Annotated in this window: 59 protein-coding genes and 1 tRNA gene (2 of these 60 cut by a window edge); 30 read left to right on the top strand and 30 right to left on the bottom strand. The window is 67.3% G+C overall.

All coding sequences use genetic code 11. The features are described from left to right. From OHA77_RS05895 to OHA77_RS05885, 3 genes are all read right to left on the bottom strand, one after another. Positions 1-52: the start of a type II toxin-antitoxin system Phd/YefM family antitoxin gene (locus OHA77_RS05895; RefSeq protein ID WP_406316682.1), read on the bottom strand. The gene continues 236 nt to the left of window position 1, outside the view; the window shows 52 of its 288 coding nt (coding positions 1-52); it begins with the start codon at positions 50-52; its stop codon lies beyond the left edge, outside the window. Positions 53-318: 266 nt separating this feature from the next. Next, entirely contained in the window at positions 319-1,944 is a 1,626-nt protein-coding gene (gene pruA, locus OHA77_RS05890; protein WP_406316680.1) for an L-glutamate gamma-semialdehyde dehydrogenase, read from the bottom strand. Beyond that, on the bottom strand, positions 1,944-2,870 hold the full coding sequence (locus OHA77_RS05885; protein WP_406316679.1) for a proline dehydrogenase family protein: 927 nt from the start codon (positions 2,868-2,870) through the stop codon (positions 1,944-1,946). The genes pruA and OHA77_RS05885 overlap by 1 nt, the downstream gene beginning before the upstream one ends. A gap of 94 nt (positions 2,871-2,964) precedes the next feature. Here OHA77_RS05885 and OHA77_RS05880 point away from each other — a divergent pair, with 94 nt between their 5' ends. After that, on the top strand, positions 2,965-4,032 hold the full coding sequence (locus OHA77_RS05880) for a PucR family transcriptional regulator (protein WP_406316677.1): 1,068 nt from the start codon (positions 2,965-2,967) through the stop codon (positions 4,030-4,032). Positions 4,033-4,178: 146 nt separating this feature from the next. Here OHA77_RS05880 and OHA77_RS05875 read toward each other — a convergent pair whose 3' ends face one another. The 4 genes from OHA77_RS05875 to OHA77_RS05860 all read right to left on the bottom strand — a co-directional run bounded on the left by OHA77_RS05875 (position 4,179) and on the right by OHA77_RS05860 (position 9,129). After that, positions 4,179-4,796 carry an FMN-binding negative transcriptional regulator gene (locus OHA77_RS05875; RefSeq protein WP_406316675.1) on the bottom strand — a complete coding sequence of 206 codons (618 nt, stop codon included), beginning with the start codon at positions 4,794-4,796 and terminating at the stop codon, positions 4,179-4,181. A gap of 123 nt (positions 4,797-4,919) precedes the next feature. Next, entirely contained in the window at positions 4,920-6,071 is a 1,152-nt protein-coding gene (locus OHA77_RS05870) for a glycosyltransferase (protein ID WP_406316673.1), read from the bottom strand. Positions 6,072-6,189: 118 nt separating this feature from the next. Beyond that, on the bottom strand, positions 6,190-7,173 hold the full coding sequence (locus tag OHA77_RS05865) for an anti-sigma factor RsbA family regulatory protein (protein ID WP_406316671.1): 984 nt from the start codon (positions 7,171-7,173) through the stop codon (positions 6,190-6,192). A 96-nt stretch (positions 7,174-7,269) separates the two neighbouring features. Further along, complete coding sequence (locus OHA77_RS05860; protein ID WP_406316670.1) at positions 7,270-9,129, bottom strand: SpoIIE family protein phosphatase; 1,860 nt, start codon at positions 9,127-9,129, stop codon at positions 7,270-7,272. A 132-nt stretch (positions 9,130-9,261) separates the two neighbouring features. Between OHA77_RS05860 and OHA77_RS05855 the strand changes: the two genes are divergently transcribed. Further along, positions 9,262-9,972, top strand: a complete 711-nt coding sequence (locus tag OHA77_RS05855) for an ANTAR domain-containing protein (RefSeq protein WP_326821693.1) — start codon at positions 9,262-9,264, stop codon at positions 9,970-9,972. 66 nt (positions 9,973-10,038) lie between these two features. Here OHA77_RS05855 and OHA77_RS05850 read toward each other — a convergent pair whose 3' ends face one another. Continuing rightward, the gene (locus OHA77_RS05850; protein ID WP_406316668.1) at positions 10,039-10,410 is read right to left on the bottom strand and encodes an STAS domain-containing protein; all 372 of its coding nucleotides are present in this window, start codon (positions 10,408-10,410) and stop codon (positions 10,039-10,041) included. 193 nt (positions 10,411-10,603) lie between these two features. Here OHA77_RS05850 and OHA77_RS05845 point away from each other — a divergent pair, with 193 nt between their 5' ends. The 3 genes from OHA77_RS05845 to OHA77_RS05835 all read left to right on the top strand — a co-directional run bounded on the left by OHA77_RS05845 (position 10,604) and on the right by OHA77_RS05835 (position 13,362). Further along, positions 10,604-11,380 carry a SigB/SigF/SigG family RNA polymerase sigma factor gene (locus OHA77_RS05845; protein WP_326821695.1) on the top strand — a complete coding sequence of 259 codons (777 nt, stop codon included), beginning with the start codon at positions 10,604-10,606 and terminating at the stop codon, positions 11,378-11,380. A 252-nt stretch (positions 11,381-11,632) separates the two neighbouring features. Beyond that, positions 11,633-11,971 carry an ATP-binding protein gene (locus tag OHA77_RS05840; protein ID WP_406316667.1) on the top strand — a complete coding sequence of 113 codons (339 nt, stop codon included), beginning with the start codon at positions 11,633-11,635 and terminating at the stop codon, positions 11,969-11,971. Positions 11,972-12,036: 65 nt separating this feature from the next. Further along, positions 12,037-13,362 (top strand): NAD(P)/FAD-dependent oxidoreductase, encoded by a 1,326-nt coding sequence (locus OHA77_RS05835; protein ID WP_406316665.1) that lies wholly within the window; start codon positions 12,037-12,039, stop codon positions 13,360-13,362. Between the two features lie 114 nt (positions 13,363-13,476). On the opposite strand, the gene OHA77_RS05830 is transcribed toward OHA77_RS05835, so the two are convergent. The 4 genes from OHA77_RS05830 to OHA77_RS05815 form a co-directional block, all read right to left on the bottom strand. Beyond that, on the bottom strand, positions 13,477-13,668 hold the full coding sequence (locus tag OHA77_RS05830) for a hypothetical protein (protein WP_326821698.1): 192 nt from the start codon (positions 13,666-13,668) through the stop codon (positions 13,477-13,479). A 3-nt stretch (positions 13,669-13,671) separates the two neighbouring features. Beyond that, positions 13,672-14,412, bottom strand: a complete 741-nt coding sequence (locus OHA77_RS05825; RefSeq protein WP_406316664.1) for a hypothetical protein — start codon at positions 14,410-14,412, stop codon at positions 13,672-13,674. 6 nt (positions 14,413-14,418) lie between these two features. Further along, complete coding sequence (locus OHA77_RS05820; RefSeq protein WP_326821700.1) at positions 14,419-15,051, bottom strand: hypothetical protein; 633 nt, start codon at positions 15,049-15,051, stop codon at positions 14,419-14,421. A gap of 137 nt (positions 15,052-15,188) precedes the next feature. Continuing rightward, entirely contained in the window at positions 15,189-15,641 is a 453-nt protein-coding gene (locus OHA77_RS05815) for a hypothetical protein (protein WP_406316663.1), read from the bottom strand. A 113-nt stretch (positions 15,642-15,754) separates the two neighbouring features. On the opposite strand from OHA77_RS05815, the gene OHA77_RS05810 reads away from it, so the two are divergent. Further along, positions 15,755-15,831 (top strand) — tRNA-Pro (locus OHA77_RS05810). A gap of 87 nt (positions 15,832-15,918) precedes the next feature. Here the strand turns inward: OHA77_RS05810 and OHA77_RS05805 are convergent. From OHA77_RS05805 to OHA77_RS05795, 3 genes are read right to left on the bottom strand one after another with little or no spacing between them, the layout of a single operon-like run. Continuing rightward, a complete protein-coding gene (locus OHA77_RS05805) occupies positions 15,919-17,061 on the bottom strand; it encodes a tyrosine-type recombinase/integrase (RefSeq protein WP_406316661.1) in 1,143 nt (380 codons plus the stop codon). Further along, the gene (locus tag OHA77_RS05800) at positions 17,058-17,264 is read right to left on the bottom strand and encodes a helix-turn-helix domain-containing protein (protein ID WP_406316660.1); all 207 of its coding nucleotides are present in this window, start codon (positions 17,262-17,264) and stop codon (positions 17,058-17,060) included. The genes OHA77_RS05805 and OHA77_RS05800 overlap by 4 nt, the downstream gene beginning before the upstream one ends. Continuing rightward, positions 17,261-18,760, bottom strand: a complete 1,500-nt coding sequence (locus OHA77_RS05795; protein ID WP_406316658.1) for a replication initiator — start codon at positions 18,758-18,760, stop codon at positions 17,261-17,263. The genes OHA77_RS05800 and OHA77_RS05795 overlap by 4 nt, the downstream gene beginning before the upstream one ends. A gap of 126 nt (positions 18,761-18,886) precedes the next feature. Here OHA77_RS05795 and OHA77_RS05790 point away from each other — a divergent pair, with 126 nt between their 5' ends. Then, positions 18,887-19,729 (top strand): GntR family transcriptional regulator, encoded by an 843-nt coding sequence (locus tag OHA77_RS05790; RefSeq protein WP_406316657.1) that lies wholly within the window; start codon positions 18,887-18,889, stop codon positions 19,727-19,729. A gap of 220 nt (positions 19,730-19,949) precedes the next feature. Then, entirely contained in the window at positions 19,950-21,335 is a 1,386-nt protein-coding gene (locus OHA77_RS05785) for a hypothetical protein (RefSeq protein WP_406316656.1), read from the top strand. Positions 21,336-21,935: 600 nt separating this feature from the next. Here the strand turns inward: OHA77_RS05785 and OHA77_RS05780 are convergent. After that, positions 21,936-22,196: a hypothetical protein gene (locus OHA77_RS05780; protein WP_406316655.1), complete on the bottom strand. Its 261-nt coding sequence runs from the start codon at positions 22,194-22,196 to the stop codon at positions 21,936-21,938. Then, positions 22,193-22,570, bottom strand: coding sequence for a hypothetical protein (locus tag OHA77_RS05775; RefSeq protein WP_406316653.1), 378 nt, complete (start codon positions 22,568-22,570; stop codon positions 22,193-22,195). Before OHA77_RS05775 ends, OHA77_RS05780 begins: the two co-directional genes overlap by 4 nt. 172 nt (positions 22,571-22,742) lie before the next feature. Between OHA77_RS05775 and OHA77_RS05770 the strand changes: the two genes are divergently transcribed. Further along, positions 22,743-23,984: a transcriptional regulator gene (locus tag OHA77_RS05770; RefSeq protein ID WP_406316652.1), complete on the top strand. Its 1,242-nt coding sequence runs from the start codon at positions 22,743-22,745 to the stop codon at positions 23,982-23,984. A gap of 89 nt (positions 23,985-24,073) precedes the next feature. Here the strand turns inward: OHA77_RS05770 and OHA77_RS05765 are convergent, their stop codons facing one another. Continuing rightward, positions 24,074-24,703 (bottom strand): DUF6461 domain-containing protein, encoded by a 630-nt coding sequence (locus OHA77_RS05765; RefSeq protein ID WP_406316650.1) that lies wholly within the window; start codon positions 24,701-24,703, stop codon positions 24,074-24,076. Positions 24,704-25,046: 343 nt separating this feature from the next. Continuing rightward, a complete protein-coding gene (locus tag OHA77_RS05760; protein ID WP_406316649.1) occupies positions 25,047-25,232 on the bottom strand; it encodes a hypothetical protein in 186 nt (61 codons plus the stop codon). A 106-nt stretch (positions 25,233-25,338) separates the two neighbouring features. On the opposite strand from OHA77_RS05760, the gene OHA77_RS05755 reads away from it, so the two are divergent. From OHA77_RS05755 to OHA77_RS05745, 3 genes are all read left to right on the top strand, one after another. After that, complete coding sequence (locus OHA77_RS05755; RefSeq protein ID WP_406316647.1) at positions 25,339-25,728, top strand: hypothetical protein; 390 nt, start codon at positions 25,339-25,341, stop codon at positions 25,726-25,728. 61 nt (positions 25,729-25,789) lie between these two features. Beyond that, positions 25,790-26,416 carry a ClpP family protease gene (locus OHA77_RS05750; RefSeq protein WP_406316645.1) on the top strand — a complete coding sequence of 209 codons (627 nt, stop codon included), beginning with the start codon at positions 25,790-25,792 and terminating at the stop codon, positions 26,414-26,416. Continuing rightward, complete coding sequence (locus tag OHA77_RS05745; RefSeq protein ID WP_326821703.1) at positions 26,413-27,015, top strand: ATP-dependent Clp protease proteolytic subunit; 603 nt, start codon at positions 26,413-26,415, stop codon at positions 27,013-27,015. Before OHA77_RS05750 ends, OHA77_RS05745 begins: the two co-directional genes overlap by 4 nt. A 15-nt stretch (positions 27,016-27,030) precedes the next feature. Here the strand turns inward: OHA77_RS05745 and OHA77_RS05740 are convergent, their stop codons facing one another. Both OHA77_RS05740 and OHA77_RS05735 read right to left on the bottom strand, forming a co-directional pair. Beyond that, positions 27,031-27,387: a helix-turn-helix domain-containing protein gene (locus tag OHA77_RS05740; RefSeq protein WP_406316643.1), complete on the bottom strand. Its 357-nt coding sequence runs from the start codon at positions 27,385-27,387 to the stop codon at positions 27,031-27,033. 231 nt (positions 27,388-27,618) lie between these two features. After that, positions 27,619-28,347 carry a LysR family substrate-binding domain-containing protein gene (locus OHA77_RS05735; protein ID WP_406316642.1) on the bottom strand — a complete coding sequence of 243 codons (729 nt, stop codon included), beginning with the start codon at positions 28,345-28,347 and terminating at the stop codon, positions 27,619-27,621. Between the two features lie 55 nt (positions 28,348-28,402). On the opposite strand from OHA77_RS05735, the gene OHA77_RS05730 reads away from it, so the two are divergent. The 3 genes from OHA77_RS05730 (at position 28,403) to OHA77_RS05720 (ending at position 31,230) form a co-directional block, all read left to right on the top strand. Then, complete coding sequence (locus tag OHA77_RS05730) at positions 28,403-28,774, top strand: DUF5997 family protein (RefSeq protein WP_406316641.1); 372 nt, start codon at positions 28,403-28,405, stop codon at positions 28,772-28,774. 257 nt (positions 28,775-29,031) lie between these two features. Continuing rightward, a complete protein-coding gene (locus OHA77_RS05725) occupies positions 29,032-29,907 on the top strand; it encodes a tetratricopeptide repeat protein (RefSeq protein ID WP_406316640.1) in 876 nt (291 codons plus the stop codon). A 228-nt stretch (positions 29,908-30,135) separates the two neighbouring features. Then, entirely contained in the window at positions 30,136-31,230 is a 1,095-nt protein-coding gene (locus OHA77_RS05720; RefSeq protein WP_406316639.1) for a hypothetical protein, read from the top strand. Positions 31,231-31,296: 66 nt separating this feature from the next. Here OHA77_RS05720 and OHA77_RS05715 read toward each other — a convergent pair whose 3' ends face one another. Next, on the bottom strand, positions 31,297-31,659 hold the full coding sequence (locus OHA77_RS05715) for a nuclear transport factor 2 family protein (RefSeq protein WP_326821709.1): 363 nt from the start codon (positions 31,657-31,659) through the stop codon (positions 31,297-31,299). A 293-nt stretch (positions 31,660-31,952) separates the two neighbouring features. Beyond that, positions 31,953-32,795 (bottom strand): oxidoreductase, encoded by an 843-nt coding sequence (locus tag OHA77_RS05710; RefSeq protein WP_406316637.1) that lies wholly within the window; start codon positions 32,793-32,795, stop codon positions 31,953-31,955. Between the two features lie 67 nt (positions 32,796-32,862). Between OHA77_RS05710 and OHA77_RS05705 the strand changes: the two genes are divergently transcribed. Then, positions 32,863-33,528, top strand: a complete 666-nt coding sequence (locus OHA77_RS05705; protein ID WP_406316636.1) for a DNA-binding response regulator — start codon at positions 32,863-32,865, stop codon at positions 33,526-33,528. 174 nt (positions 33,529-33,702) lie between these two features. On the opposite strand, the gene OHA77_RS05700 is transcribed toward OHA77_RS05705, so the two are convergent. Then, positions 33,703-33,990 (bottom strand): DUF4287 domain-containing protein, encoded by a 288-nt coding sequence (locus tag OHA77_RS05700; RefSeq protein ID WP_406316634.1) that lies wholly within the window; start codon positions 33,988-33,990, stop codon positions 33,703-33,705. Between the two features lie 165 nt (positions 33,991-34,155). On the opposite strand from OHA77_RS05700, the gene OHA77_RS05695 reads away from it, so the two are divergent. Continuing rightward, positions 34,156-35,586: a serine hydrolase domain-containing protein gene (locus OHA77_RS05695; RefSeq protein ID WP_406316632.1), complete on the top strand. Its 1,431-nt coding sequence runs from the start codon at positions 34,156-34,158 to the stop codon at positions 35,584-35,586. Between the two features lie 247 nt (positions 35,587-35,833). On the opposite strand, the gene OHA77_RS05690 is transcribed toward OHA77_RS05695, so the two are convergent. The 3 genes from OHA77_RS05690 to OHA77_RS05680 form a co-directional block, all read right to left on the bottom strand. After that, the gene (locus OHA77_RS05690; RefSeq protein WP_406316631.1) at positions 35,834-36,034 is read right to left on the bottom strand and encodes a hypothetical protein; all 201 of its coding nucleotides are present in this window, start codon (positions 36,032-36,034) and stop codon (positions 35,834-35,836) included. A 13-nt stretch (positions 36,035-36,047) separates the two neighbouring features. Then, positions 36,048-37,370: a phenylacetate--CoA ligase family protein gene (locus tag OHA77_RS05685; RefSeq protein ID WP_406316629.1), complete on the bottom strand. Its 1,323-nt coding sequence runs from the start codon at positions 37,368-37,370 to the stop codon at positions 36,048-36,050. A gap of 146 nt (positions 37,371-37,516) precedes the next feature. Then, positions 37,517-37,969, bottom strand: coding sequence for a RidA family protein (locus tag OHA77_RS05680; protein ID WP_406316628.1), 453 nt, complete (start codon positions 37,967-37,969; stop codon positions 37,517-37,519). A gap of 79 nt (positions 37,970-38,048) precedes the next feature. Here OHA77_RS05680 and OHA77_RS05675 point away from each other — a divergent pair, with 79 nt between their 5' ends. The 9 genes from OHA77_RS05675 (at position 38,049) to OHA77_RS05635 (ending at position 46,622) form a co-directional block, all read left to right on the top strand. Further along, on the top strand, positions 38,049-38,873 hold the full coding sequence (locus tag OHA77_RS05675; RefSeq protein ID WP_406316627.1) for a fumarylacetoacetate hydrolase family protein: 825 nt from the start codon (positions 38,049-38,051) through the stop codon (positions 38,871-38,873). 20 nt (positions 38,874-38,893) lie between these two features. After that, positions 38,894-39,376: a hypothetical protein gene (locus OHA77_RS05670; RefSeq protein WP_326821718.1), complete on the top strand. Its 483-nt coding sequence runs from the start codon at positions 38,894-38,896 to the stop codon at positions 39,374-39,376. Next, positions 39,373-40,320, top strand: a complete 948-nt coding sequence (locus OHA77_RS05665) for an acyl-CoA thioesterase (RefSeq protein ID WP_406316626.1) — start codon at positions 39,373-39,375, stop codon at positions 40,318-40,320. The genes OHA77_RS05670 and OHA77_RS05665 overlap by 4 nt, the downstream gene beginning before the upstream one ends. Next, positions 40,317-42,692, top strand: a complete 2,376-nt coding sequence (locus tag OHA77_RS05660; protein WP_406316625.1) for a bifunctional salicylyl-CoA 5-hydroxylase/oxidoreductase — start codon at positions 40,317-40,319, stop codon at positions 42,690-42,692. Before OHA77_RS05665 ends, OHA77_RS05660 begins: the two co-directional genes overlap by 4 nt. Continuing rightward, positions 42,689-43,114, top strand: coding sequence for an acyl-CoA thioesterase (locus OHA77_RS05655; RefSeq protein WP_406316624.1), 426 nt, complete (start codon positions 42,689-42,691; stop codon positions 43,112-43,114). Before OHA77_RS05660 ends, OHA77_RS05655 begins: the two co-directional genes overlap by 4 nt. Before the next feature lie 41 nt (positions 43,115-43,155). Then, the gene (locus OHA77_RS05650; protein WP_406316622.1) at positions 43,156-44,064 is read left to right on the top strand and encodes a PaaX family transcriptional regulator C-terminal domain-containing protein; all 909 of its coding nucleotides are present in this window, start codon (positions 43,156-43,158) and stop codon (positions 44,062-44,064) included. Positions 44,065-44,121: 57 nt separating this feature from the next. Beyond that, on the top strand, positions 44,122-44,934 hold the full coding sequence (locus OHA77_RS05645) for an aminoglycoside 3'-phosphotransferase (protein ID WP_406316621.1): 813 nt from the start codon (positions 44,122-44,124) through the stop codon (positions 44,932-44,934). A gap of 140 nt (positions 44,935-45,074) precedes the next feature. After that, the gene (locus OHA77_RS05640; protein ID WP_406316619.1) at positions 45,075-45,530 is read left to right on the top strand and encodes a hypothetical protein; all 456 of its coding nucleotides are present in this window, start codon (positions 45,075-45,077) and stop codon (positions 45,528-45,530) included. Positions 45,531-45,638: 108 nt separating this feature from the next. After that, positions 45,639-46,622 carry a hypothetical protein gene (locus OHA77_RS05635; protein ID WP_406316617.1) on the top strand — a complete coding sequence of 328 codons (984 nt, stop codon included), beginning with the start codon at positions 45,639-45,641 and terminating at the stop codon, positions 46,620-46,622. 201 nt (positions 46,623-46,823) lie between these two features. Here OHA77_RS05635 and OHA77_RS05630 read toward each other — a convergent pair whose 3' ends face one another. Further along, the gene (locus OHA77_RS05630; protein ID WP_326821726.1) at positions 46,824-47,288 is read right to left on the bottom strand and encodes a hypothetical protein; all 465 of its coding nucleotides are present in this window, start codon (positions 47,286-47,288) and stop codon (positions 46,824-46,826) included. Between the two features lie 381 nt (positions 47,289-47,669). Between OHA77_RS05630 and OHA77_RS05625 the strand changes: the two genes are divergently transcribed. Continuing rightward, a complete protein-coding gene (locus OHA77_RS05625) occupies positions 47,670-49,211 on the top strand; it encodes an acyl-CoA carboxylase subunit beta (RefSeq protein ID WP_406319768.1) in 1,542 nt (513 codons plus the stop codon). On the opposite strand, the gene OHA77_RS05620 is transcribed toward OHA77_RS05625, so the two are convergent. Continuing rightward, complete coding sequence (locus OHA77_RS05620; RefSeq protein ID WP_326821728.1) at positions 49,212-49,892, bottom strand: TetR/AcrR family transcriptional regulator; 681 nt, start codon at positions 49,890-49,892, stop codon at positions 49,212-49,214. A gap of 84 nt (positions 49,893-49,976) precedes the next feature. Between OHA77_RS05620 and OHA77_RS05615 the strand changes: the two genes are divergently transcribed. Further along, positions 49,977-51,185 (top strand): carotenoid oxygenase family protein, encoded by a 1,209-nt coding sequence (locus OHA77_RS05615; RefSeq protein ID WP_406316614.1) that lies wholly within the window; start codon positions 49,977-49,979, stop codon positions 51,183-51,185. 603 nt (positions 51,186-51,788) lie between these two features. Here OHA77_RS05615 and OHA77_RS05610 read toward each other — a convergent pair. Then, a complete protein-coding gene (locus OHA77_RS05610; protein ID WP_406316612.1) occupies positions 51,789-52,502 on the bottom strand; it encodes a helix-turn-helix domain-containing protein in 714 nt (237 codons plus the stop codon). Positions 52,503-52,706: 204 nt separating this feature from the next. Between OHA77_RS05610 and OHA77_RS05605 the strand changes: the two genes are divergently transcribed. Together OHA77_RS05605 and OHA77_RS05600 are read left to right on the top strand one after the other, a co-directional pair. Beyond that, positions 52,707-52,973, top strand: coding sequence for a hypothetical protein (locus tag OHA77_RS05605; RefSeq protein ID WP_406316611.1), 267 nt, complete (start codon positions 52,707-52,709; stop codon positions 52,971-52,973). A gap of 17 nt (positions 52,974-52,990) precedes the next feature. Next, positions 52,991-54,688, top strand: partial view of a TOMM precursor leader peptide-binding protein gene (locus OHA77_RS05600; RefSeq protein WP_406316610.1) — the 5' portion only. It continues 573 nt past the right edge of the window; only the first 1,698 of its 2,271 coding nucleotides appear in the window; its start codon is at positions 52,991-52,993; its stop codon lies beyond the right edge, outside the window.

The raw sequence follows: 54,688 nt of genomic DNA, 5'->3' as shown, positions 1-54,688 counted from the left end.
CCGCCAGCTCGGTCAGCCGGTCCTTCGCTTCGCTGATCGGAATGATTTCCATGCAACGATGCTACCTCTGGCCTGAATACCGGCCAAAGTTTCGGCTAACCGAGTTTTCTCTGGCAACGGTCCCGTTGAGAGGCTCAAGACGGGAAGTTGCGGATCTGATCGATGGCGCGGGCGGCGGTGGTAGCGATGACCGTGTCGATCGTGTTCTTGTTCGCCCAGTGGCGGTGGGTCCGGGTAAGGTTTGCGACGGCATGGCGACGGCCGTCCGGAAGCCGTAGGAATCCGAAGTCGGGCCGCCGCCGGCCGGATCGCGTGAGGTCAGCCCATGTGCGGGTAGCGGTGGTCGGTCGGCGGGACGAACGTCTCCTTGATCGTGCGGGCGTTCACCCAGCGGATCAGGTTGAAGATCGAGCCGGCCTTGTCGTTGGTGCCCGAGGAGCGGGCCCCGCCGAAGGGCTGCTGGCCGACGACGGCGCCGGTGGGCTTGTCGTTGACGTAGAAGTTGCCCGCCGCGAAGCGCAGCCGCTCGGACGCCGAGGAGATCGCGTAGCGGTCCTGGGCGATGATGGAGCCGGTCAGCGCGTACTGCGAGACGTTCTCCATCTGGTCGAGCACGGTGTCGAAGTCCGCGTCGTCGTAGACGTGCACCCCGAGGATCGGCCCGAAGTACTCCTTGGCGAAGATCTCGTCGGTCGGGTCCGCCGACTCCAGGATGGTCGGCTTCACGAAGTAACCGGTGGAGTCGTCGTAGGAGCCGGTCAGCACGTTGATCGAGTCGAGCGAGCGGGCCCGGTCGATCGCGGCCTTGTGCTTGGCGAACGCCCGGTCGTCGATGACCGCGCCCATGAAGGTGGACAGGTCGTCGGCGACGTCGCCGACGGTCAGCGACTCGGCGGTGGCGACGAGGTCGTCACGGATCAGCGACCAGACCGAGCGGGGCACGTAGGCGCGGGACGCCGCCGAGCACTTCTGCCCCTGGTACTCGAACGCGCCGCGGATCAGCGCGGTGGACAGCACCGCCGGGTCGGCCGAGGGGTGGGCCAGCACGAAGTCCTTGCCGCCGGTCTCGCCGACCAGGCGCGGGTAGGACCGGTAGGAGGCGATGTTGGCGCCGACCGTGGACCACAGGTGCTGGAAGGTCGGAGTGGAGCCGGTGAAGTGGATGCCGGCCAGTCGCGGGTGGGTCGTGGCGACCTCCGAGACGGCGGCGCCGTTGCCGGTCACCATGTTGATGACGCCCGGCGGCAGCCCGGCCTCCTCCAGCAGGCGCATGGTGAAGTGCGCGGCGAGCTGCTGGGTGGGGGAGGGCTTCCAGACGACGACGTTGCCCATCAGGGCCGGGGCCGAGGGCAGGTTGCCGGCGATGGCGGTGAAGTTGAACGGGGTGATGGCCAGGACGAAGCCCTCCAGCGGGCGGTACTCCATCCGGTTCCACACGCCGGGCGACGACACCGGCTGCTCGCTGTAGACCTGGCGCGCGTAGGACACGTTGAAACGGAGGAAGTCGATCAGCTCGCAGGCCGAGTCGATCTCCGCCTGCTGCGCCGACTTCGACTGACCCAGGACCGTGGCACCGTTCAGCGTCTGCCGGTACGGGCCGGACAGCAGGTCGGCGGCCCGCAGGAAGATCGCGGCACGCTCGTCGAAGGGCAGCGCCTGCCACGCGGGGGCCGCCTCCAGCGCGGCGTCGATCGCGGCCCGCACGTCGTCGGCGGTGGCGTCAGCCGTACGGCCGAGCACGGAGGCGTGGTTGTGCGGCTGGACCACGTCGATGGAGGCGCCGCCGCCCATCCGCTGCTCGCCGCCGATCGTCATGGTCAGGTCGAGCTGGGCTCCGGCCAGCTCCTTGACACGATTTTCGAGCGCGAGGCGCTCGGCGCTGCCGGGCGCGTAGCCGAGGGTCGGCTCGTTGGCCGGGACCGGGACGTTGGAGATGGCATCCATCACTTGCCTCCAAGGGCACGAAGAAAGAAGGCGATGTTGGCCGGGCGCTCGGCGAGGCGGCGCATGAAGTAGCCGTACCAGTCGTCGCCGTAAGGGATGTAGACGCGCATGGTGTGGCCGGCGCCGACCAGGGCCTGCTGCTTGTCGGTGCGGATCCCGTAGAGCATCTGGTACTCGTAGTCGCCCCGGGAGCGGCCGAAACGGTCGGCGAGGAGTTCGGTGATCGAGATCAGCCGGTCGTCGTGCGTCCCCACCATGGGGTAGCCCTTCCCCGCCATGAGGATCCGCAGGCAACGGACGTAGGCCCGGTCGACGTCGGACTTGTTCTGGTGGGCCACCGAGGCGGGCTCGGCGTAGGCGCCCTTGACCAGGCGGACCCGCGAACCCTCGTGGGACAGGTCGTGGCAGTCCGCCTCGGTGCGGAACAGGTAGCCCTGGAGCGCCACGCCGGTGGACGGGAAGTCCTCGCGCACCGCCCGCAGGATGCCGAGCGTGGAGTCGACCGTGGTGTGGTCCTCCATGTCGAAGGTCACGTTCGCCCCGCAGGCGCGGGCGGCCTCGGAGATCTGCCGGGCGTTCGCCAGGGCGATCTTGTCGCCGTCCTCGCCGAGAGCCTGGCCGACCGCCGAGAGCTTCACCGACACCTCCACGCGGTCGCCGAGTCCCAGTTCGCGCAGCGCGTTGAGCAGCGTGACGTAGGCCCCGGCGGTCTGGGCGGCCGCCTGGGCGTCTCGGGTCTCCTCGCCCAGGTGGTCGATGGTGACGGCGAGACCGGCGTCGGTCAGCCGGTGGACGGTCGCGACCGCGTCCTGGGTGCTCTCGCCTGCGACGAAGCGGTCCACAACCTTGCGCGTCAGCGGGACGCCGGAGACCGCACGCCGTACCAGCGGCACACGTGAACCGGCGAGAAGAAGAGAACCCAACATGTATTCATGCTAAATCCCCAGCTCAAACAGGTCTCATGTGCATCTGCCACGATCGCTGACCTCGGCGTTCATACACATGCACAACAATGGGAGGGTGTTACAGGAGACAGTCGACGAGATCGCCGCTGGGCTCGGCGCCTCCGCCACCTTGGAGGACCGGGCGTTCCAGCTCCTGGCCTATGCCGCGCAGAGCGGTGACCTCGACGTGGTGCGCCGGGAGTCGATCCTGCGCCGCCGCGCGACCGAGGAGGTGCGGGCCTACTTCGAGGGGTACGGCATCGCGACCGCACGCGGCCCGGTCCGCATCCCCGCCGACGCCGAACTGGGGGTCCTCGCCCGCGTGTGCGTGCCGTTGCGGCACCAGGAGGTCACCTACGGTTATTTGTGGCTGCTGGACGACGGCACCCTTGGCGCGGACGCGCTCGCCTCGGTCTCGGGCCTGGTCTCCCGGGCCGCCGCGGTGCTCGCCCAGGAGGCCCGCCGCCGTCAGGATCTGGGCAGGAACCTGCGGGAGCTGTTCTCCTCCGACGCCGACGAGCGCTCCCAGGCGATCTCCCAGCTCGACGTGCGCGGCCCGGTGGCGGCGATCGCCGTCCGGAGTTCGCTGGACCGGGTGGCCGCGCTCTGGACGCTCCCGCGCGGCGTGCTCGCCGACCCCGGCCTCCTGGTCCAGGGGGAGCCGCTGGTGGCGCTGCTCGCCCCGGCGGGGCAGGCCCGTGAGATGGCCGACCGGATCCAGGCGATGTACGGCACGGCCGCCGGAATAGGTGACGCCCGAGCCGATCCCACGCAGGCCTGGCGGAGCTGGCGGGAGGCCGTACAGGCACTCAGAGTGGTCGGCAGGGTGCCCGCGCTCGCACCCGTCGCGGCCTGGTCCGGCCTGGGCGTCTACCGGACGCTCGCCCGGCTGCCGACGGCCGACCTGCGCGAACTGGCCGGGGAGACCGTCCGGCTGGCCGAGGACGCGGAGCTGGTGAGGACCGTGGAGGGCTACCTCGACCACGCCGGCCACGTTCAGGAGGCCGCCGCGGCGCTCGGCGTGCACCGCCAGACGCTCTACTACCGGCTGGGCAAGGCCGAGAGGCTCACCGGCCGCGATCTGGCCGACGGCGAGGACCGGCTGCTGGTCCACCTCAGCCTCAAGGCGGCCCACCTGCTCTAGGACGGGTCTCGCGGAGTCGGCTCGGGCACACTCAGAGCGGTCCACCTGCTCTGGAGCGGGTCTCACGGAATCGGCCCCGGCACACTCAGGGCGGCCCACCCTGTTCTGGCGCGCGCCTCATGGTGCGGCTCCGGCGCGTCGGGAGGTCATCCGTCGAGTCTGCGCAGGAGATGCCGCCGGGCGGCGGCGTCGCCGGGGCCGTCGCGCTCGTCCAGCCGCTCCGCGATGTACCGCCGGTGCTGCTCGTCGGCGTTGCCGCCGTACTTGAACTTGCCGTTGACCTGCTGGATCGTCAGCCGCAGACCCTGAATGCCGGGAAGGCGCCGCATGTGCTCGGCCGGGTCGGCCAGCTCGCCGCCGGTCTCCAGGTGGGCGAGCTGTTCCCGGAGGATCTCCGTCTTGCCCTCGGCGTCGGTGACCACCTCCGCGCGGCAGACGAGCTGGACCGCGGCGTAGTAGGTGGTCGGAACCCCCAGACGGGGATCCTCCTGGCCGGGCAGGGCCTTCCACGCTCCGGGGACGTACGACCAGTCCCCGGCGAGGGAGAGCAGCACGACCGGGTTCTCCGCTATCGCGGCCCAGATCGGGTTGGGCCTGGCGAGATGGAGCAGGATCGTGCGATCCCCGGTCAGCAGGAACTGGGTGGGCACCACGACAGGGACCTCGCGGTCCCGTCCGGCGGCGATCAGGTGGCCGAACTCGTTGGCCCGGACGAAGTCCAGCGCCTCGTCCTCGGTGGCGGAGTCCCAAGGGTGAATCAACATACGAGAAAATGTATATCTATCCACATCTTCTCGACAATCCGGTTGCCCGGATGCTGCCGCAGAAAGCATGGCCGCACAGAAAACCGGGGCCCCCAGACGGGAGCCCCGGCAGGTGATGCCTGGTCAGTGCTGCGTGGCGAGCGCGTTCTCGTAGACCTGGACGAGCTCCTGGCCGATCCGCTCCCAGGAGTAGCGCGACCGGGCCCGGTCGGCGCCGGCGAAGCCGATCGCCGTGCGCCGGGTCGGGTCGGCGAGCAGTTCGCGGATGAGCCGGGAGGTCTGCGCGGGCCGGTCGGCCGGCACCAGCAGGCCGGTCACCCCGTCCACGATGGAGTCGAGGTGCGCGCCCACCGCCGAGGCGATGACGGGAACGCCGCACGCCATGGCCTCCAGCGCGACGACACCGGTCGCGGCCTCGTGGGGGAGCGAGAGGACCACGTCGGCGCTGCGCATCAGCTTGGCCACCGAGGCGTGGGGGATCTGCCCGAGCATGGTGATCCGGTCCTCCACGCCGACCTCCTTGGCCAGCAACATGACGCGGTGCGCCTCGGCGTCGTGGGCGAGGTCTCCCGACTCCGGGCCGCCGGCGACGAACAGCTCAGCGTCGGGGATGCCCTCCAGGGCGCGGACGGTGGTGTGCAGACCCTTGTCCTGGGTCAGCGGCCCGACGTGGAGCAGGCGGGGCCGGGTGCCGCGCGCCGCGGCCGGTCCCTGGCGCCGGAAACGCTCGACGTCGATGCCGCACGGGATCACGGAGATGTTGCGGCGCGGCACGCCCAGCCGGATCAGCGTGGACTCCTCGTCCCCGCATCCGGCGATCACCGCGCTGGCACGGCGGCCGATCGCGCGCTGCACCCGGACCTTCTTGGCATCGTGGGTGTGCTCGCTGCCGAAGCTCTGGGTGAACGGCACGCCGAGACCGTCCGCTCCCGCGATGGCGGCCAGCCCGCCGGTCCAGGAGTGGGCGTGGATGACGTCGGGGCGGTCCTGCCCCCAGCGGTGCATGAGCTGGTCGCCCAGATCGGAGAGGTAGGGCAGTACGCCCTCCTCCGGAAGGTCGCGAGCGGGACCGACGGGCAGGTTCTCCAGAGTGACACCCTGGGCCACCCGGACCCGGGGCTTGTCGGAGTCGGAGTGCCTGCGGGCGTAGATGGTGACCTTGTGCTCCCGGCCCAACTCACGAGCGACGGCGAGAAGGTGGGCACGCTGGGCGGCGATGTCGGTTGCGCTCTGCGAAGAGGACAGAGTGTCGGAAGAGACGAATGCAATGTTCACGGCACACCTCTGGGAGGAGATAGGCATGAGAAGCCTGTAATTCCTTCAGGGGTGCCTGCGTCTTAGGCACACATCTGTATGAGCGGAACCATACCCGGATTCCCACCGAAGGTAAACTTCAGTATTTGCGGCTCTGCCGCATCTCCTCCGCGCGGGCGCTGGGCACATGGAGCTGAACCGTGCATCCGTCCAGGTCGCGATGGATGTCCAACCGGTCGCAGAGCTGCCGGGCGATCCACAGCTCGTCACCCGGCTGCGCCGTGTTACCCGGCGGGAGAAAACCGGCGACCGGGTTGGCGATGTCGCCGCCACGGCGGTGAAGGTGACAGGTGATCGCGCCCAACCGCGCCCACACCTGGACGCTGAGGGGCAACTCCAGCAGTTCGGCGACCTTGCCGGCGGCGACCGCGAGCAGGGTCGCCCGGTCCTGGCTCAACCCCAGCAGGGAGGCCTGGCCGGTGACGAACTGACGCAGCGCCGAAAACGTCTCCGCCGAAGCGCCTCTCACGTCCCGCGGCGGCCGAAGGAGCGGGGCGGAGTCGCACTCGCCGATGAAGTCCACCGGATCGATGTACTCCGCGCTGACTGTCGCGGTACGGCCGTCCGCCGACGTCGTCGGGTGGGTCCGCCGCGCGGCCGTCACCACGTCCGGATCCAGGATCCGCGCGTCGTAGGGGCAGATCATCCACACGTTGGTCTCGCTGAGCAGCAGGTTCAGGCCCGACTCCATGCGCTGCCAGGCCCGGGTCTCGTGAACCGCCCGGCCGGTCCACACCGGCTCGGCGATGACCCGGACATGTCCGTCGCCCCGCGCTTCCAGGCCGCGCCGCCGCCAGTAGCGGTGGAACGCGGTGGTACGTTCCACCGTCCGGCGGCCCAGGAAACCACTCTCCGCGTAGTCGACCTGAAGGCCGTCCCGGCCCAGGGCGTCTCCGAGGAGTTCGAGGTTGGCCGAGGTCGTCGCGACCATCACCGGGTCGCCTTTGGCGAGCCCGTCCCGGACGAACGGCAGTGCCATGGCCAGAAACCGCTGATCGGAGTCGTAGACCGCCGCCTGGTGAAGGAAGGTCACGGAGGAGCGCCGATTCAGGGCAACTGTCATTTTCCGTCCCCATTCCGCCGGACACGAGCACACGCCCTCACCGGACACGGCATACCCGGCGTGCCGGGACCGCGGGGTGGGGGCGCGACCGCCAAGCTATACGACACGCAGGGCGAGTATCACGATCTCGTCCCATACTCGTCCACCGGAAAACGCGTGCCGGTCCTCCTCCACCGCTTTGACCACTGCGGCCGGTGACTGCGCCACGCAGCGCGCCAGCACATCCGCCAGGCGGTTCTCGCCGTACGGCTCGCCCTGCTCGTTCTGTGAGGCGATCAGTCCGTCCGAGTAGAAGACCAGGGTCTGGCCCGAGGTCAGCGTGAGCTCCTCGGTGAACATCTCGGCCTCGGGGGCGATGCCGAGCGGCACGCCGCCGCCGGCGGTGAACCGCACCCCGCCGTCGGGCTGCAGGAGCGCGGCGGGATGGTGCCCCGCACTGGCCAGTCTGATCTTGCGCGCCCGGACGAACCCGGCCACCGCCATCACGAACATGCCGCTGTTCTGCGCGGTCAGCGCGTGGTTCAGCTTGCGCAGCGCCTCGCCCGGATCGGACTCCCAGACGCTGAGGACGCGCAGCCCGTTGCGGACCAGGGCACTGACCGACGCGGCCTCCTCACCCTTGCCCGCGGAGCCTCCAAGGGCGAACCCCCACCCGTCCCGCACCGGGAAGACGTCGTAGAACTCGGCTCCGACCGGGCTGGAACCCGCATGGTAGATCGCCGCCGCCTCGAATCCGGGGATGTCCGGCAGGGTCCGCGGCACCACGCTGGTGCGCAGCGCGTCGGCGGCCTGGGAACGCGTCTGGAAGCTGCGCCGGGCACGCAGCGCGAGCCCGAGATGGACGCCGATCTCCTCCATCAGGCCGAGGTCGGCCAGGGAGAACGGCTCGCGGTCGCGCAGCCGTACGAGCGTGAGGGAGCCCAGCGCGCCCGCCTCACCCTGGATCGGCACGATCAGAACCGAGGCGGCGCCCATGGCCCGGAGCAGCGGCGGTCCGTCGGGGATCTCGCCGAGCAGCGTCTCCTCCTCCAGCATCTCGTGGACCACACCCGACCCGCCGGTCAGCACCCGGGCGATGGCCGGCGCGGTCAGCGGGGTCATCCCCTCGATCATGCGGACCAGATTGGTCACCGGTTTGTCACTCGGACCCAGCACGCAGGCACGCCGGGGCACGCCGTCGCGGATCACATCGGCGATCACCCAGTCGGCGCTCTCGGTCGCCAGCAGCCGGGCGGCCCGGGTGACGGTCACCGGCTGGCGGAGGCTCTCCTCGTCCAGCAGCAGGCGGGTCATGCCGGCCAGCAGTTCCTGGCGGCGGGCCGCGGCCATGACCAGGGACGCGTCCGACCGGTCGACCGGTCCCGGGGCCGGGCCGGCCACCTGCGCCTCCAGCGGGAGGATCACGATGGCGGTCATCTCCTGCGGTTCGCCCGGCATCGTCAGCCGGGTGATCGCGAGCTGCACCGTGTGGGCACGGCCCTGATGGGCCAGCCGGGTCTGGAACGTCGCGGTCTGGCCGCCCTGCTGCACGGCCGTCAGGTGCGAGCGGAACGCCGCGCGCCGGGAGACGTCGACGAGCAGCGGGAACGAGCGGCCGATCAGATAGCCGGCCGGGCTGCCCAGCATCTGGGAGGTCTCCTGGCTGATACGCCTGACCACGCCGGAGGCGTCCAGCACCACCACGGGGACGGGGAAGGTGCGGAACACCTGCCGCAGCAGTTTGAGCTCCCGCTGCGATCCGCTCTCCCGCTCGCCGGACCGTTTGGGCACCTTGCGCAGTTCGCGCAGGGACGCGTCCAGCAGTTCACGGGCGGTGTCGAGCTCTGCCAGGGCCGCGGCAAGTGTGGACCGGGGGTCGGCGGGGTAGGCGGAGCTGGTCTCTCGCAGAGAGGAAACCCTGGTCGTAAGCGCATCCAGCGCCTGCTCCAAGGCCTGAAGGCCAATGGCGTCGGTCAATGTTCGTCCTCGTCGGCGGCCGGGGTAGGGCTGATCCCGTCGTAGACGGTACGCCACCCGGTGGATCGAATCGATGCGCGGTCAGATAGTGATTAAGTTAGCGAAATCAGAAAGGGCATTCCTGACATGGAGATGGTCACTCCCGTTCTCGCCCGGGATCTCGCGGCGCTCGGCAGGGTCAGCGAGGAGACCTCGAGCGAGAGCGTGCTGCGTGGCCTCACCGCCACACTCGCGGGCGACGTGCCGGGCTGCGCGGGCGGCTCCGCCGAACTCTGGCGTGATGAGCGGATGGTCGTCTCCGCCTCGCACAGCGAGCTCATCGTGCTCGTCGACAGCGAGGGCGACCTGCAGGAGGGGCCCTCCGCCGAGGCCCGTGCCACCGGCCGCCCCGTGATCGTCCAGGACGTGCTGCGCGAGCCCCGCTGGCCGGGCTACATCGGCATGGCGGTCCGCTGCGGGATCCGCTCGGTCCTGGTCATGCCGATCACCGTCGAGCGTGCCGTGCTGGTCCTCGGCTTGTACGGCGTGCGCCCCGGCGCCTTCGTGGCCCGGAACGTCCCCCCGCTGGCCGACATGCTGGCGGAGCAGGTGACCGTGGCGCTGGCCAACATGTGGGACTACGACGAGGTCAGGACCGATGCCGCCCAGATGCAGGAGGCGCTGGCCGGCCGGGCGATCATCGACCAGGCCAAGGGCATCATCATGAAGTCCAGCGGCTGCTCGGCCGAGGCCGCCTTCGACGAGCTGCGCAGGGTTTCTCAGCATCACCAGGTGAAGGTAGCCGATCTGGCCCGGCTGCTGGTGGACGAACACCAGCGCAACAAGGGCGGGAAAGCCGGCTGACCGGGCGGCCCGGAGCCCCGGGAAGGCGGCCGGTTCGCCGAGTCCGGGGCCGCAGATGCTCTCCGGCTAGCCGAAGGCGGCCAGCGCGTCCTCGATCGTGTCGTAGAGCGGCAGCCGCTGGGCGAGGCCAGTGATCCACATCACCTTGGTCTTGGCGTACTCCACCCCGATGAGGGCGAACTTCCCGCCGGCGTTGGTGCTGAGCTGCCAGTGATGGACGATGAGCCCCAGCGCGCGGGAGTCCATGAAGGTCACCCCGCTCAGGTCCAGCGCCATGTCGAGGCCGTGCTCGTCCGTCTCGGCCGCCAGGTAGTCGGCGAACTGGTCTCTGGTCGTCGCGTCCAGCAGACCTGTCACCCGGATCACATTGACCCCGCCCACCAGCGCCGACGTCAGAGTCAGCGCCGCCGCTCTCTCGCCGTTCTCCGACACCGTCACTCAGGTCCTCCTCGACATGTGATTAGCAACCTTACTGTTACCTGGGGGCGAGCAATACTCCTGGAATCGGGGTAATACTAGAACCGAGGTCCAGCAGAGGGCCTCGCCTCGAAAATTGGTCGAGGCGATGCCGTCTGCCAGGATGCTGTTCCGTGCTGGCGGCGCCGCCCGACAGTCATACCAGGGAGCAGCAATGTCTGTTCAGGCCCTCGAACTCGCCGACATGACCGCCGAGGAACTCCTCGCCGAGATGGTTCTGCCCGAAGTCTCCGATTACCGCGCCGAGCGCCTGCGCGAGCGGATCGTCGAGATGCACCGGCCCCTCGCCATGGAGATCGCCCGCCGCTACCGCTACCGGGGCGAACCGCTGGAGGATCTCCTCCAGGCCGCCTACGTCGGGCTGATGAAAGCCATCAACGGATTCGACCCCACCCTCGGCCACGCATTCCGGGGCTACGCCGTGGTCACCATGACCGGCGAGGTCAAGCGTCACTTCCGCGACCGCACCTGGGCCATCCGGGTCCCCCGCGTCTACCAGGAGCGCAGGGCCGAGCTGAACCGGCTGGTCGCCGACCTCAGTCAGGATCTCGGCCGCGCGCCGACGGTCGCCGAACTCGCCGTGAAGATGAAGATCTCCGAAGAGGACGTCCTGCTCACCCTCGACGCCTCGGCCGCCTACAGCGCGCTCTCGCTCGACGCGCCGCTCGGCGCCGACGACGACGCGGCCGCGCTGGGTGACGTCATCCCCGACGAGGACGACGCCCTGGGCGTGCTCGTGGACCGCGAGGCGGTCAAGCCGTTGATCGACAAGCTGCCGGCACGTGAGAAGAACATCCTGCTGCTGCGCTTCTTCGGCAACATGACCCAGGCCGAGATCGCAGCCGAGTTCGGAATCTCGCAGATGCACGTCTCCCGTATCCTGCGGAAGGTGCTGGACCAGCTCCGTGCGGAACTTGTGGCCGAATGCTGAATACACCACTCCTCACTGGGCACCTCAGTCGGCGACGGCGGAGGGGCATGGCGGCGGGAGGGGCGTAAGGTGCGTTTGAATCATTCCCGGGTGCCACGGCCGGTGGCGCGGTGGGACAGGGAAGGCGGATCTCGCGTGAACGAGGACGGTGTTCGTCCGGCTCGTTTCCCGACGAGCGGCGGCCGTTCTCTGTCCGTCCCCAACGGCGCGGCCGTGGCGGAGCTTGCCTTCCGCCTTCCCGATCTTCCTGACGTGCGCGATTTCGCCGCCGCCGGAGCCGTGCGGAGCGGGATGGCGCGCGAGAGCCTGGCCGACTTCCTGGTGGCGGTGAACGAGGTCGCCACCAACGCCGTCACGCACGGCCACGTCACCGCCAAGGCCGTGTTACGGATGTGGACCGTCGGCCGCACCCTGGTCGTGGAGATCCACGACCAGGGGCGGTGGACTCCCGTCGAGGTTCCCGGCCAGACGCCGCCCGCGCCCTACGCCACCAGCGGCATGGGGCTCTGGGTGGCCCGGATGATCAGCTCGGACATCACGGTCGAGACCGGGGCCGCGGGAACGTTCATCACCATGTTCTTCAAAGTCTGAACCAGCTTTTCCGGACATAGTGCCCATAAAGGTCCGAACTGCCTTTTATGGGTACGAGCCGATTTATGACCACACCTGCCCGCATACTGATCGTTGGCGGCGGCTACGTCGGCATGTATGTCGCTCTGCGGCTCCAGCGCAGACTACGACGTGACGAGGCCCGCATCACCGTCCTCAACGTCGACTCCTACATGACCTACCAGCCGTTCCTTCCTGAGGCGGCGGCAGGCAGCGTCGAAGCCAGGCACGTCGTCGTGTCCCTGCGCCGGGTGCTGAACAAGTGCGCGATCCTCAACGGCTGGGTGGTCGGTGTCGACCCCGTCGCCCGGACCGTCGATCTCTGCCCGCACGAAGGTCCGGGCCGCACCCTGGAATACGACCTGCTGGTCTTCGCGCCCGGCTCCATCTCCCGGACCCTGCCCATCCCGGGTCTGGCCGAGAGAGGCATCGGCTTCAAGAGCGTCGAGGAGGCCATCCACCTCCGTGACCATGTGCTCGGCAAGCTCGACCTGGCCGAGTCCACCACCGACCGGACCGTCCGGTCCAGGGCGCTGACCTTCGTGTTCGTCGGTGCGGGCTACGCCGGTGTCGAGGCGCTCGCCGAACTGGAGGACATGGCCCGCGACGTCTGCCGCTACTACCCGACCGTGGACCCCGGCGACATGCGCTGGTTCCTGGTCGAGGCCACCGACCGCATCCTTCCCGAGGTCGGCCCCGAGATGGGCCGCTGGACGGTGGCGCAGCTCCGCGGGCGGGGGATCGACGTGCGGCTCGGCACCCGGCTGAACTCCGCCGTGGAGGGCCACATCGTGCTCGACGACGGCACCGAGTTCGACGCCGACACCCTGGTGTGGACCGCCGGGGTCAAGCCGAGCCCGCTCGTGCACGCCAGCGGCCTCCCGCTGGACGGCAAGAGCCGGGTGAAGGCCACGGCCGAACTGGTCGTCCAAGGCTTCCCCGACGTCTTCACCGCAGGGGACTGCGCCGCCGTACCCGACCTCACCAAGCCGGGGGAGATGTGCGCGCCCAACGCCCAGAACGCCGTACGGCAGGCCCGCAAGCTGGCCGACAACCTGGTCGCCACGCTCCGGGGCGGGAAGCGCAGCCCGTACCGGCACGCCTACGCCGGGTCGGTGGCCACCCTGGGGCTGCACAAGGGCGTCGCACAGATCTACGGCCGCAAGCTCCGCGGCCTGCCGGCCTGGTTCATGCACCGGACCTACCACCTGTCGCGGGTGCCGACCCTCAACAAGAAGGCGCGGGTGCTGACCGACTGGACCTTCGCACTGCTCTTCCGCAGGGAGATCATCTCGCTCGGTGCGGTGACCCGTCCCCGTGAGGAGTTCGAGATCGCGATCAGGACCGAGTCCACCTTCGCCGCCTCCCGGTGATCCGGCTCAGGGACCGTCGCGAGTGGTCCTTCCTGACTTTTCCTGGCAAATGAAAGGGGGGTGCCGCCCACATGGGCGGCACCCCCCTTCACCTGCCAGGCTCGGCGGGAGCGCTCAGCGCCTGCGGCGCCAGTTGCCGCCCGTTCCGCTCCGTACGCCCGCCGTGCCGACTCCGGCCTGGTGCAGCGCCAGCAGGAGCAGGCCGAGGAGCAGGAAGGTCGTTCCGGTTATGCCGCCGATCCTGGTGTCGATGAGGTCGAGCAGGAGTCCGAGGCCGAAGACGACCGCGGCAGCGATGGCGAGCATGGGTCACCTCGTTCCGTGGGACAGGGAAAGGAGCTGGTCCAGCATCGCCCGGTAGTCGCGCAGGGCCGTACGGAGCTCCTCGGTGTCGTGCTCGCCGCTGTTCTTCCAGCGCCCCTGGAGATCGGTGGTCCGGGCCTCCAGAGCGGTCCGCAGCGAGGCCGTGATCTCGCCGACGAGTGAGTCCGCGCGCTCCACCGAATCGCGGGGGTCGTCCACGAAGCCGGCCTGCACCTCCTGCCAGCGCCGCCGTACCTGCTCGGCGTCGTGGTCGAGAAGGGGCACCTCCGCCGTGGGTGCGCCCGCGGCGTGCGCCGGACCGGGCCGATCGGTGGGGAGCTCCTCGTCATCACGGTCCAGCACGTCGTCGCGCCGGTCCGCGATCACCGTCGGAGTGCCGTCGTCGTCGACGATGTCGCCGCTCACGATGTCGCCGTGCACGATGTCACCGTGCACGATGTCGCGCCGGTCGGTGACACCCGCCGGGGTGTCCTGGCCGAACGGGCCGGGCCTGCCGTCGAGCCGCCCGTCACCCGGCTCATGGCGCCGATCGCCGTCCAGGTCGCCGTCCAGGTCGTTGTCCAGGTCGTTGTTCGGATCACCGGGCCGGCCGGGGAGCGTCCCGTCGTAGGACTCGTGGGACTCGTGGGCTCCGGGGGTCACCTCGTCGGCACGCTGCGGCGGGACGTTCAGGTCCTCGTCATCGTGCTTGTGCACCAGACGGTCGTCGTTTCGGTCGGTCGTCATGTCAGGTCACCGTCCTTGGGGGTCGTGGGGGCCGGTCCGCTCGTCGTGGGTCGTCTCCTCGTGGCGCGGACCGGTGTGCCGCGAAGAGTGGTCGCCGTTGACCGTGCCCTGGTCGTCGAGCAGTTCCTCGAACAGGACGCGGTAGTGCACCATGGCCTGCCGGAGCTCCTCGGTGGAGGCCTCCTTGTGGGCGGCGCGGCTGCTGATCTCGTGGGCCTGGCGGTAGTGGTCGAGCGTGCGGCCGTGCGCGACCGACAGGTCCGAGACCCGCTGCTCGAAGTTCTCGGTCGGGTAGCCCCGCTCGGCCATCACGGAGGTCACCAACTGGTCGGCCTCGGTCACCGAGAAGCCGGGGGCGTCCACGAAACGCTCCTGAACCTCCAGCCACCTCTTGGCGTAGGTGTCACGCGTCCCGGGGTCGAGCGAGCGGATGTCGAGAGAATTGACACGCTCCTCGCGGGCGATGAGTTCCTGCTCGGCTTCCTGCCGGGTTTCGCGCTCCTGCAGGGTGCGTTCGTATTCGGGGCCGAATCGATCGCGCAGTCGATGCCGGCGTTGCTGCTGCAGTACGGCGTAGCCGATTGCGATGATCGCCACCACCGCGACCGCAATGACGACCACCCAGATCACGGTGGACATGTCTGCCTCCGGTTGTGTTAAGCGGTTGTTCCCGTGCGCTGCCCCAGGAACAAGCCTCGAAACCGGCTGCGTATATCAGTGATCCGTCATCAAAAAAATACTGGATCGGCGTTTTACCAATCTTTAGCCGGCAATCCTCAGTCTTTGGGGTGGCCTTCCAGGTGGCCTGCCGCATCCAGCGCGCCACGGGCCTCGGACAGGACCGTTTCGACGAGCGACCGCCCGGCGGAGGCCGGGACCTCCTGGAACCCCCGGCCGGATTCGTAGGAGATGTCCAGTCCGTTGGCGACCAGCCGGTCGGCCCAGCGGAGCGCGGTGTTGAGCTTCTCTGCGGGGATCGCACGCCCCTGCGCGACGGAGGACAGATTGCGCAGGTTCGTCGCCGGGCCGGACTGGTTGTGTGAACGGTCCAGTTTCCATGGGAGCGCCCGGGAGTGGTCGAGCATCGGCTTGGAGAGCCCCGCGGCCCTCTTGGCCTGCAGAACTCCGGACTCGCTCACTCCGAACCGTGCGGCCAGTTCGGCGTTGGACAGTCCCTCTCGGACGAGTCGGCGCAGCTCGCCCTGGTCGATCAGCGCTTTGCGCCCCACGTGCACCCCGTCTCTCGCATGATCACATATGTCCGGTGAGCGTCCTGGCGTGCACACGCCCATCCGATCTGCGCTAAGGTTATGACGTCCCGCCCGAGAGGGCGAAGGACAACCGGGACGTAGCGCAGCTTGGTAGCGCACTTGACTGGGGGTCAAGGGGTCGCAGGTTCAAATCCTGTCGTCCCGACCAGGTTTTTACTGGTCGGTAAGGGTGTCACCCGAAAGGGAGGCACCCTTTCTGCATTCTGAGTGACTAAGTGAGTGACTATCGCTCCGGTCATGTAAAGATCCGGTCCATTGCTTCGGCGCCGCCGAGGAGCACCGGGCGGATCTGTTTCCGGTAGACCGCTTCCGTGACCGCGGTCCCGCTGTGGCCGACGAGCCGGGCGATGTCTTCCAGCGGGACGCCGGAGTCGGACAGCAGCGAGACGAAGCTGTGCCGCATCTCCCGAGGCGTCCAGTCCTTCGCCGGCAGCCCGGCGTCTTTCACGATCTTCCGGAACGCCCGCCGTACGTTGTGGGAGTCCAGGGGAGTGCCGACCAGGGAGGCGAAGACGAGATCGTTCTCCTTCCACTTCGCGCCCGCCTCCTCTCGCTCGTCGGCTTGTTGCGCCCGGTGCTCCCGCAGGGCCTCAACGCAGCGACGAGGCAGCGCCAGAGACCTCCGTGATTTCCTGGTCTTGGTGTCGCCGCCTTCCCGCACGGAGCGCCACACGGCGATCCACGGGGGAGCGTCGGTGCCCAGCTTGCCGTCGAGATCCACCTCCGACCAGGCGAGCGCCCGCAACTCCTCCGTACGGGCACCGATGAGGAGGGAGAGCACCACGTAGGCGTACATCCGCGTGTCGCCCGCGGCCTTGAGGATGGCTTCCGCCTGGTCGAGAGTGAGCGCCTTGGACGGCCGCCCTTCCTTTCCTTCGGGGACCTCGCAGAGGCCCACGACGTTGCGCTTGACCTTGTCTCGGGACTGGGCGAACCTCACCGCTCGGTTCAGGCATGAGTGGAGGAGGCGGACCGTTCGAGCGCTGAGCGTCCTGGCCTTGCCCATGAGCCATCGGTCCACGTCCTCCGCACTCAACTCCCGCAGCTTGCGGGCACCCAGGCCGGGGATGATGTGCTTGTCGCAGAGGGTCCGGTAGTTGGCCACGGTGTTCGGGTCACGTCCGTGCAGGCCGTAGGTGAGCCAGCCCGTCACGGTGTCGGCCACGGTGTAGTTGGCCGGACCGCTGGCCAGCCCGTCGTCATAGTCGCGGATGATCTCTTTGAGCTTGGCCTTGGCTTCGGTCTTGGTCTTGCCGCTGGCCTTCTTGACGATGCGCTTTCCGGCAGGGGTGTAGCCGACCGTCACCGAGGCGATCCAGCGCTCGCGGGTCTCGTCCCAGTGCAGGCCGCCGTCTCCCCGGCTGCGTCGTGTGGTCATGATGCCCTCGCTTCCTGTTCGAGTAGTGCCACGTAGTCGGAGATGGCCGAGGCCGGAATCAGCCGGGTACGGCCCTGGGTGACCGAGCGCAGACGGCCCGATCTGATCTGTTCGTAGATCACGCTGCGGCTCATGCTGAGCAGGTGCATGGCCTCGCAGACGCGATACAGCCGCCGTTCGCCGGGCGGTCCGGGTGCTGTCACCCGTCCTCCCGCTCGGTGGCGATCTTCCGAGCGGTGGCGACCCTCTGGCGGATGTGCTCGGCCATGATCGCCTCACCGGGGGAGTAGCCCGATCCGGCGAACCGCCAGTGACCGAGAACGAGGGTCGTCTCGTCACCGAGGACCGGGAGCCCATGCCGTTCACGTGCTTCGGCGGCTCGATGTGTGGTGCGCACCTGCCGGAGGTCGCCCAGGGTGGTGGAGTAGCGGCGCGATTTGGATGAGAAGTGGCCGCGGAATCCCAGCATGTGCGCCCAGGGTCGCAGCCGGAGAGCTTTGTACTCGGGGCGTGCGCCCAGCTCCCAGCAGGTGCGGATCATGCGCCGGGCGTGCGCGGTGACCGGTAGCGCGTCCAGATGCAGCCCCGGCTTCACACCCGTCCCGTGACAGCGCCCGCACGAGGTCATCAGGCGCAGCCGCCCCCGACCGCCGCAGGCCGGACACGACAGCCGGTGATCGATGGTGCCGGAGGCTTCAGCACCCTTCGTGGCGTATTTGGCGATGTAGCCGGCTACCGCTCGCTCACTGAGCCCGTCCGCCGTCTGGTCGAGGAGGATGGGGCGGATGTCGAGCTGATCACCCCAGATCAGATCCCATCGGCCGAGATCGCTCGGGGGAGAGGTGACCGTGACCCGCTGGACGGCCGGCGGGATCGCCCGAGTGAGCAAGTCGTGATCAGCCCAGTCCGGAGGGGCCTCACTGCAGCCTCCCGGACCGTCGAGCCTGACGATGGCGTGGAAGTGCACCAGGCCGCGCCTCTGGTATTCGGCCACCTTGGCGAACGACACCCGGACCCGCTTGGCGAACTCCCGACGGCTCAGCCCCGCCTCGCTGGCCAGGGTGCGCCGTACTTCCAGGGTGAAGCGATGCCAGAGAGCGCCCGCGTGAGCCTGCCAGAGCACCGCGCCCATGTAGTCGTAACAATCACCGCAGATAGGTTGCCCGAGCCGTTCGTCTCCCGACTCGTGGCGAGCATGGCAGCCGACCGGATGCCCGTGCTCACAGACCTTGTCATGCTTACGGGGACGGCAGGCCCGCACCGTCCCGTTCTTCTCTCGCCGGGTGTGCACCGGCCCGAACGAGGGAGCGGTGAGCGTGACGAATGCCCGCGGATGTCCGCTCACCTCCTGCGGGACACCCTTACCGCCGGACAGGCCCGCTCGGATCAATTGGAAGGTGTCGGCCCGGTAGACCTCCGAGCAGGACGGACACACCGACGCCCGCCGGTTACCGCAGGCCACCAGCAGATGCCCGGACGGTTCATCCGTCGTGCGGTAGCTGTGCAGCACCTCACCGCTGGTCGCGTTGACGATCAATGACTCGCCCGCCAGGTGTATCGGGTGGGCACACCCTCCGGTCGCCGCGACCATCGAGCGCCACCGGTCATAGCCCGGATCGTTGATCAACCGTGCGAGATCGACCAGCCATTCCGGCTGCTGGTCGGCGGTGCGGTGCTGCGGTTCCTCCTTGCTATTCATGACATCCTCCTTCGTTCGCTCCCGACAGGTACTCCAACACGTGCTACGTCTTGGCCCATGTGGACATGGTAAACAACACGTGCTACCTCTTGTAAAGAGCAAACGTGGAAGAAGGAGGACTTCGGCATGACCGACGACAAGGGCGCCGCCCGGTGGCGAATCATCGCCGACCTCTTGCGCTCCGACGTGGTCCAAGACCACTACCAACCAGGACAGGCACTCCCCGGCGAAGCGTTCCTCGCCAACGAGTACGCCACCTCACGCCCGACGATCCGCAAGGCCATCGCCCAGCTCGTCGGCGAAGGACTGCTCACCGTCGCCCACGGCCGCGGCACCTTCGTCCGCCCCACCCCTGACCGCCGCCTCATCCTCATGGGCGGCTCAGCGCGCGAAGACCTGCTCAGCCCCACCTACGACCCCGCCAAACAGGGATGGGAACACGTCACCGTCGCCAGCGAGGCCGAACGCACCGCAGGCCGTGTCACTCCCAACTCGGCACTGTTCATGACCATCGAGGGCAGCAAAGCCGACGTCCTGGGCGTGCGCCGGGGCCGCATGGGCGTCTACCGCTACGCCTACTGGCAACACATCAAGACCCGCGCCCGCATCCACCTGTACTCCTATCTCCTGGCCGACCAGGTCGCCACCATCACCGGCGAAGGCAGAGACATGGAGATCAACTCCGAGATCGAACCCGAGGACTACTACGCCCACCTGGAGCGCACCCACGGACCACTGCGCTGGATCACCTCGGTCCACACCCAGATGCCCTACGGCGAGACCTACGAAGACCTCAACATGGAGCCCATCGGCACCCCCTTGTTGCTGGTCCGCCGGCTGATGCTCAGCAAGGACGGCCGCCCGCTGGAGTTCACCGAGATCGAAGCCCCCGGCGACCGCTTCGAAGCCGTAGCAGCTAGTGAACATGACCAGGCCGGATCAGATGGACAGGTCTCACTCAGGGTGTAGTGGGCTCAGAGTTTCTTTACTGGTTCAAGGCGGCCCGCCGCAGCGGACCGCTGCAGGTGAACGGATGTCGCCAGAGCTGCGGCTCTCCGGCTAGTTGAGGTCGCCCCGCCCACGTGCAATGAACTGCTCACAGTGACCGACGTGATCACTACGCTGTCTTGTCTTTTAGGATCTTTGCCATGAGCCAGTATTTTTGAAGCGCCAGGTTTACTATGTGCTCATGATTGCAGAGATAGACCCCGACGCGGACGAGTTGTGGCGTAAGGTTCAAGTTCCCACGCTAGATGCCATTGCGCGAATTTATAACTATAAGTATGAACTCTCGGAAAAACTCGTAGTTGCCGACGAGAGAATAGTTAAGCACGGGTACAAGGTATTGTTCGACGCGCCTCCGTCTGGAAGTCGCGCAAGCCTTTGTAGGCATGATAATTTGAACGGCCTAAAAGATCTACATTCTTACGTTAAGTTGCATCCAAACATTGTGTGGAAGTTTCTATTTCCGGAAGATCGAGAAAGTGACCCCTTAGATGCCAGCAAGGTACTGCTTCACGAAATATCTATGATTCCAGTGCTGTTGGCAGCAAGATATGTAGCAGCTCATCCAATTGAAAGCAATATAAACGTACCTCACCTTGAAGACCTCTTCGCTGACCAAAAGGGATATCTATTAAGCGATGACCTTCGGATGGATGTTTACATCCCCATTCTTGGGGCCAAGGTTGCGGCGGAAGGAGATTTTGGAGACTATTCAATAGTTGAACTAAGCGACAGTCGCAGGGCGTTTCTTGCAAATGTATCGCACGTCTCTGCGCGTGATAAAAATAAGCTATCTGGTGCTACGCACGCGCTTAAAATGAGCAATGTTCGCGCGAGTGCTGGCGGTTATGGTAGTTACTTTGAACTTGTCCCGTACTTTTCAACGATTGACGCCATAGACAGGTTCTTCGAAGCGGTATCGATAGGGAATTCTAGTGCTGTCGGCTACGCGCAGATGCTATTAGAACCCATTGGCTGGTTCGGTAACATGGACAGCGATGGTAATACAAGCTCAATATATCTTCTCAGAGATCATGCGACTCGCTTGGACAACTACTGCAAGCACGTAAGTGAGATATCAGTCGATCAACTGTCTCGCGCAAATCTCCATTTCAATAAACTCGGCAGTAGTCATCCTAGCCTCAGAGTGGCTGCGCGACGTTATGTGGCCGCCTGGAACAGAGAAAGCGACGAAGATCGCATCGTTGATCTATGTATAGGGCTAGAAGCGCTGCTAGGGTCAGGTTCGGGAAGTGGAGAAATAGTTCACAAGATTTCCCTTCGTGCCGCTGCAATGCTTTCTCGAATCGGCTGGGGTCCAAGTGGTGAAACATTAAGTAGCGTGAAGGATATCTACTCCTATCGCTCTAGGGTTGTACACGGCGTACCTGGTCCGCATAAGAAGCAGCTCTTACATCTTGAGGACATGCCCATTCACGCTACGCGACTTGCTATGGCAATCCTTTCTAATATATTGCAGATCGCCCTAGCGATGGAGAAGTTTAACCCAGATAAAGTGGACGAGATGTTTGTGTACTCGGCTTTAGATGCCAGTGCTGATACTGCGTGACGACCGTGATGAGCTTCGGCAGGTCTGCGCGGTCCTTCGCGGATTATCTCCATAGGTGTTCGCACTGACATGCGCCGGTCTTGATCACAGCCTGATTTCTTTGGGACGAGGAAGCTGCAGGTTCAGTTTGCATCATTAAGGCGTCAGCGCTCCGCGCCATTGCACGGCGCGGCACGCCCGTCCGCGCCGGACGGACATCGGGACCGGGCATGCGGCCTGGAGGCCGGTCCCGTCCCGCGCCCGCCCGGCGCGAACGGCCGGACCCCGCCGCCCGCCGCACCGAGCATCCGCCGAACCGAATGCACCCGCCGCCCCTGGTACGCGCTGCCGCCTGCCGCTCCGACCGCCAGCCCAACCGCTTCGCGGCCCCTTCGGGGTGCCATTCGGCATTGCGCCGGCCGTCTCCGCTCGGTGCTCATCAGGAACGCCTCCATAGAGGTGATCAAGGACTCTGCCGCCCTGCTTCCGGTGCTCGCGCCTGGCGGCACTGCGCTCCGGGTCAGGTTGCCACCGAACGACACGGTTACCCGATCACGGCCATTGCTGGTCGGGTACGGCAACGCGACTACGGGAAGGTGTGTTGCCGTGCCCGACCAGTGGTCATCGGGTGTTGCCCGTTTCCGGTGCATGTTTTCCGCGACTGCCTGAAGTGCGGTGGTGGACCTGGAGGCGAGCCAGCGCAGCATCGACCATGCGCCCCAGGTTGCCTAGTTCGTACAGCATCCGGTGGCGTTCAACGTCCTCCCACGCTCTGATGGCCACCCCGATGTCGCCCGACTTACCGGCCGTGACAACGACCTCTTGACCGTTGACGCGCTTGGTGGCTGCATCGCCCAGGATGACCCAGCCGTACACGGTCATATTTCCCGAGCAGCCAGGATCAGTTTCACCACCTGTTCGGGATGCTCGCTTCTCACCGCCTGAGGACCGGAGCCGTCGCGCAGGGAGACCAGATAGCTGCCCGAGCGCGCCCCCATGGTCACCGTGGCTACGCGCCAGCCCTGCGGACCCTTCACGGTCAGTTCCGGCGGGTGTCGCTCCATCCACGACCGAAGAGGCGGCTGGTCGGGCCAAGTAGCCGCACTGTTGGCGAACAATCCGAGACTGATTGTGTGGTGGCAGTGAGCACGGATTCCCTGCTCGGTAAGAAGCCGTTGAACGACGGCCAGCGCCCTGTCATGGCTCTCCACCAGCGCCTCATCAACGGCGGGCGGGACGGCTCTACAGTTGTCCATAGGTCGCACCTCCAGTGTGCGATCAAGGAACCCGTACGGCGTGTCCGCGCCTGCGGGTTCCGCTTTTTCACGGTCCTCCCATGACATCGCCCATACACGTGCTCGCACAGGAGGTGATAGGGGAGACTGGGGGAGACGGCAGGTCTCCCATGTCTCCCCCCAGGGCGCGGTGATGGACGAGATTCCGGGTTGGGCGTTGAGGTTGCGCGCCGAGCGACGCGAGCGGCTGTGGTCGCAACGGCAGATGGCACGAGCACTCGCCGAGGTGGCCGATAAGAGCACCCGCGCTCACCTGCCGACCCGCGAGTCCCTGATCCGCATGATCAAGGACTGGGAGAAGGGCAGGCACCAGCCCAAGGACCCCTACCGGATGCTGTACTGCCGGGCGTTCGATCTCCCCGAGGCCGAGCTGTTCGACCTGGCGAACAAGGCGGTCCGGAAGTCACCGGCCCAGGTGCTCGCCGCGATCATGCCCGAAGGTGATCCGCTGTCCCGCCTTCCCGCCGGGGTAGGGCGAAGGGTCGGAATGGGCACCGTGCAGGATTTGGCGGCACGGGTTCACGGTCTGCGGCTCGCCGATGACGTCATCGCCGGAAGCGACCTGATCCGGCCCGCCTTCCGCGAGCTTGACGCGGCGGTACGCCTCTACCGGTGCGGTACCCACACCGAGGAGGCAGGCCGGGCGCTGCTGGTCAACATCGGCGAACTGGCACAGATCGTCGGATGGATCGCCAGCGACGCGGGCCAGCACGACCAGGCCGCCCAGACCTACCAACTGGGTATCAGCGCCGCCCGCGAAGCCGGAGACGGCTCCCTGGAGGCCAACCTTCTCGGCTCCCTGGCCTACCAGATCGCCAACGTCGGCGACGCGCAGGAAAGTGTGGCACTGACACGCGCCGCACTGGACGCGGCCGGACAGCATGCTTCACCGCGTATTCGCGCGTTGACCTGGGACCGTCTTGCTTGGGCGCACGCTCGCGCCGGAGAGGCCCAGCCCGCCATCAGAGCACTGGGTGAGGCGAGTACTGCACTGGCGAGCCCGGCAGGAGCCGAAGAACCGTCGTACCTGTACTGGGTCAGCTCCGACGAGCTCCAGATCATGGAGGCCCGCGCCTACACCGAGCTGCGCCGCCCGCTGCGTGCCGTTCCTCTGCTCACCGAGGTTCTGACGCGCTACGACGCTACTCACGTCCGGGAAGTCGCGTTGTATCTGTCGTGGCTTGCCGTTGCTCTCGCCGACGCCAACGAGCCGGAGGAGGCAGCGCACACGGCCTCGCGGATGCTGGACATGTCCGCCGACCTCACCAGTGACCGCACCACCCAACGCGCCCGCGTGGTCCTGGCACGGCTCAAGCCCTACGCCGATGTTCCCGAAGTACGGGAGCTCCTGACCCGCTACCCCATGAGCGCCTGAATACTTGAAGGGATGAAACCGTCTCGGTTTGAGGAAAATGCTGCTCACCCTAGGTCGGCATCAGGCGAAGTCTCGCAATGACAAGCTGATCATTGTTTGTTCGCCACGGCGACCAGAAATGGCTTGTCAAGCACGTCTGAGGTGAAGGAGACGCCGGTGATCTTTCTCGCGAGGGCGAAAGCGCAAGCGATCGGGCGGTCAGGTATTGGATCATCGAACGTGCGCCGTCCCAGGCCGACTTCGTCCATTGCGGCTTCCCAGTGTTCGGAGTCGACACCCTCCCGGTACTGGGGTGTCAGTGGATCGAATCGCAGCATGACGTCACGATCGACGGCGTAGACGAAGCCGTCGTCGGCGTAGTCGTGCCGGCTGATCGACACGACTTCGGTCTCATTCGAGAGGCGGCCTAACAAGCCGCGCTTGACAGGGACTCGCCACCCCAAGGGCTCGACGAGCACAGCCCATTCGCCGAGCTTCACGGCGCCGACGTAGCCGGGGTCGGTGCCACTGGTGGCCGCTGCTTCCTCCATCGCGAGTTCGTTTAACTCGTCGAAGGCCATTTCCTCGACCGTGCTCTCGTCCACCCCGAGGCGGGTGAGCACCTCCAAGCAGGAGAGGCCCCGGACGAAGGACACGCAGAAAATGTCTTCCAACGGTCCGCGACCAGAGAGCCAGTGGAACTCTGGGTGAGGCTCTGTCATCGTCACTCCCTTGATCATGTGAGCAGCATGATCGCAGCCGTTGCCGACAAAAGAGCTTGATCGCCAAATGCTGGAGTCCTCGGATAACGCAGATGGCAAGGCTCCCTACGGGAGTACTTTCCTGAGTGACCAACTGAGTGACAACGGCCACGGACGGGGCCGGACGACGGTGGATCGCCGTGGACTGTTTGCGCAGGTGGGGGCGGGTATCAGACATGGTCCCGCCCCCTCCCGGTTTGCCTGGGGGTCAAGGGGTCGCAGGTTCAAATCCTGTCGTCCCGACCAGGTTTTCACTGGTCGGCAAGGGTGTCACCCGAAAGGGAGACACCCTTTCTGCATTCTGCAGGGACCATTGCTCCGGTCACGTGAAGATCCGGTCCATCGCTTCGGCGCCGCCGAGGAGCGCCGGGCGGATCCGCCTACGGTAGGCAGCCTCGGTGACCGCGATCCCGCTGTGGCCGACGAGCCGGGCGATGTCCTCCAGGGGGACGCCGGAGCCGTGTACCCCTTCTGAACTCGTCGCATACGCTCTGACCTGGCGTCTCACCGGATCGGCTATGCAGCCCGGTGATACTCGCTGATCAGTCCGCTGAGCGCCTTCCGGCTCCTGATCCGGCCTTCCAGCGGTATGACGACCGACTCATCTTGAGCAGGTGGTCATTGCCGGCGGCACCGATGAACGTGGCGTCACGGTCCCGGACGAGGAAACAGACCGGGCCGGCTCGGTCGCCGAGGTCATCTCCCCACCGGTCACCACAGGGGATGCCAAGCCGGCCCGATCAGGTCAAGCCGTCATCCTGCGGGCAGGGCAACCAGCGGGCGAAGAAGGTCACCGGGAACAGGGATACGCGAATGACGACGTGATCTGGCGTGTCCGGCCCGGCAAGGAGATGACCACACCGCCCCATGCTCAAGCGACGGCCGGCGTCGACCAAGCAGATAGGCAGGGAAAGGTGCGGGCAGCAGGAGGGCGCGCTCGCCCCAGTCGATTCCCGATCGCAATGCTCCGAACCGGGCCGGCAACCGAGTTCACGCTGCTCTGAGCAGATCTGCCCCAGGCAGATCGTGTCGACGCCGATCCGGACCGCCCCACATGATGGACGCATGAGCGAAGAATCGAAAATTCCACTGTTCGACACGCGGGTGAGACGTCAGCTTTACGAGGGACGTGTTCTCGTTCTCGACGGCCCCCTTAATGACGATAATGGGACGTTGCTCACCACGCAGTTGATAGCACTCGCCACGCAGGACGCGTCGGCCGATATCGCATTGTGGATTCACTCCCCGGGCGGCTCGGTTCCATCGATGCTTGCGATTCGTGACATCATCCGACTCATTCCCTGTGACGTGTCGACCCTCGTGCTGGGCATCGCCTACAGCGCCGGGCAATTCCTGCTGTCATCGGGCACCCGAGGGAAGCGCCGCGCCCTGCCGCACGCACGTGTCCTGATGCACCAAGGCTCGGCCGGAATCGGTGGCACCGCAGTCGACATCGAACTGCAGGCCGGCGACCTTCGGCATACTCGCGACACGGTGCTCGGCCTTATCGCCGAGGACACGGGTCAGCCGGTGGAGCGCATATTCGAGGATTCTCTGCATGATCGCTGGTACACAGCGCAAGAGGCACTGGACTACGGCTTCATAGACGCGATCGTCCAGAGCTTCGACGAAATCGCGCCACACGATCGCCCACGGCTTGGATTCGGCGTCACCGAAGGAGTCGGCCAGTGACCACGTACACGATCCCCAACGTCATCGCCCGGAATCCTCGCGGCGATCGGATCATGGATGTCTACTCGCACCTGCTCACCGAGCGAATCGTCTATCTGGGGACCGCAATTGATGCGGGCGTCGCGAACGCGCTCGTCGCGCAGCTTGTTTTTCTGGAGTCAGACAACCCCGATGCCGCCATACAGTTTTATATCAACTGCGAAGGGGGGGACCCGAGCGCAATGCTCGCGATATACGACACCATGCGCTATATCCGCCCGCGGGTTGAGACAACCTGCGTTGGACAGGCCATCGCGGTGGGTGCCGTCCTTCTCGCCGCGGGCGCCGAAGGAAAACGTGCCGCTCTCCCGCACGCACGAGTAATCCTGCACCAACCGGCTGCTCAGGGGCGCGGAACGATCCCCGATCTCATCTTGCAGGCCGACGAGGTCGTACGTGTCCGAGCAGACATCGAGCGCATACTGTCACGGCACACGGGCCAGACCATCGAGACCCTACGCGCCGACACCGATCACGATCGCGTGTTCACCGCGACCGCGGCCTTGGAGTACGGGCTCATCGATCAGATCATCGAGGAGCATTCACCGGCTCGTGGATGATCCCGGCAGGCCGCGCTAAGCAGCCAGGGCATACGCCGCCGAGCAGGTAGCACCTCTCGACGTGCTGCTCTGAGCAGACCGCAAGCTCTCGGCAACGGCAAGGGTCAGATCGACCAGAGTGACATCCAGCGCGCCGGCGACCGCAGCGATCATTTCGCTGGATGGCTCTTTGACGCCTCGTTCCATCTCGGAGAGATACTGCGGCGAGACGCCGGCACGACGCGCCGTCTCGCTCAACTTCTCGCCCCGCTCGTGACGAAGACCTCTGAGACGCTCACCGAGCGCGTGCCGCCACAGCGGCTCGCGAGCCGGAGACGGCTTAGGGTCGGTCCGATCGATCGCCGGACGCAGCGGCGGGACAGAGGAGGCCATGCCTCACCATAAATAGACGGCGCGTTCGAGTTCCGCCGGATTCGCGCAGAGCAGAACCGTCCCCGCCTCCTCCGTCCCGGCCCTCAGAGCGTCCCGGCCCTCAAAGTCGGTGAGGATCGCAACGCGAACTCTGCTGTGCGAGCCGAACTGACATCGCTGGAGGGCGAGCAGCACGTCGTATGCGTGTCGTCATGCGTGGCGGGACGGCTGCTGAGGCCGAGTCGTTGCAGGTCACCGGGGCCGGTGGCCCTTCTTTTTACGGCCGGTCGGCACGGCACGGCGACCGGAGCCGTTCTGTACGGGTTTTTGTGCCTGCCGCTGCGCCGGTTTCTTCGCAGGGGAGGCGGGGGTGCGGCCCCGTGAGCTGTTCGCCGTCCGGCCGCGGACGATGCCGATGAAATCCTCCACCAGGTCGGTGGTCGCGTCGGTGGGCCAGGCCAGCGCAACCTGGGACTGCGGCGCGTCCGACACCGGCCGGTAGGTGAGATCCCTGCGGTGGTGGAGGCGTGCCAGCGACAGCGGAACCAGGAGGGTCCCGGTGCCGGCCGCTACCAGCTCGACCGCGTCCGCCGTTGTGGCCGGGCGGGTGAACGCGGGCAGCCCGGGCCGGGCCGTCCACTCGACGGTGTCGTCCAGAGGATGGAACACCTCTTCGTCGGCAAGGTCGGCGATGGTCACCTCGTCGGCGGCGGCCACCGCGTGGTCCTTGGGCACCATGACCACCGTGGTCTCCACGTAGAGCGGAATCACGCTGAGCCCGTCCCGGTCGACCGGCAGCCTGACGAATCCGGCGTCGGCGCCGCCGTTCCGCAGGAGCCCCACCGCCTCGGCGGCGGGAACCGCGACCAGGGTGACCGGCACGCCGGGCATTCTCTCAATCCAGACGTTGACCCATTTCGCGGGTGTCACCCCGGGCACGTACGCCAGTCGAAACATCCTGCCGGTCTCTTCATCGGTCACTTCCTCAGGGTACCGATGTCAAGGGAACCCGTTCCGGCTGACTACTCTTGACGCCATGACCTCGCCCAAACCGAAGAACATCCAGACGATGAAGCCCGCGACCGCGGCCAAGAAGCTGGGTGTCCCCCTCTCGGCCACTCCCGCCGAGTTCCAGGCGAGTGTCGTCTCCAGGGACGAGCTGAACGAGTTGCAGTCGACGCCACCTGCCTGGCTCGCTGACCTGCGCCGCAACGGCCCGCACACCAAGCAGGTCATCGCCGCGAAGCTCAGGGTCTCCATTGCCGGCCTGCTCAGAGGTGGGATCACCGGACTGCTCACCACCGCTGAGATCGATGCGCTGAAAGCGGAGAACCCGGAGTGGCTGGAGCGCGAGCGGTCCCTCTACGCCGAGGCCCGTAAAGAAGCACTCCGCCTCAAGCAACGCTAGACAGCTGAGATCCTGCACGTCGCCGATCCCGGACACGGCTCCAGGCCGCCGAAACCGTCTCGCTGAGTGACCGTCTGAGTGGCAACGGCCCCGGGCGCGGGCGGACGGCCGAGCAGCTGGGCGGAACGTTCACCAGGTGAGATCCTGGATCGCCCAGGATCCGCGCCCCTGGCGTGCCTCAGAGCTCGCGCAGGCAGGTGGCGAGACAAGGGCGTGAAGCAAATACAGGCATGTTCCGGATATGGCAGGCTTCTCGGATGAACGTGGAGCGTGCCCTCGATCTCCTCGCCCAGTGCGCCTACCGCTTCTGGGACGACCACGGCACCGATGAGATCGGTGCGCTGCTCGCCGAGGCGCGCGCCTGCTATAACGCCGCCGAGCACGCCGATCCCGCGGCGGTGGCGATAGGCCGTTCGCTGATCGCGGCGTTCGAGCTGCGCCTCTGCATCGACGTGGAGAACCAGTTGAACTCCGGCTGGGACTACGATCTGGAAGGCCCGCCGCTCAACGGCGTGGAGGAAGACGATGAGGACGACGTGAGCCGTCCGGTCGCCGAATGCGCCGCCGAGGCCGCGCGGGCGGCGCTGGACGCCGATCCCGAAGATCCGCTCGTGCCGATCCACCTCGGCCACGCGCTCGCCTGGCTCGGCGACCGCGACGGCGCGGTAGCCGCCTACCGCGAGGCGCTGCGCCGCGACCCGCTCGACGAACAAGCGGACACCTGCCTCGAGATGCTTGAGGCCGAGACCGGTCCGCCACCGGCCCCGGAGACGAGCCCGCGCTCGTACGCGTTCGCCCTGCTGCGCGAGGAAGTGCGGATCAGCAACTCCGAATGGATCGACGTCGGCCACGTGTTCAGAACGCTCGCCGCCGCGCAGGACGCCGCCGAAGCGAGACTGCGCGAAACCGGCGACCTGACCCGCGAGGACCTCGACGGTTTCATCAAGCTGGAATTGGATGTCCACCGCCCCGGGCAGCCGGTCGCCACGTTCGAGCTGATGGGCCGGATCCCATCCGAGCCGAACGAAGGCCCGTTCCGAATCGACTGGTCGGACGTCCCCTTGGACGCGCCCCTGGAGCCTTCGCTGCCGCCGGGAAGGCCAGTACGGATAGAGAACCTGTTGTGCCTCTGAACGGGTGCGACGGCCGGCGGCTCTGCTGCGATATCGACGGCGACTCGGAAGGGAACCGCACCGTGGCTTGTCCCGTGATCGACTGACCTGCTCTTTATGCCAGCGATAACGTGGCTTGTCGCGGGCATGGAAAGCGGGGAGAAGGCAGGGGGTGGAACTCGTCGACCGCCGGCGCGACAATGCCATGCGCGACGTCGGTCTGTAACGAACCGCCGAAGGGATTTGCCGATGACCAGCGGGAGCAGCTCAGCCGAAGGCGACTCGGAGACTCAGGAGCTCGAACGTCACGACCAGGCCGACTCTCCCGTTCCCCTGCCGCCTGCCTTCGGACAGCTGCAGGAAGCCATGGAGCTGGCACACCGGGGTGTGACGCTCATGGACGAGCTGGCGTCGTTGGGTCCGGAGATCTGGCGTCAGTGGAGCGGCGCGCCCCGCGTTGATGCGCCCGACCCGGAACCGCCGCCCTGGGCCGACTTGGAAGCGACAGTCCACGAACTGATAAGGCTCATTGAGGCGTCTCCCCATCGGCTCGACCCTGGACACCGCACCTCGGTGGGTTCCGTACAGGACCTCATCGACCAGGCCAAGGGCCTTCAGATCCGGTGGGTGGCCCGGCTCTATGGGAGAGACACCCCGGCAGAGACGGAATTGCAGCTACTCCTGGGGTCGAGCGGCTTCACGGATTCGGATCAGGAAATGGGCCGGGAGCTCTCTGCCGACGAGCCCCAGGACCAGTCGGACACCTCCACGCCGACGCATGTACACAACCCCAGCGCGAGGAAGACCGTGCGGCGGCGCCGTACCGTACGGTCTCGGCCCCCGGGGGAACTGGCAGTGGTGTACCTCGACGACGAGTCGCAGTACCGGCAGGTGCGCACAGCGCTCGCCGAGGCTTTCGACGCATTCGGCTTGAAGGTCGATTCAAGCTCTTTGATCATCAGAGGGTCGATCTGGCAGGCGTTTCTCACCGCGTTGAAACGCCAAACGACCGACGACCGCCTGGAGCAGGGCGGTGACGCGTTCGCCGCTGGAGCCAAGGCGCGATGGTACGGCGAGCCGCAGTCGCAGATCACCAAGGCGCAGGGCGAGGCGATCGCCTCGCTGCTCACCACGCTGGAGAACACGCAGAACGCGCTGCTCGCGTTCTCGAACATCCTGATCGTGAAGATCGACGGGGTTCCGCTGGTCCGCGAACTCACACCGGAACAGGTCGAGCATCTGCAGAAGAACCCGCGGCTGTACACCGACCCGCGGCTGGCGCTCGGCGTGCTGGACGTCGGTCTTGCCAGCGTCCATGAGTCCGGGCCCGACGAAAGTGGATGAGCGCGCCTTGATCGGCCCGTCTCACCGCCAGGTCGCCGCCGCGCTGCATCCGTACTCCGTACAGGCCTAGACCGTATAGACGGGTGCGAGGTCGACGAATATGCGGTAGTCCGAGATCAGACCGTCGTCGCGGGTGCGCCAGATCGATACGGCCACGACGCTGACGTCCTTGCCGTCGAGCCGCCGGTAGGTCACCTCGGTCTCGGCGATGATGTCGGCGTCCACCTGCCAGTTCCTGACGATCCGGTGCCGCAGCCCGCCAATGGTGGAGAAGAACGCCCGCAGCCCGGCGGCGATGGCCGCACGTCCCGTCGTCGGCTCGGCATTGCCGAACACCAATGTGGCGTCCTCGGCCAGCAACCGCACGAACTCGTCGGGGTCGAACGAGTCGACCGTCTGGAAAACGTGTCGGACCACATCGTCGGCCATGCCGATCCTTCCTTGCACGGTTGGGATCACTGGTGGGGACGATACGGAATAAAGGACGACGCGCAACTATCGCCAAGGTGGGTATCTCATCATCGAAAGTTCGCCGAGGCCCTGATCCGCAGCGTGCAACCTCGACTCGACTTGAGGTCAAGATGCCCGACGAGCCGGTGCGTGCTCTGCACAGCGAACTCAAGGCTGAGGGGACCTGCGTGGGAACGGTGCCGTCGACGGCGGTGTCATCCCCGGCGGCGGCAACGGGCATGGCAGCCAAGCTGACTTCCGGAGCCGACCAGCTAGCCTCGCAGGTCAGACAGGTCCTCGTCACTGAGGCTGAGATCGTTCGCCGCGAGGTTCTCCTCCAGGTGATCGAGAGAACCGGTGCCCGGAATCGCCAGCACCGACGGCGACGTCGCCAGCAGCGCGGCGATCGCGACCTGCGCCGTGGTCGCGCCCAGGCGTGCTGCGATCTTGCCGAGCCGTTCGGCGTCGAGCGGGGCGCCGCCACCGCCGAGCGGGAAGTACGGCACGTACGCGATACCCGCTTCCGCGCATTCCGCGAGCAGTCCCATGTCGCCGGTGTGCCGGTTCTGCACCGCCGCGACGGGCGCGATCGCCCGGGCCTCGGCGAACTGGACGGCGTCGACGTTACTGACGCCCAGATGCCGGATCAGCCCCTCCGACCGAAGCTCGGCCAGCACCGCGAACCGTTCGGCGATCGACTCGCCACCCGGCCCGGCCATCCCGCCGACCCGTAGATAGACCAGGTCGAGCCGGTCCAGCCCGAGGGAGCGCAGATCCGCCTCGACCAGGCCGCGCAGCTGATCAGACGTCGCCTGCTCGCTCGGCGCACCATTGGGCCCGCGCAACGGCCCGACCTTCGTCGCGATCACCAGGTCGTCACGGTAGGGGGTCAATGCGGTACGGATCAGCTCGTTGGCCCGGACCTCACCCCTGCCGTAGAAGCCGGCCGTGTCGATGTGGTTCACGCCCAGCTCCACGGCGCGCCGGAGCACCGCGATGCCGTTCTCCGGGGCGCGCGGCGGACCGTCGAAGGTGCCCATCGCCAGGCGCATTGCGCCGAAGCCGAGCCGGTTGATGGTCAGGTCTCCGCCGAGGGAGAAAGTCTCGATCGTCATGAGGCTCATGATGTCCGCCGCCACGACGCCCAGCGAACTGGTGGCAGCTTGCTGCCAGACTGGAGGGATGCGGAACGAACAGGTGTTTTCAGTGCACGGCGACGCGGAGTTGATCGCGCGTGCCGGTCATCTCTTCGAGTCCGCGTACACCGAGTTCCTGTGCGCCGCCCGGGACCTCAAGACCTGGTCGCAGCCGGAGGCCAGGGCCGCGATCCTGAACCGGATGCGTGCTGCGGATTCTCCGGGCTTCACCTCTCGCAAGCTGCTCAGCCCGGTAGCGCTCGCCGACGAGGAGACCCGCGCGCACCTGCGGCTGGTGCAGAGCAAGGGGGCTCTCGTTCGGATCAGCGGTTCGCCGCTGCCGCACGAGACCATCCTCATCGACCGGCGGGTGATGATCCTTGCCGGCCGGGGGACGCCCAACGGCCGCGAGTACACCGTGACGACGTCGCAGACCCTGGTCGACGGTGTCCACTCGCTGTTCCAGGCGATCTGGGACAACTCCGTTGATCTCAACACCTATCTGCACAGCGACGTCCCGCACCTCGATACCGACGGCCGCGTGATCCTCGAAGCCCTCGGTTCGGGACTCACCGACTCATCGGCGGCCAAACGGCTCGGCGTCTCGCTGCGCACCTACCGGCGGCGCGTGGCCGAGCTGATGGCCAAGCTCGAGGCCGACTCCCGCTTCCAGGCCGGGCTGCGTGCGGGCGAGCTGGGGCTACCCCGCTGACCGTAGTGATCGCATACCTTCAGCGGTCTGCCCATCCCGCCCACCGGCCGACTCGGCGAGGCAGGCGTCAACACGGTTCCGAACAAGAAGCGGCCGGTCGGTGCCGACGTCGGCTGAATCTTGCCACTGGCCCCACAGGGCCGGTTTTTCACCCGTCGTCGACAGCCGACTGCGTCAGGGCCTGTTCTCCTTGCCGTCCAGCCAGAGCGTGTCGGACTCATCGCGATGGGAACCGGAGCCGCCGACGTGCTTGGCGTCGATCTTCGGACCCTTTTTGATCACGTGCACCAGCGCCATCGCGTGTCCACGTCCAAGGTCGTAGTCCTGCTTCAGCCAATCGACGATCGTGCCCGCCTTCGTGGACGGGTCATCAAAGCCACGCTCCTTCGCCAGAGCGATGAACTCACGTGGGGTGAGGCCGGTCTTGTCCTCGATGTTGTCCAAGTAAGCCTGGAACGACATGCGTCTCTCCGTTCATCATGGGATATCGCACCATAATGGCCCATTGGTGGGGTTTTACGCGTCAGTCCGCCTCTGTGGCAACGAAGGCCGGACGGCGATCCAGCGCTCTGAGCGATGTCTCGTAATTCGATTGAGCGGATTCGGTGGTTTGGTTAGGGTGCCCGGATGCCTTCTCAACGCGCCCTACTGCCGCGCTCGACACCGGCCGCCTCGGGGATGTCGTCCCGCGCGGTCACCGCGCTGCTGGACCGGCTCGAAGCGCAATCCGTCGAGTGTCACTCCATCATGGTCGTGCGCCGCAGTCACGTCGTCGCCGAAGGCTGGTGGGCGCCGTACTCGGCCGAACGCCCGCACCTGCTCTACTCGCTGACCAAGTCGTTCACCTCGGTCGCCGTGGGGCTCGCGATCGCCGACGGGCTGCTCTCGCTGGACGATCGGGTGGTGGACGTGCTGCCCGACCACGTTCCGGCCGGCATCTCGGAGCAGGGCCGCCGCCTCACTGTTCACCACCTGCTGTCCATGACGACCGGACACCGCACGGACAGCCTCGCCGAGGCCTGGCAACTGGAACCGGGCGACCTGGTGAAGGGCTTCCTGCGCGTACCGTTTCCCGAGGCCGAGGGAACACGGCACGCCTACGACAATCCGACCACCTTCATCCTGGCCCGGATGGTGGAACGGGTCACGGGCCGCGGTCTGCCGGAGCTGCTCGACGAGCGTCTCTTCACGCCGATGGGCGTCGAGCACGCCGAATGGGACCGGGTGGCGAGCGGGGCCGCCTTCGGATTCCACGGGTTGCACCTCACGACCGAGGCCGTCGCCGCCTTCGGTGAACTGCTGCTGCGCGGCGGCCTCTGGGGTGACCGGCGGCTCGTCCCGCGCGAATGGGTGGAGCTCGCGACCAGACGGCACATCGATACCCTGCAGATCGAGGGCTGGTCGGAGAGCGCCGACTACCTTTGCGGTTACGGTTACCAGTTCTGGATGTCGCGTCACGGTTACCACGGTGACGGCGCCTTCGGCCAGCTGTGCGTGGTCGTCCCGTCGCATGATCTCGTGGTCGCCGTGACCGGCGCCCATACGCAGGCACAGGCAGTGCTCGACGCGATATGGGAGTGCCTGCTGCCCGGCGTGGACCACGCGGGAAGCACCCGGGACGACGAGATCCTCGCCGATCGGTTGCGGCGGCTGTCATTCGTGCCGGTGCCGGGTTCGGCCGCCTCGGAGCGTTCCGTCAAGGCGAGGCTCGACGCCTCCGCCGAGGATTCGGCTCTGCCCGACGGAACCGCGGTGATCGTCGATCCCGTGGACGGTGGATGGCTCCTGCGGCTCGGGTCCTCCCTCGACGTCTCGGTCGGCCACGGCGGATGGCGGGAAAGTTCGCCGCTCGGCCGCCCTGTCGTCGCGGCCGGCGCCTGGCAGGGCGACACGTTCGTGGCCGAGCTTTACGTCATCACCACCCCGCACCGGGTCCGGCTGATGGTCGACGCCGGCACGGGGACGGCGGTGGCGACGTGGAGCACCGTGCCCCTGACCGGCCCCAGTCTGGCGTTGCATCTGCGGTCACCGCTGATGACACGGCCCGACGTCGCGTAGGCGATATCGGCCAGGTGGACCGTACGCGGGAGCTACAGGCCGTCGTCGATGCCTGGGCCCGCCCGCGCGGAGTGGATTTCCTCCCCAGATCGCCGACGCCGCCGGTGCACCTGCACCCGGCTACCGGTCCCTCCTGGCGGGCGGCGCCTGACCGGGACGGTCCGGCTTTCCCCACAGCGTGCTGAGTGACTTCCATGACGGCCTGCTTGATATCGCGCCGGTGCGCCGGTGCGAGGCGGAACGGACCTCAGCAGTCGTAGTCGGTGAGGTGCTCGTACACAAGGCCAAGATCGATCACGGCGACGCCGAGCGCCGCGAGTGCGACCCGGACGTTGCTGGCGGCGCACGGCGGCAGGTCGTCGCCGGCGAGCTCTTTAAGAGCCTCATAGGCGGCAACGAGCTTGGCCTCCTGGTCGGTGAAGGAACTGTTGAGGAGATCGGCAGCCATGGAAATCAACCCTTCAGCGCAGGTCCTGAAGGCGCTTGGCCTTCAGCTCGAAGCGAGGCAGTGAGTCGGGGGCCGCCCGCTCGACGATGAAGCGCAGGCCTTCGTGGGCTTCGGCGAGCTCGGCCTGCAGCCGGCCTGCCAGATCCGCCCACGCCCCGTCGTCGAGGGTCGGCGCGGGCTCGACCGCCAGGAAGACCTCGTCGCGCAGATCGACTTTCTCGATCCGGATCTGGAACTCCTCGATCGGGAAGCCCCGGACTATCGCCTCGACCGCCCGCGGGTACACGTTGGTGCCGCGCACCAGCTTCATGTCGTCTACGCGACCGAGAATGCCGCCTTCGTAGAGGTCGAAGGTACGGCCGTTGGCGGCGGTCGTGTGGGGCACCTTCACCACCGCGTCCGCGGTGCGGTACTTGATCAGTGGAATGATGCTGCGGCCGAACGACGTGGTGACGCGCTCACCCCACTCCCCGTACGGAAGCTCCTCGAGCGTCTCCGGGTGGTAGACCTTCTCGATGAAGTGGTCCTCGATGATGTGGCAGCCGCCGGGCTGATCGGCCGGCTCGAACATGAAGATCGTTGAGATCTCGGTCATCCCCGCGGTGTCGAACGCCTTCGCACCCCATTCGGCTTCGATGAGTGCCTTCGTCTCGGGGATCATCCCCGCGGGCTCACCGGAGAGGACGACTGTGCGTACGGCCGAGTTCGGAAGGTCGATTCCCAGCTCGCGCGCCTCCTGGGCCATCCGGAACGCGTACGTCGGCGTGGTCGCGACCACGGTGCAGCCAAAGTCGATGATCTGCTTGACTCGCTGCGTGGTGCTCTGCGCGCCGCCGGGGATGGTCAACGCCCCGATCTTCTCCAACCCGTTGTGCAGCCCCCAGAAACCGATGAAGGAGCCGTATCCGAAGGCCAGGTAGCCGACGTCGGCCGGTCGGATCCCGATGCCCCATAGGGCGTAGCACCACATCTCGGACGCCCAGCACCAGTCCTTGCGACTGTCGAGCGCCCGCAGTGGCGTGCGCCCCGAAGTGCCGCTCGTGGTGTGCATGCGGATCGCGCCCGCGGCGCCGGTCACCGGCAGGTCGCCGTAGGGCGGCAGCTCCGCCTGGTTCGCCATCCACTCGTCCCGGGTGAGGAACGGGATGCGCTTGTAGTCGTCCCAGCTCTTCAGCCGGTCCGCGGTGAATCCGGCCGCCGCCCAGGTGCGGCGGTAGAACGGGCTGCGGGTCTCGGCCCACTCAACGAGGCGCCGCAGCTTTGCGAACTGCAGAGCGCGCAGGTCATCCCGGGCGAGCGTCTCCGTCTTCGGGTTCCAGTACGGGCTCTCAGCCACACCGGGATCCTTCCCTGAATGTCACGATCGTGACGGTCGTCATAAGAATGAAAGCTGCTTGACCTCGGGCCCGCGGCGCCGCGCTTGGATTTCTCTTTGGGTGCGTGCGTCGAGATTATGTAAGACGCCGGCATGGCGCGTCCCGGTCAGGCCGCCGGGCGCTTGATCCGCTCGTCGGGAATCACCGCGACGCCGAGGATCTCGATCATGGCCTCGGGCTGCCAGAGCGCTGTGCAGCCGATCCCCGCCATCGCCGGATAGACCGGACCGGCCAGCTCGCGCCAGACTCGGCCGATCTCCTTGCCATGCGCCTGGTAGTCCGGGATGTCGGTCAGGTAGATCGTGATGCTGACCAGGTCCGCAGGCACGCCGCCTGCCGCGGCGAGCGTGGCCAGCACGTTGCCGAACGCCTGTCGAAACTGCTCCACGATCCCACCGGGAACGATCTGCATGGTGGCGTCCAACGCGGTCTGGCCGCCCAGGTACAGCGTGTTGCCTGCCAGCGTGCCGTGGGAGTAACCGCTCGGCGCCGGCAGGGAAGCGGGGTTGATGGCGTCGGGGGCCACGGGTTCCTCCTCGGTCGCGAGTTTGGTTGCCACCACATTTAAGCGCATCTATGTTGTATTTTCTAGACGGTCGTCAATATTCTGTGACATCAACGGAGCCTGGGAGGTACGTATGCGGCTTGCGACCGTGATGACCGAAGCCGGAACGACCGCCGCCGCACTGGACGAGGCCGGTGTCTGGCGTCGGCTGCCTGCCGCGGACCTGTCGGCGCTGATGGCCGCCGGGCCGATCCGCCTCGACGACCTCGCCGGCCCGCTCCTCGGGGCCGTTCCCGTTCAGCCCCTGCCGTCTCCGGGCAAGGTGATCTGCTGCGGCCTGAACTACGGCGACCACATCTCCGAGATGGGACGTGAGCTCCCGGCCCACCCGACCCTGTTCACCAAATACGCCGACACGCTGATCGGCCCGGGCGAGCCGATCGAGCTGCCGGTCGGCCTCAAGGTGGATTGGGAGGCCGAGCTCGCCGTCGTGGTGGGGGCCGCGCTGTGGCGGGCCGACCGCGACGTCGCCGCTGCCGCGATCGCCGGTTACACCGTTGCCAACGACATCTCGGTGCGCGACTGGCAGCACCGCACCAGCGAGTGGTTCCAGGGCAAGGCCTGGGACCGGTCGACGCCGATCGGCCCGGTGATCGTCACCCCCGACGAGGTGGACGTGGCCGCGGGGGTGGAGGTCATCTGCCGGGTCAATGGTGCGGAAGTGCAACGCGGCAGCACCCGCACCCTGGTCTTCGACCCCGCCGACCTGCTCGCCTACATCTCCACCTTCACCGTCTTGCGCCCCGGGGACGTCGTGCTGACCGGTACCCCGGGCGGCGTCGGAGCCGGTCGTAAACCGCCCCGCTACCTCGCCGACGGCGACGTCGTCGAGACCGAGATCCCCGGCATCGGCACGCTACGCAACGCCGTGGCCTTCCACGCCGGTCCCGCTCACTAACGACAACCCAGGAGCCAGTCATGGAGCATGGCCTGAACAAGTACGTCCTTGAGGGCGACAACTCGATGTACGCCACCGAGAGCGGCCTGGTCGTCCCGGTGGTGACCCGCGGCGGCGGCGAGGTCGGCGACACCGGGCAGTCCGCCGGCGCGACCCGCATCTCCGGTGTCAGCATCCAGCACACCCCGGCCACCAAGCTCTGGTTCGGCAAGGTGAGCAACGAGGCCGGCTACCGCTCCGTCCCGCACCACCACGGCGAGGCCGAGACCGGTGGCTACGTGCTCTCGGGCCGCGCCCGCATCTACTTCGGCGACAGGTTCGAGGACTACGTCGACCTCGCGGAGGACGACTGGGTCTTCGTCCCGCCGTTCATGCCCCACGTCGAGTGCAACGTGGACCGCAACAAGCCGCTGACCTGGATGACGACCCGCACGCCGGAGAACATCGTCGTCAACCTGCCCGACGTCCCGGACGCCGAGCTGCCGAACTGGCTCGACCGATGACCACCGGGACGCCGACGACCGCGCAGACGCCGCCGACCTCGGCGGTCTTCTCCGCCGCAGTCACCCTCACCGAGGCCGAGCCGGAGCACTTCGATCTCGCGTTCACGGCCGTCACCCAGCCGTGCCCGTGGCCCAAGGCGTACGGCGGCGACCTGGTCGCCGCGGCCGCGGCCGCGGCGATGCGGTCGGTGACCGACGGCAAGACGCTGCATTCGATGCACAGCTACTTCATGCGCCCCGCCGACATCGGCGCAGCCGTGCGGTATGAGGTCGAGTTGCTGCGCGACGGCCGGGGCTACAGCACCCGCCAGGTCCGCGGCTACCAGAACGGCAAGCCGGTCTACGTGTGCCTGGCCGGCTTCGCCGCAGGCGAGCCCGGCGGGACCTTCGCCGCGGAGTTCCCCGCCGGCGTCCCCGGCCCCGGGGAACTGCCCGGCGCCGCGGCCTACCTCGGAAGCCGCAGCGGCGGAACCATGACCGAGGAGTCCAAGGCCTACTGGTCCGCCGGCCGCAGCTTCGACATGCGCCATGTCCCCGGGCCGGTCTACCTGACCGTCGACGGCGAGCAGGTCCCGCACCAGGCCGTCTGGGTCAAGCCGTTCGACGCCCTGCGCAGTGTCGAGGCACTCACCGACGAGCAGCGCGACCTCGCCGCGCTCGCCTACGTCTGTGACTACACCATCCTCGAGCCCGTCCTGCGCGTGCTCGGGCTGCCCTGGGCCGAACCCGGGCTCGTCACCGCCAGCCTCGACCACGCGATGTGGTTCCACCGGCCCCCGGCATCCGGGACGGTCGACGACTGGCTCCTCTACGTCCAGGACGCGGCGGCGGCGGACGGCGGCCGCGGCCTCGGCATCGGTCGCTTCTTCACCCGTGATCGCCGCCATCTGGCCACCGTCGTGCAGGAAGGCATGATCCGCACCGTGGAGAGGAATCCGTCATGAGGATCGCGATCGCGGGCGGTGGTCCCGGCGGACTCTACTTCGCCGCGCTGATGAAGCAGCTCGATCCGACCCATGAGGTCACCGTCTGGGAGCGCAACGCCCCCGGCGACACCTTCGGCTTCGGTGTCGTCTTCTCCGACGAGACCCTCGGCGGCATCGAGAACGCCGACACGGTCATCTACCGGCAGATGGAGAACCGGTTCGCCCGCTGGACCGACATCGACATCGAGTTCAACGCCGCCTCGTTCACCGTCGGCGGCCAGGGCTTCGCGGCGATGAGCCGCAAGGAGTTGCTGCACATCCTGCAGGAGCGGGCCGCCGAGCTCGGCGTGACCGTCCACTACCGGGCCGAGGCGCCCGATGTCGAGGAGCTGCGCGCAGCGTACGACCTGGTGCTGGCCTCCGACGGGCTCAACTCCACCATCCGCACCACGTTCGCCGACGTCTTCAAGCCGTCGCTGGACGTACGCAGGAACAAGTACGTCTGGCTCGGCACCGACCTGGTCTTCGAGGCGTTCCAGTTCTTCGTCAAGCAGACGGAGTGGGGCACCATGCAGATCCACGGCTATCCGTTCTCCAGCACCGGCTCGACCTTCATCGTGGAGATGCACGAGGACGTGTGGCGCCGGGCCGGCTTCGACGCCACCGAGCACGAGGTCTTCCCGCCGGGGGAGTCCGACGACTACGCCGTCACGCGGATCAAGGAGATCTTCGCCGACGAGCTGCGCGGCCACAGCGTGCTCACCAACAACTCCAAGTGGATCAACTTCACGACGGTCCGCAACGAGCACTGGTACGCCGGCAACGTGGTGCTCCTGGGCGACGCCGCCCACACCGCGCACTTCTCCATCGGCTCGGGCACCAAGCTCGCCATGGAGGACGCACTCGCGCTGGCCGCCTGCCTGCACGAGTATCCGACGGTGGCCGAGGCTCTCGCGGCCTACCAGTCCGAGCGGAAGCCTGTCGTCGAGTCGACTCAGCGCGCGGCGCAGGCGTCGCTGGAGTGGTTCGAGAACATCGGGATGTACGCCGACCAGGAGCCTGCGCAGTTCTGCTTCAACCTGCTGACCCGGTCACGGCGGATCACGTTCGAGAACCTCAAGCAGCGCGACGCCGAGTTCGCCGACCTGATCGAGGCGGAGTTCGCGAAGACCAACGGGCTGGAACACGCCGCGCCGGCGATGTTCCAGCCGGCACGGATCGGCGGGCTGGAGCTGAGGAACCGCGTCGTGGTCTCGCCGATGGACATGTATTCCGCCACGGACGGCGTCCCCGGCGACTTCCACCTCGTCCACCTCGGCTCCAAGGCGCTCGGCGGCGCCGGCCTGGTGATGACCGAGATGGTCTGCGTCTCGCCCGAGGGGCGGATCACGCCGGGTTGCACCGGACTGTGGAACGACGAGCAGCGCGACTCGTGGCGGAAGGTCACCGACTTCGTCCACACCGAAACCACCGGCAAGATCGGGCTTCAGCTTGGCCACTCCGGCCGCAAGGGCTCGACCAAGCTGATGTGGGACGGCATCGACGACCCGTTGGAGGAGGGCAACTGGGAGGTCGTCGGTCCTTCCGCGCTGCCCTACGGACCCGGCTGCCATCTGCCGCGTGAGATGACCCGGGCCGACCTGGACCAGGTCGTCGCCGACTTCCGCGCCGCGGCGCGCCGCGGCGTCGAGGCGGGCTTCGACCTGATCGAAGTCCACGCCGCGCACGGCTACCTGCTCTCCTCGTTCCTTTCGCCGGTCGCCAACCACCGCACCGACGAATACGGCGGGCCCCTGGAGAACCGGCTGCGTTTCCCGCTTGAGGTCTTCGACGCCGTCCGCGCGGTGGTGCCCGACCCGATTCCAGTGACGGTCCGCATCTCGGCGACCGACTGGGCGCCGGAGGGCAACACCGAGCACGACGCGGTGGAGATCGCCCGCGCGTTCATCGAGCACGGCGCCGCCGCCATCGACGTCTCCTCCGGCCAGGTGACCAAGGTGGAGAAGCCGGCCTTCGGGCGGTCCTACCAGACTCCGTTCGCCGACCGGATCCGGCACGAGGTCGCCGGTCCCGCGGGCGTCGCGGTCATCGCGGTCGGCGCGATCTCGTCGTACGACGACGTCAACTCGATCCTCCTCGCCGGCCGCGCCGACCTGTGCGCGCTGGGCCGCAGCCACCTCTACAACCCGCAGTGGACGCTGCAGGCCGCCGCCGAGCAGGAGTACCGCGGCGCCGGCGCACCGTGGCCGGAACAGTTCGCGGCCGGCCGCCGCAAGCCGCCCAGCTCGCGCACCGACAAGATCCCGCCGCGCCTGGCGCTGCTGCGCGCCACGGAAGGGGACACCGTGCATCTGCGATGGACTCCCGACCGCGTCACGGTGAGCCCGTGACAGCTCCACGAGACACCGGAGTGGTCGGAATCCGGCACCGGGTGCGCGTGGAGTGGATCGACACCGACGCCGCAGGGATCTACCACAACACGGCCGTGGTGCGGTTCGTCGAGGCCGCCGAGGCCGCGCTCATGCGTGAGCGCGGCCTCGACGGCTACTTCTCCTCAGCCCCGCGGGTCCGATACGAGCTGGACTTCGAGTCGCCGCTTCGCTTCGGACAGGAGGCCACCGCCGTCGTCGAAGTCGTTCGCATCGGCACGACCTCGATGACGTTCGCGTTCGAGCTCTGGGGCGAGCCGTTCGACGGGCGACCCCGCACCCGTGCCGCACACGGACGGTTCGTCACGGTCCACATCGATCCGCACACGGGCAGGAGCGCACCGTGGCCACAACCGTGGCTCACCGCGCTCGGCGTCTCATAACCAGGGTTTTCCAGTAACGTGGATCAGGCATCATGAGCCAGATGAGCAACACGGATCCGGTAGACACGATCACCCCGTCCCACCATTCACGCACCGTGCTCATCGGTTTTCTCGGCGCCATTGTGCGACGGATGGGAAACTGGATGCCGATCGCGGGCACAGTCGAACTGCTCGGCCAGTTCGGCCTCGACCAATCAAGCGTTCGCACCGGTGTCTTCCGGCTCAAGCAACGTGGCTGGCTGGTCCCGGAAACGCGCGGAGGGACCCGTGGCTACTTCCTGACGGCGGAGGCGTTCGAGTCCCTCGCCGTCGGCGACAAGATCATCTGGCATGCCCGACAGCCGGCAGAGCTCTCCGACGGCTGGTGCGTGGTCAACTTCTCGGTGCCCGAGTCGACGCGGACGAAGCGGAACCAACTCCGTGCGCATCTGTCGTCGCTCGGGTTCGGCAATATCAGTTCGGCGGTCTGGATCGCTCCGGCACGGATGTTGCCGGCCGCTGAGCGCGCCATCGGCGAACTCGATCTCATGCGCCACTGCGCTGTCTTCGTCGGTGACTATGTCGCAGGCCAGGACCTTCGAACGATGGTCCACGCCTGCTGGGACCTCAAGGGAATCGACCATCGATACCGTGAGTTCATCGACAGACACAGAGACGAGGCGCACGTGCTCGAGCGCTCAGGAGTCATCGACGGGCAACATGCGTTCGTGTCCTACCTCGCGGTCATCGATCACTGGCGGAAGCTGCCCTTCCACGACCCCGGCCTGCCGCGTGAACTCCTCCTGGACGATTGGGCGGCACCGGCCGCAGGGGCTCTCTTCGAGAAGCTGGTCGCACTGCTCGAAGGCCGTGCTCTGGCCCATGCGGCAAGCTACTGGCCCACCACCACGGCGAGCCGGGCCGCTCCGGTCACTCAGGCGAGCGGTCAGACCACACCTCAGGCGACGTGACTCCACCGGGAAAACCCGTTTGCCGCCGGCGCGATTCCGCTGGAAGGATCACGCCCCATGAGCCGCCCCGTCATCTCCGAGATCCCGACCGGCCCGGTGACCGTCCCCGACGTCGTCGCGGCGCTCGCCGGCGGTGACACCGTCACCCCGGTGTGGCGCAACGAGCTCGGCGGCCTCACCTTCCGCCTGGAGGACGGGCGCGACGGCACCAGATACGCCAAATGGGTCGCCGCCGGCACCCCGGAGATCGACCTGCCCGCCGAGGCCGAGCGCCTGGCCTGGGCGCGGCGTTGGGCGGCCGTTCCGCGAGTCATCGAACACGGCACGGACGCCGACGGCGCGTGGCTGGTCACCGAAGCGGTCCCCGGCCGCCCGGCGGTGGACCCCCGGTGGATCGCCGACCCGGCGACCGCCGCGGCCGCGATCGGCCGGGGGCTGCGCCTGCTCCACGACGCCCTGCCCGTGGAGCAGTGCCCGTTCGACTGGAGCGTCGATCGGCGGCTCGTCCGCGCCGACGAGCGTATCGCCGCCGGAGAGGGGCCGGCCGACTGGTTCCCCGAGCACCGGCATCTCGATCCGGCCACGGCCCGGACGCGCATCGGCGAGCCGCCCGCGATCGACCGCCTGGTCGTCTGCCACGGGGACACGTGCGTCCCCAACACCCTGCTGCACGACGACGGCACCTTCGCCGCGCACGTCGACCTCGGTTCGCTCGGGGTGGCCGACCGGTGGGCCGACCTCGCGGTCGCGGCCTGGAGTACAGAGTGGAACTACGGCCCGGGTTATGACGGCATCGTGTACGACGCCTACGGGATCGCCCCGGACCCGGAGCGCATCGCCTACTACCGCCTGCTCTGGGACATGGCCTGACCGGTTGCCGCCGCGTCCGCATCGCCACCCGGTTCCGCATCGAATCACCGATCCCGCCGGCTCAGCGAGATCGCCCGCCCGGCGTGCGGTCGAGCACATCAGAAGAAGAGATCCGCGGTCTCGGCCATCACAATTGAGCGGTGATCCGCCCGCATGCGCGCCGAAGGATTTCGCCGTCGTTCTTCGTGGTTCTGACGTTCGTCGCAGGCTTTCTGCTCTACCTCGCCGTGCCGAACGTCATGCCCGTCATCCGGGCCGCCGGCGCCGATGGGACGCCCGGCGTCTTCACGGCGGAGAGGCTCGACTGCGTTCATCACGGCGCGCACGAGCAGTGCACCTGGCTGGGCGAGTTCCGCGCGGACAACGGGGAGCGGCGGGAGGTCTCGCTGTACGGCAGCGACCGGGGCACGCTCCACGCCGACCAGCGGATCAGGGCTTTCGACGTCGGGCGGTCAAGCCGCGTATACGGCTCCGGCGGCTCCAACGAGTGGGTGTTCACCGCGCTGCTGCTCGTCGCGGGGCTCTCGCTGTTCATCTACGCGGCGAGGCGGCTCATCGTATGGAGCATGCATTCTGACGGAAGCGCCGTTGGGTAGACAGTCTCATCCGGTGGGTTGACCGCCGCGACGCCGTGTTCCGTCCGTCATTCCGCCGCAGCGCGCCGAGCACGACTGCGGACCACCCCCCTGTCGGAGGAGATCACGATGGCACGTCCACGTACGATGCCCGACCTTGAGGAATTTCATCCCGTCCCCGCGACGTCCACCTTCGTCAACGGCGTCTTCCCCCGCAGACGCTGGCTGGTCGTGCTGTTCAGCGCGCTCGGGGGCTTCCTGCTGACCGTCTTCTGGTCGGCGCAGTTCGTCGACCAGGAGATCGGCGACAGCGTCGCCAACGCGCTGCTCGGACACGACGCGAAGGCGACACCGATCGCGGGAATGGCCGCGGGCATCGCGTTCGCGTTCGTGTCCGGGCTGGCCGGCACGTTCACCGCCTGCAACATCGCCGCGCTCAGTGCGGTGGCGCCCCTGCTCGGCGCCGGCGGCAGCCGCTGGGGTCGTCTGCTGCGTGCGCTGAAACCGCTGGGCTGGCTGTCGGTCGGCATGCTCTTGGTGTCCGCCACGTACGGTGCGATCGTCGGGCTGGTCGGCACCCGTATGCCGCAGTTCTCGACCGTCCAGAACGTCGCCGGAAGCCTTTCTCCGCGCAGTATCCAGTCGATGGTCGTTTTCGGAGTGATCGGGCTGGCGATGCTCTACCTGGGTCTCGCGGCGCTCGGCATCGTGCCCGACCCCTTCGCACGGCTCGCCGCGCGCTTCCCGAACGCCCCGATGGTCTTCATGGGTGCGCTGATCGGCGGATTCCTGATCGGGCGGCCCTTCCCCCTGTTCCGGCAGATGTTCCGCGACGCGGCTGACAGCGGCAACCCGCTCTACGGTGCGGTCGCCTTCAGCCTGCAGTCGCTCGGGAACATCGTCATCATGGCGGTGCTGTTCCTCGTCCTGACCCTCATCGCAGGTGACCGGCTGCGGCGGTGGCTGGCCGCGAAGCCGAGCCGGATCGCGGTCCTGACGGCTTCGGCCCTCATCGTCGCGGGCGCTTTCACCTTCCTCTACTGGGATGTACGGCTGCTCGCCGGCCGGGGGATCATCCCGTGGTACCCGATCGTGGACTGGTTCCCGGCGTAGGGCACCGGAGAAGCCCGAGCCCGTTCATCCTCGGCGGATTCCCGGGGCCGTCGCAGCATGACCGTCAGCCGCCGGCGACCAGAAGCCAGACGCTCGACTGGGATATCCCAGTCGAGCGTCTCTGCGTGGTCCGCTGTTCGGTTCGGCCGCGACGGCGTCCCGGTGCTCGCCGGGTGCTCGCCGAGGTGGCCCCTTGTATTACTACGCGGGGGAGGGGGCGCACGTGCACACCATGGCTGCGCGCTCGGACTTCCGGGGACGGCGGTGCAGGATCATCGCCACCACCATCGGGACGAAAACGATCGCGTTGTAGAACAGGTGCAGCTCCATGCGCGGGAAGACGAGCTGCAGAACGCTGGTCACCGCCGGGCGGCCGAGGAGGTGGTTACCCGTGACCGCCTGCAGGAGCAGCAGCAGGTGCTCGCAGTGGTGCCAGATCTGGATGCCCAGTGAGATGTTCCACCAGGTACGGGCCCGGCCGGTGAAGCCCTTGCGGAGCGCGACGAGCGCGACGAGCATGATCAGGGCGTAGCCGTAGTGCAGCCACTCGGACGTCACCAGCCAGGGGAAGAACAGCCCGAGCACGCCGCGTGCCTCGGGGAGCGGCCAGCCGAGCGCGTAGACCTGGATGGCCTGCACGACATGCTCGGCCCAGTGGGCCACCACGATCGCCAGGAAAATGTTGAGACCGATTCTGTGGTATTGCCCATTGAGTGATCCGATTTTTTGCGGGTAGTTATTCGCGGCAGCCGCTCCAGCAGCCATTGGAAACCTCCGGGTCGGGATTATTTTGAAATTTCCCCTAGCTGGCAAAATCGGCCTCAACTTAGCAATTCACGTCACCCGAAGGCTTCTTCCAGGTTGCTGTATCTTCTTGCGACGGCACAACCGGAGAAGACATGAGGATCTCCGTACGGGCACGCTTGAGCCGATGACTCCCGCGTATGAGCCCCACTTAGCGAGGTATCTGTAATGCTGGCCGACCAGCAGTCCAGTCAGCCGGAAGCGCTCCGAGAGCTCTCCGAGGGGGAGGAGCGGCCGCAGGCGATGGCCCGGCTGCGCGAGCGGCGTGGCCGGCTTCGTGACGAGATCGCCGCCGGGTCCCGCGACGCGGCGGCCAGGCAGCGGGCCCTCGGCAAACGGACCGCCCGCGAGCGGCTCGACCTCCTGCTGGACGACGGGTCGTTCGTCGAGATCGAGATGTACCGCCGCCATCAGGCCCAGGGCATGAAGCTCGGCGAGAACCGGCCGTACACCGACGGCGTGATCGCGGGCTCCGGCACGATCGACGGCCGCAGGGTCTTCGTGTACGCCCAGGACTTCACGGTGTTCGGCGGCTCGCTGGGCCAGGCGCACGCCGCGAAGATTCACAAGGTGATGGACCTGGCGATCGCCGCCGGGGCTCCCGTCATCGCGCTCAACGACAGCGGGGGAGCGCGGATCCAGGAGGGAGTCATGTCCCTCGACGGGTACGGCGGGATCTTCCGCCGCAACGTCCAGGCCTCCGGCGTCATCCCGCAGATCAGCGTCATTCTCGGGCCGTGCGCCGGAGGAGCGGCCTACTCTCCGGCCCTCGCCGACTTCACCTTCATGGTCCGCGGCACGGCGAGGATGTATCTGACCGGGCCCGACGTGGTCGAGGCGGTCAGCGGTCAGCGGGTCAGCCACGAGGATCTCGGGGGCGCCGATGTCCATGGCCGCCGTACCGGAGTGGCGACGCTGGTCTACGACGACGAGGAGAGCTGCCTGGACGACGTGCGCTACCTGGTTTCACTGCTCCCCAGCAACAACCTGGACCCGTCGCCCAGCCTGCCGTCCCGGGGGGCGGCCTCCGACTGCCGTCCCCGGCTCGCCGAGATCGTTCCCGTCGAGTCGAACAAGCCGTACGACATGCGCGCGGTCATCGCCGAGTTGGTCGACGACGGGGAGTTCATCGAGGTGCACGAGGACTGGGCGCAGAACGTCGTCTGCGTCCTCTCCCGTGTCGACGGAGAGGTGGTCGGCGTGGTCGGCAACCAGCCCATGGTGCTCGCGGGCGTGCTCGACGTCGCCGCGTCACAGAAGGCTGCCCGGTTCGTACGGTTCTGCGATGCTTTCAGCATTCCGATCGTGACGCTGGTCGACGTCCCCGGTTTCCTTCCCGGCACCGACCAGGAGTACGCCGGAATCATCCGGCACGGTGCCAAGCTGCTGTACGCCTACTGCGAGGCGACCGTGCCGCGCATCCAGGTCATCCTCCGCAAAGCGTACGGCGGGGCGTACATCGTCATGGATTCGCGTTCCATCGGCAGCGACCTGTCACTGGCGTGGCCCACCAACGAGATCGCGGTCATGGGCGCGCAGGGCGCGGTGAACGTCCTCTTCCGTAAGGAGTTGGTGGCCGCCGCCGATCCGGAGGGTCTGCGGGCCGAGCTGACCGACGAGTACACCGAGCAGCTCATGCATCCTTACTACGCGGCCGAGCGGGGTCTGGTGGACGACGTGATCGACCCGGCGGAGACCCGGGCCGCGGTCGCGCGCGGACTGGCCATGCTGAGGAACAAGCGGCAGCCGCAGCCGCAACGCAAGCACGGCAACATCCCGCTGTAGTCACCGGCCTGCGGAGACCATGCCGACGCCCTCGACCTCCCGCTGCATCCGGAGCTTCGAGGCCGCCACCGAACGGCGTGCGGCCTCCGGGGTGTCCTCGGCGCTGATCATGAGGCCGGTGAGCTGGGCGTCGAAGCAGCGTTCCGCGTCGTAGGGCTCGATGAGGTATCCGCCGAGTTCCAGGGTGACCAGACCGTGGGTGGCGGTCCACATGCGGTGGGCGACGAGTTCGGCGTCGTCGTCGTGGAAGCGGCCGGTCGTGATGCAGCGGGCGGCGCAGTCGATCACCGGGGCGAGGGTGTAACGGCCGTGCTGGCGGTCCTCCTCGGTCAGGGAGAATCCGGCGAGCGAGGCTCCTCCGAACATGACGGCGTACAGGTGGGGATTGGCCAGGGCGTTGCTGCGGTAGGCGCGGCCGAGCAGGGCCATGTCGGCCACCGGGTCGTCGGTCTGCTTCACGAGGTTGAAGTAGTGCTGCATGCGGGCGAAGCCCTCGTGGACGATCTCACGCACCAGCCCGCTCATCCCCCCGAAGTGGGTGTAGATCGCCATCGTCGAGCTGCCCGCCTCGCCGGCCAGGCGACGCGTGGACAGCGCCTGCGGACCTTCGACGGACAGTAGTCGCGCGGCGATCTCGATCAGCGTCAGGCGGGCTGCGGGGTCCGATCGGCGAGGGCTCATCTTGACAGTGTTGCATAACATCGATATGTTTTGAATCCACAACACTGTTATGGCTCGCTGGCCTCAGCCGAGGAGGCGCTGGACATGGTTCAGGCTCACGCACACCGTCCGGTGACGGAATCCGACGAGTGGCTCCAGGTCGACGGCGCGCTCCCCGCCGACCTCGGCGGATGCTTTCTGCAGTCCTTCACGCACCCGGTGGCGGCGGCCGGTCTTACCGGTGGTGTCTCGGCCGGACCGCACGTCCTCTCCGGCATCCGGATCGGCGAGGGGCGCGCCCGGTGGCATCGCGCGCGAATGAGCGTGCGGCGTGACGCCCTGCTCGGGCCCGTCCCTCCCCTCGCCCCCGCGATGTGGCCGGGGTCCGGCGCGCCCGACAGGCTCGGCCCCGTCAGTGTGGCCTGCCCGGTCCGCGACACCACGGGTGCGTGGCACACGGTCGTCACCTATCCGGGGCTCGACTACGCAGAGCACCTGACGGCTGACTCCGACGGCGACGTGTCGCACGCTTCGCCGTTCCCGCTGCAGGACGCGCCGCTCATGCAGGCCGTCGCGCTCACCACGCGCTACGTCGTCGTCTTCGACCTCCCTGTCGTGCACCGGCAGGCCGCCGCCCTGATGGGGTCACGTTTCCCGTACGCGTGGCAGGCCGGCAGGCCCGCCCGCATCGGCCTGCTGGCCAGGAACGGCGGGGCGGAACCGCGCTGGTTCGAGGTCGAGCCGTGCTACGTCTCTCACGCGGTCAACGCCTATGAGGAGGACGGCCGGGTCGTCGTGGACGCCGTACGGCACGCACGGGCCTTCGACGGCGCGGCTCCCGGAGCCGAGCCGCCGCACCTGCGCCGCTGGACGCTCGACCTCGCCACCGGGGCGGTAGGTGAGCGGCCGGTGATCGCGGCGGACGGGACGTCACAGGAGTCGGCGCTGGTCGACGAGCGAGCGCGGGGCCGCTCGCACCGCCACGTGTTCGGGTCGCGCGACCGGACCGCGGGGTCCGCGCTCGTCCGCCACGACCTGCTGACCGGCGCCACCGAGACCTGGGAGTTCGGTGAGGGCGTACGGGTCGACCCGCCTGTGTTCGCGCCCCGAGCGGCTCAGGGTGAAGCGGCATCGGGCGGTGTGGAGGGCGACGGCTGGCTCATGGCCGTCGCACACGATGCCGTCCGTCGGGTGAGTGAGCTGCTGGTGTTCGACGCACTCGACCTCGCCGCCGGGCCGCGGGCCTCGGTGTGCATCCCCGGAGGCTCGCCGGTGGGCTGCCGCGTCACCTGGCTGCCCTCGCTCGCCGGGTAGCGACCGGCATACGGCGACCTGCGACAGGTCGAGACGGTATGCAGCAGGTTCGGAAGGCAGAACGGTCTCCGCCGACGCCGGGCCTGAACGGCCGTCGTCACCTGTGGAAGACGGCCTGATGCCGGTGTCCGTGGTCGGCGGCGGAGGCGGTGCGGATGGTGCGCCACGGTCCTCGGCCGGGTGCCGGGCGTTCTCGCGGACCGTGTGCAGTGCGTCGGTGGTGAGCACCGTCGCGGTCGGGTCCCCGCCGCCGAACAGTGATCTCGGTTCGGATACCTCGCTGCTCTCGGCGTCGATGGCCTGCTGGGCGAGGGCGGCATGGCGGGTGACGGAACAACTGCAGCAGTTGCGGAAGTTTCGCGCTGACAAGCGTGAGAACGACAGGGCCCAGGTTTGGTTTCGCGTTCTGATCTGGGCCTTCGTACCTGGATGGGTGATCGGGAATCGAATCCGCGCTGTCAGCCCGGTGAATTTCACCGGATGCACTGATGGTGAACCCCGAGGTTCCGTACGGGGCTCTCACGGCTTGATCACTGGTGTGCGGATGGTGCCGGCTCCTCGCGGCCACCGAGATGGCCGCACGGCTTGCCGACGAGGGTGCGGTTATACGGGGAGGCCAACCGCCTGTGATGATTCCCGGTCGAGGAGGGCGGGGAGGATCGGAGGATCCACTTCCCGTATCCGCCTGAGCCGGAGGGCGATGTTCGCGGGTGATTCAGGCTGTGCGGAGACCGGGCCGTACACCGCGATCGACTCGGTGCCGTTCCGCGGGAACGACCGGGCCAGCACATAACAGTCATCGGGCACGACGCCGCTGAGTTCGAACGGCCCGGCGTGCGGAATCATTGTGGGCAGCGCGGGCAGCCCTTCGGGAATGCGGTGCGGGAAGACCCCGATGAAAGTGGGATCGTCCTGTGCCTCCGGCGCGACCGTGATGACGCCACGTATGATCGTCGGTCCGTTGACCGCCGGTGGCGCCGGCCGGAAGCCGCCGTTCTGCCGATAGTCCACAGGCGCCATGCCGACCATGCTCTTGAATCTGGAGCTGAACGTCCCCACCGCGGAATAACCCACTATGTGGCAAATTTCTGTCACGCTGTGCGATGATTCCAGCAGGAGTCGCTTGGCTTCCTGTAGACGGAGAGCGGAAAGGAAACGCCCCGGTGAAACTCCGGTCGCCCGTTGGAAGATGCGGGAGAAGTGGAACTTGCTGAATCTGGCGACGTGTGCCATGTCGTCGACTGTGACCTCTTCGCTCAGATTCTCATGGAGCATTGCGATGATTGCTTTAATGGATTCCTCGCTCACCTTGTCCATCTCAACCTCCGTCCTGGTTGTGTCGACGGGTGAATGCTCGTGAAATGGAGTCTAGTATGCACCTTTTGTCATGTTCTATAGAGAGGTTCACAACCCTGGTGTGAAAAATTCACATACGGAGTGATGAATTGCTAACTTTCCTTGCTGTCGTAACTGCCGCACAATCCTGGTTGTCATAGCCGATGAAATCTGAGGAGTCGGGACATGGCCGCTGTCAACACACGTGCAGAAAAGATCAAGGAACAGGACTGGCGGTTCGCCGAGTTGGTCATGCGTACATGGATCGAACCGCAGCTTGCGGACCGCTATCGTGAAGATCCGGTAGGCACACTGGCCCAGTTCGGCATTTTCATCCGTAGTGAGGAAGAGGCGCCGGAACTCCGAACGGGGCTCTTGGACGAGATCTCCATCAGGGTTGAGGATCTGGACCACCCGAGCGAACAGGTCGCGGCCATCCCGTCATTCAGGTGAATACGTAACGCCGCACGATGGAATCCAGGCGCACCGGAGCCCCCCGCATCGCCTTCAAGCGCCATGTGCGGGTAGAGCCGGTTCCCGGAGGGGCCGTCTACCTCGTCTCGCCCGCCGGGACGTTCGCCCTGTCCGGGACGCACGCGCGGGCGGTCGCCGCACTGCTCGACGGCACCAGGACATTGGCCGAGGTGCGGGAAGCCCTCACGTCCACCTGCTCGTCCGAAGAGCTCGGCCAGATGCTCGGCCGGCTTTCGAAGGCGAACCTCATCGGGTTCCGCCACTCCTCGGGAACGCGGGACACCGAGGCCCAGGCCTACTGGGACCTGGCCGGGTTCGACGGAGATCATGTCGATCTCGGCCGGGCGAGCGTGGACATCGTGCGTGTCGGGAAAGTCGACGCGGAGCACGTCGAGGAAGCGTGCCGGGCGATGGGACTGAGCAGGGGAGACGGCGCGGGTGCCGTGGATCTCTCGCTGGTCTTCTGCGACGACTACCTTGATCAGGAGCTTGACGAGATCAACAGGCGGCACCTCGCTCTGGGGCGAGCCTGGCTGCCCGCCGTCACGTCCGGCGCCGTTCACTGGATCGGCCCGGTCTTCGATTCGAAGGCGGGGCCATGCTGGTCTTGCCTGGCCAGCCGGCTGCACGAGCGCCGGCAAGGGGAGAGCTGCGTACGGCGCGAGCTGGGTGGGACAGGTTCCGTCCGCCCGCCGCCGGCGTCACTCCCCGCGACGCGCATGATCGGGATCCAGTCCGTGGTCCTGCAAGCGGCCAAGTGGCTGGCGGGGGAACGGGACGACCTGTCCAGCGTCCTGTGGACGCTGGACACCACCACGTTGGAGAGCCGGCGACACGTTGTGGAGCGCCGTCCGCAATGTCCTTCATGTGGGGATCCGGAGATGGTGGCCGCTCGGGCCAGAGTGCCGATCGTTGTGCGGCCTCGGCTCAAGGCCGCCTCGTTCGAGCTCGGCAACGGTCACCGGTCGCTCTCCGCCGAGCAGGTGTGGGAGCGGTACGGCCACCTGGCGGATCCCGTCACCGGCGTCACCGGGGAGATCCGGCGTGACTCTCGTGCGCCCTCATTCCTGCACTGCTACCTCGCGGGACACAACCGGGCGCTGCGATCGGACCGCCTCGACGTGGCCAGGGCGGGGCTTCGGTCACGGAGCGGCGGGAAAGGGGCCGGCGACACCGAGGCCAAGGTGGGAGCCCTCTGCGAGGCGGTGGAGCGGTACAGTGCCTCCCGCTTCGGGGACGAGGAAGCGGTGCTCGACACTCTTCGCGGTCTCGGCTCGCAGGCCCTGCACCCCAATGACTACCAGCTCTTCCATCCCCGCCAGTTCAGTGAGCGCGAGCGGTGGAACGCTGCCCACATGTCGTTCCACCATGTGCCGGAGCCCTTCGACGAAACGGCTGCGGTGGAATGGACGCCGGTGTGGTCTCTGACGACAGGACGGCACCGTTTCCTCCCCACTGAGGTGCTCTATTTCCATGGCGACGCGGCTCGCTCCCGGCTGTGGGCCGACTCCAACGGAAACGCCGCGGGATCGAGCCTGGAAGACGCGATCGTCCAGGGGTTCCTTGAACTCGTGGAGCGGGATGCGGTGGCCCTGTGGTGGTATAACCGCACGCGCCAACCGGCGGTCGACCTCGCCTCGTTCGACGACGTGTGGATCACCGACCTCCGCGAACGGTACGCCGAGGTGGGCCGG

The sequence above is a fragment of the Streptosporangium sp. NBC_01639 genome (assembly GCF_045209755.1).
In the GTDB taxonomy this organism is placed as follows: Bacteria; Actinomycetota; Actinomycetes; order Streptosporangiales; family Streptosporangiaceae; genus Streptosporangium.
The sequence above is the reverse complement of the archived record's forward strand: the minus strand, read 5'-3'. Positions and strand labels throughout refer to the sequence as shown.

Coding starts and splice junctions, on each gene's coding strand:
- OHA77_RS05805 (WP_406316661.1), bottom strand. CDS start 17,061: ATGACCACACGACGCAGCCGGGGAGACGGCGGCCTGCACTGGGACGAG.
- OHA77_RS05715 (WP_326821709.1), bottom strand. CDS start 31,659: ATGGCCGACGATGTGGTCCGACACGTTTTCCAGACGGTCGACTCGTTC.
- OHA77_RS05705 (WP_406316636.1), top strand. CDS start 32,863: ATGCGGAACGAACAGGTGTTTTCAGTGCACGGCGACGCGGAGTTGATC.
- OHA77_RS05620 (WP_326821728.1), bottom strand. CDS start 49,892: ATGAGCCCTCGCCGATCGGACCCCGCAGCCCGCCTGACGCTGATCGAG.
- OHA77_RS05645 (WP_406316621.1), top strand. CDS start 44,122: ATGAGCCGCCCCGTCATCTCCGAGATCCCGACCGGCCCGGTGACCGTC.
- OHA77_RS05780 (WP_406316655.1), bottom strand. CDS start 22,196: ATGACCGTGTACGGCTGGGTCATCCTGGGCGATGCAGCCACCAAGCGC.
- OHA77_RS05690 (WP_406316631.1), bottom strand. CDS start 36,034: ATGGCTGCCGATCTCCTCAACAGTTCCTTCACCGACCAGGAGGCCAAG.
- OHA77_RS05695 (WP_406316632.1), top strand. CDS start 34,156: ATGCCTTCTCAACGCGCCCTACTGCCGCGCTCGACACCGGCCGCCTCG.
- OHA77_RS05635 (WP_406316617.1), top strand. CDS start 45,639: ATGGCACGTCCACGTACGATGCCCGACCTTGAGGAATTTCATCCCGTC.
- OHA77_RS05845 (WP_326821695.1), top strand. CDS start 10,604: ATGTCTGTTCAGGCCCTCGAACTCGCCGACATGACCGCCGAGGAACTC.
- OHA77_RS05660 (WP_406316625.1), top strand. CDS start 40,317: ATGAGGATCGCGATCGCGGGCGGTGGTCCCGGCGGACTCTACTTCGCC.
- OHA77_RS05885 (WP_406316679.1), bottom strand. CDS start 2,870: ATGTTGGGTTCTCTTCTTCTCGCCGGTTCACGTGTGCCGCTGGTACGG.
- OHA77_RS05775 (WP_406316653.1), bottom strand. CDS start 22,570: ATGGACAACTGTAGAGCCGTCCCGCCCGCCGTTGATGAGGCGCTGGTG.
- OHA77_RS05650 (WP_406316622.1), top strand. CDS start 43,156: ATGAGCAACACGGATCCGGTAGACACGATCACCCCGTCCCACCATTCA.
- OHA77_RS05675 (WP_406316627.1), top strand. CDS start 38,049: ATGCGGCTTGCGACCGTGATGACCGAAGCCGGAACGACCGCCGCCGCA.
- OHA77_RS05795 (WP_406316658.1), bottom strand. CDS start 18,760: ATGAATAGCAAGGAGGAACCGCAGCACCGCACCGCCGACCAGCAGCCG.
- OHA77_RS05725 (WP_406316640.1), top strand. CDS start 29,032: ATGAACGTGGAGCGTGCCCTCGATCTCCTCGCCCAGTGCGCCTACCGC.
- pruA (WP_406316680.1), bottom strand. CDS start 1,944: ATGGATGCCATCTCCAACGTCCCGGTCCCGGCCAACGAGCCGACCCTC.
- OHA77_RS05670 (WP_326821718.1), top strand. CDS start 38,894: ATGGAGCATGGCCTGAACAAGTACGTCCTTGAGGGCGACAACTCGATG.
- OHA77_RS05770 (WP_406316652.1), top strand. CDS start 22,743: ATGGACGAGATTCCGGGTTGGGCGTTGAGGTTGCGCGCCGAGCGACGC.
- OHA77_RS05875 (WP_406316675.1), bottom strand. CDS start 4,796: ATGTTGATTCACCCTTGGGACTCCGCCACCGAGGACGAGGCGCTGGAC.
- OHA77_RS05710 (WP_406316637.1), bottom strand. CDS start 32,795: ATGACGATCGAGACTTTCTCCCTCGGCGGAGACCTGACCATCAACCGG.
- OHA77_RS05720 (WP_406316639.1), top strand. CDS start 30,136: ATGACCAGCGGGAGCAGCTCAGCCGAAGGCGACTCGGAGACTCAGGAG.
- OHA77_RS05730 (WP_406316641.1), top strand. CDS start 28,403: ATGACCTCGCCCAAACCGAAGAACATCCAGACGATGAAGCCCGCGACC.
- OHA77_RS05830 (WP_326821698.1), bottom strand. CDS start 13,668: ATGCTCGCCATCGCTGCCGCGGTCGTCTTCGGCCTCGGACTCCTGCTC.
- OHA77_RS05740 (WP_406316643.1), bottom strand. CDS start 27,387: ATGGCCTCCTCTGTCCCGCCGCTGCGTCCGGCGATCGATCGGACCGAC.
- OHA77_RS05855 (WP_326821693.1), top strand. CDS start 9,262: ATGGTCACTCCCGTTCTCGCCCGGGATCTCGCGGCGCTCGGCAGGGTC.
- OHA77_RS05625 (WP_406319768.1), top strand. CDS start 47,670: ATGGCCCGGCTGCGCGAGCGGCGTGGCCGGCTTCGTGACGAGATCGCC.
- OHA77_RS05825 (WP_406316664.1), bottom strand. CDS start 14,412: ATGACGACCGACCGAAACGACGACCGTCTGGTGCACAAGCACGATGAC.
- OHA77_RS05700 (WP_406316634.1), bottom strand. CDS start 33,990: ATGTCGTTCCAGGCTTACTTGGACAACATCGAGGACAAGACCGGCCTC.
- OHA77_RS05865 (WP_406316671.1), bottom strand. CDS start 7,173: ATGACAGTTGCCCTGAATCGGCGCTCCTCCGTGACCTTCCTTCACCAG.
- OHA77_RS05665 (WP_406316626.1), top strand. CDS start 39,373: ATGACCACCGGGACGCCGACGACCGCGCAGACGCCGCCGACCTCGGCG.
- OHA77_RS05820 (WP_326821700.1), bottom strand. CDS start 15,051: ATGTCCACCGTGATCTGGGTGGTCGTCATTGCGGTCGCGGTGGTGGCG.
- OHA77_RS05615 (WP_406316614.1), top strand. CDS start 49,977: ATGGTTCAGGCTCACGCACACCGTCCGGTGACGGAATCCGACGAGTGG.
- OHA77_RS05765 (WP_406316650.1), bottom strand. CDS start 24,703: ATGATCAAGGGAGTGACGATGACAGAGCCTCACCCAGAGTTCCACTGG.
- OHA77_RS05790 (WP_406316657.1), top strand. CDS start 18,887: ATGACCGACGACAAGGGCGCCGCCCGGTGGCGAATCATCGCCGACCTC.
- OHA77_RS05785 (WP_406316656.1), top strand. CDS start 19,950: ATGATTGCAGAGATAGACCCCGACGCGGACGAGTTGTGGCGTAAGGTT.
- OHA77_RS05835 (WP_406316665.1), top strand. CDS start 12,037: ATGACCACACCTGCCCGCATACTGATCGTTGGCGGCGGCTACGTCGGC.
- OHA77_RS05605 (WP_406316611.1), top strand. CDS start 52,707: ATGGCCGCTGTCAACACACGTGCAGAAAAGATCAAGGAACAGGACTGG.
- OHA77_RS05610 (WP_406316612.1), bottom strand. CDS start 52,502: ATGGACAAGGTGAGCGAGGAATCCATTAAAGCAATCATCGCAATGCTC.
- OHA77_RS05750 (WP_406316645.1), top strand. CDS start 25,790: ATGAGCGAAGAATCGAAAATTCCACTGTTCGACACGCGGGTGAGACGT.